General features: G+C 70.2%; 54 protein-coding genes (1 of these 54 only partly in view). 34 read left to right on the top strand and 20 right to left on the bottom strand.

The features are described from left to right. The first annotated feature begins 102 nt into the window (after positions 1-102). From AB0J69_RS09265 to AB0J69_RS09295, 7 genes are all read left to right on the top strand, one after another. Positions 103-1,458, top strand: a complete 1,356-nt coding sequence (locus tag AB0J69_RS09265; RefSeq protein ID WP_364114621.1) for an ammonium transporter — start codon at positions 103-105, stop codon at positions 1,456-1,458. Next, positions 1,455-1,793: a P-II family nitrogen regulator gene (locus AB0J69_RS09270; RefSeq protein WP_020546578.1), complete on the top strand. Its 339-nt coding sequence runs from the start codon at positions 1,455-1,457 to the stop codon at positions 1,791-1,793. Before AB0J69_RS09265 ends, AB0J69_RS09270 begins: the two co-directional genes overlap by 4 nt. 109 nt (positions 1,794-1,902) lie before the next feature. Continuing rightward, entirely contained in the window at positions 1,903-4,128 is a 2,226-nt protein-coding gene (locus tag AB0J69_RS09275) for a [protein-PII] uridylyltransferase (RefSeq protein ID WP_364114623.1), read from the top strand. A gap of 223 nt (positions 4,129-4,351) precedes the next feature. Continuing rightward, positions 4,352-7,174: a nitrate- and nitrite sensing domain-containing protein gene (locus AB0J69_RS09280; RefSeq protein ID WP_364114625.1), complete on the top strand. Its 2,823-nt coding sequence runs from the start codon at positions 4,352-4,354 to the stop codon at positions 7,172-7,174. Positions 7,175-7,195: 21 nt separating this feature from the next. Then, positions 7,196-7,618, top strand: coding sequence for a roadblock/LC7 domain-containing protein (locus AB0J69_RS09285; protein WP_043616017.1), 423 nt, complete (start codon positions 7,196-7,198; stop codon positions 7,616-7,618). A 26-nt stretch (positions 7,619-7,644) separates the two neighbouring features. Continuing rightward, positions 7,645-8,007 carry a DUF742 domain-containing protein gene (locus AB0J69_RS09290; RefSeq protein ID WP_364114627.1) on the top strand — a complete coding sequence of 121 codons (363 nt, stop codon included), beginning with the start codon at positions 7,645-7,647 and terminating at the stop codon, positions 8,005-8,007. Between the two features lie 28 nt (positions 8,008-8,035). Then, positions 8,036-8,566: an ATP/GTP-binding protein gene (locus AB0J69_RS09295; RefSeq protein WP_364114629.1), complete on the top strand. Its 531-nt coding sequence runs from the start codon at positions 8,036-8,038 to the stop codon at positions 8,564-8,566. Here AB0J69_RS09295 and AB0J69_RS09300 read toward each other — a convergent pair. Continuing rightward, positions 8,502-9,083 carry a hemerythrin domain-containing protein gene (locus AB0J69_RS09300; RefSeq protein ID WP_364114734.1) on the bottom strand — a complete coding sequence of 194 codons (582 nt, stop codon included), beginning with the start codon at positions 9,081-9,083 and terminating at the stop codon, positions 8,502-8,504. The genes AB0J69_RS09295 and AB0J69_RS09300 overlap by 65 nt on opposite strands. Then, positions 9,080-9,853 (bottom strand): TetR/AcrR family transcriptional regulator, encoded by a 774-nt coding sequence (locus AB0J69_RS09305; protein WP_364114631.1) that lies wholly within the window; start codon positions 9,851-9,853, stop codon positions 9,080-9,082. The genes AB0J69_RS09300 and AB0J69_RS09305 overlap by 4 nt, the downstream gene beginning before the upstream one ends. Before the next feature lie 77 nt (positions 9,854-9,930). Between AB0J69_RS09305 and AB0J69_RS09310 the strand changes: the two genes are divergently transcribed. The 3 genes from AB0J69_RS09310 (at position 9,931) to AB0J69_RS09320 (ending at position 12,065) form a co-directional block, all read left to right on the top strand. After that, entirely contained in the window at positions 9,931-10,869 is a 939-nt protein-coding gene (locus AB0J69_RS09310; RefSeq protein ID WP_364114633.1) for an ATP-binding cassette domain-containing protein, read from the top strand. Further along, positions 10,866-11,660 carry an ABC transporter permease gene (locus AB0J69_RS09315; RefSeq protein ID WP_364114635.1) on the top strand — a complete coding sequence of 265 codons (795 nt, stop codon included), beginning with the start codon at positions 10,866-10,868 and terminating at the stop codon, positions 11,658-11,660. The genes AB0J69_RS09310 and AB0J69_RS09315 overlap by 4 nt, the downstream gene beginning before the upstream one ends. A 93-nt stretch (positions 11,661-11,753) precedes the next feature. Beyond that, entirely contained in the window at positions 11,754-12,065 is a 312-nt protein-coding gene (locus AB0J69_RS09320; protein ID WP_364114637.1) for a helix-turn-helix transcriptional regulator, read from the top strand. 16 nt (positions 12,066-12,081) lie between these two features. On the opposite strand, the gene betA is transcribed toward AB0J69_RS09320, so the two are convergent. From betA to AB0J69_RS09345, 5 genes are read right to left on the bottom strand one after another with little or no spacing between them, the layout of a single operon-like run. Continuing rightward, the gene (gene betA, locus AB0J69_RS09325) at positions 12,082-13,728 is read right to left on the bottom strand and encodes a choline dehydrogenase (protein ID WP_364114639.1); all 1,647 of its coding nucleotides are present in this window, start codon (positions 13,726-13,728) and stop codon (positions 12,082-12,084) included. Beyond that, positions 13,704-14,642, bottom strand: a complete 939-nt coding sequence (locus tag AB0J69_RS09330) for an ABC transporter substrate-binding protein (RefSeq protein WP_364114641.1) — start codon at positions 14,640-14,642, stop codon at positions 13,704-13,706. The genes betA and AB0J69_RS09330 overlap by 25 nt, the downstream gene beginning before the upstream one ends. A 51-nt stretch (positions 14,643-14,693) precedes the next feature. Then, complete coding sequence (locus tag AB0J69_RS09335; RefSeq protein WP_364114643.1) at positions 14,694-15,668, bottom strand: ABC transporter substrate-binding protein; 975 nt, start codon at positions 15,666-15,668, stop codon at positions 14,694-14,696. Further along, on the bottom strand, positions 15,665-17,578 hold the full coding sequence (locus AB0J69_RS09340; protein WP_364114645.1) for an ABC transporter permease subunit: 1,914 nt from the start codon (positions 17,576-17,578) through the stop codon (positions 15,665-15,667). Before AB0J69_RS09340 ends, AB0J69_RS09335 begins: the two co-directional genes overlap by 4 nt. After that, complete coding sequence (locus AB0J69_RS09345; protein ID WP_364114736.1) at positions 17,575-18,603, bottom strand: glycine betaine/L-proline ABC transporter ATP-binding protein; 1,029 nt, start codon at positions 18,601-18,603, stop codon at positions 17,575-17,577. The genes AB0J69_RS09340 and AB0J69_RS09345 overlap by 4 nt, the downstream gene beginning before the upstream one ends. Positions 18,604-18,969: 366 nt before the next feature. On the opposite strand from AB0J69_RS09345, the gene AB0J69_RS09350 reads away from it, so the two are divergent. The 4 genes from AB0J69_RS09350 (at position 18,970) to AB0J69_RS09365 (ending at position 23,004) form a co-directional block, all read left to right on the top strand. Next, positions 18,970-21,657, top strand: coding sequence for a nitrate- and nitrite sensing domain-containing protein (locus AB0J69_RS09350; RefSeq protein ID WP_364114647.1), 2,688 nt, complete (start codon positions 18,970-18,972; stop codon positions 21,655-21,657). Next, entirely contained in the window at positions 21,654-22,076 is a 423-nt protein-coding gene (locus tag AB0J69_RS09355; protein WP_364114649.1) for a roadblock/LC7 domain-containing protein, read from the top strand. The genes AB0J69_RS09350 and AB0J69_RS09355 overlap by 4 nt, the downstream gene beginning before the upstream one ends. A gap of 66 nt (positions 22,077-22,142) precedes the next feature. Next, positions 22,143-22,457 (top strand): DUF742 domain-containing protein, encoded by a 315-nt coding sequence (locus AB0J69_RS09360; protein ID WP_364114651.1) that lies wholly within the window; start codon positions 22,143-22,145, stop codon positions 22,455-22,457. Then, the gene (locus tag AB0J69_RS09365; RefSeq protein WP_364114653.1) at positions 22,438-23,004 is read left to right on the top strand and encodes an ATP/GTP-binding protein; all 567 of its coding nucleotides are present in this window, start codon (positions 22,438-22,440) and stop codon (positions 23,002-23,004) included. Before AB0J69_RS09360 ends, AB0J69_RS09365 begins: the two co-directional genes overlap by 20 nt. 10 nt (positions 23,005-23,014) lie before the next feature. On the opposite strand, the gene AB0J69_RS09370 is transcribed toward AB0J69_RS09365, so the two are convergent. After that, positions 23,015-23,974: an SIS domain-containing protein gene (locus tag AB0J69_RS09370; RefSeq protein ID WP_364114655.1), complete on the bottom strand. Its 960-nt coding sequence runs from the start codon at positions 23,972-23,974 to the stop codon at positions 23,015-23,017. After that, complete coding sequence (locus AB0J69_RS09375; RefSeq protein ID WP_364114657.1) at positions 23,971-24,936, bottom strand: hypothetical protein; 966 nt, start codon at positions 24,934-24,936, stop codon at positions 23,971-23,973. Before AB0J69_RS09375 ends, AB0J69_RS09370 begins: the two co-directional genes overlap by 4 nt. A gap of 361 nt (positions 24,937-25,297) precedes the next feature. On the opposite strand from AB0J69_RS09375, the gene AB0J69_RS09380 reads away from it, so the two are divergent. Genes AB0J69_RS09380 through AB0J69_RS09395 form a run of 4 tightly spaced genes read left to right on the top strand, consistent with a single transcriptional unit; the run spans position 25,298 to position 29,102 of the window. After that, entirely contained in the window at positions 25,298-26,416 is a 1,119-nt protein-coding gene (locus tag AB0J69_RS09380) for a spermidine/putrescine ABC transporter substrate-binding protein (RefSeq protein ID WP_364114659.1), read from the top strand. 11 nt (positions 26,417-26,427) lie between these two features. After that, complete coding sequence (locus tag AB0J69_RS09385) at positions 26,428-27,294, top strand: ABC transporter permease (protein WP_364114661.1); 867 nt, start codon at positions 26,428-26,430, stop codon at positions 27,292-27,294. Further along, positions 27,287-28,066: an ABC transporter permease gene (locus AB0J69_RS09390; protein ID WP_364114663.1), complete on the top strand. Its 780-nt coding sequence runs from the start codon at positions 27,287-27,289 to the stop codon at positions 28,064-28,066. The genes AB0J69_RS09385 and AB0J69_RS09390 overlap by 8 nt, the downstream gene beginning before the upstream one ends. Then, a complete protein-coding gene (locus AB0J69_RS09395) occupies positions 28,053-29,102 on the top strand; it encodes an ABC transporter ATP-binding protein (protein ID WP_364114665.1) in 1,050 nt (349 codons plus the stop codon). The genes AB0J69_RS09390 and AB0J69_RS09395 overlap by 14 nt, the downstream gene beginning before the upstream one ends. Here AB0J69_RS09395 and AB0J69_RS09400 read toward each other — a convergent pair. Continuing rightward, complete coding sequence (locus AB0J69_RS09400) at positions 29,096-29,701, bottom strand: TetR family transcriptional regulator (RefSeq protein ID WP_364114667.1); 606 nt, start codon at positions 29,699-29,701, stop codon at positions 29,096-29,098. The genes AB0J69_RS09395 and AB0J69_RS09400 overlap by 7 nt on opposite strands. A 125-nt stretch (positions 29,702-29,826) precedes the next feature. Between AB0J69_RS09400 and AB0J69_RS09405 the strand changes: the two genes are divergently transcribed. The 6 genes from AB0J69_RS09405 (at position 29,827) to AB0J69_RS09430 (ending at position 37,418) form a co-directional block, all read left to right on the top strand. Further along, positions 29,827-31,170 (top strand): nucleotide disphospho-sugar-binding domain-containing protein, encoded by a 1,344-nt coding sequence (locus AB0J69_RS09405; protein ID WP_364114669.1) that lies wholly within the window; start codon positions 29,827-29,829, stop codon positions 31,168-31,170. 47 nt (positions 31,171-31,217) lie between these two features. After that, positions 31,218-32,615, top strand: coding sequence for an aminobutyraldehyde dehydrogenase (locus AB0J69_RS09410; RefSeq protein WP_364114671.1), 1,398 nt, complete (start codon positions 31,218-31,220; stop codon positions 32,613-32,615). 294 nt (positions 32,616-32,909) lie between these two features. Beyond that, positions 32,910-36,014 carry a nitrate- and nitrite sensing domain-containing protein gene (locus tag AB0J69_RS09415; protein WP_364114673.1) on the top strand — a complete coding sequence of 1,035 codons (3,105 nt, stop codon included), beginning with the start codon at positions 32,910-32,912 and terminating at the stop codon, positions 36,012-36,014. A 5-nt stretch (positions 36,015-36,019) separates the two neighbouring features. Beyond that, positions 36,020-36,433, top strand: coding sequence for a roadblock/LC7 domain-containing protein (locus AB0J69_RS09420; protein ID WP_201760494.1), 414 nt, complete (start codon positions 36,020-36,022; stop codon positions 36,431-36,433). Positions 36,434-36,454: 21 nt separating this feature from the next. Next, on the top strand, positions 36,455-36,859 hold the full coding sequence (locus AB0J69_RS09425; RefSeq protein ID WP_225964010.1) for a DUF742 domain-containing protein: 405 nt from the start codon (positions 36,455-36,457) through the stop codon (positions 36,857-36,859). Next, positions 36,840-37,418, top strand: coding sequence for an ATP/GTP-binding protein (locus AB0J69_RS09430; RefSeq protein ID WP_364114675.1), 579 nt, complete (start codon positions 36,840-36,842; stop codon positions 37,416-37,418). Before AB0J69_RS09425 ends, AB0J69_RS09430 begins: the two co-directional genes overlap by 20 nt. Before the next feature lie 156 nt (positions 37,419-37,574). Here the strand turns inward: AB0J69_RS09430 and AB0J69_RS09435 are convergent, their stop codons facing one another. The 6 genes from AB0J69_RS09435 to AB0J69_RS09460 all read right to left on the bottom strand — a co-directional run bounded on the left by AB0J69_RS09435 (position 37,575) and on the right by AB0J69_RS09460 (position 42,217). Then, on the bottom strand, positions 37,575-37,697 hold the full coding sequence (locus tag AB0J69_RS09435; protein ID WP_364114677.1) for a hypothetical protein: 123 nt from the start codon (positions 37,695-37,697) through the stop codon (positions 37,575-37,577). Beyond that, positions 37,694-38,557, bottom strand: coding sequence for a DUF4429 domain-containing protein (locus tag AB0J69_RS09440; protein WP_364114679.1), 864 nt, complete (start codon positions 38,555-38,557; stop codon positions 37,694-37,696). Before AB0J69_RS09440 ends, AB0J69_RS09435 begins: the two co-directional genes overlap by 4 nt. Positions 38,558-38,671: 114 nt before the next feature. Continuing rightward, positions 38,672-39,442, bottom strand: coding sequence for an ABC transporter ATP-binding protein (locus AB0J69_RS09445; protein ID WP_364114681.1), 771 nt, complete (start codon positions 39,440-39,442; stop codon positions 38,672-38,674). A gap of 161 nt (positions 39,443-39,603) precedes the next feature. After that, a complete protein-coding gene (locus tag AB0J69_RS09450) occupies positions 39,604-40,392 on the bottom strand; it encodes an ABC transporter permease (RefSeq protein WP_364114683.1) in 789 nt (262 codons plus the stop codon). Positions 40,393-40,403: 11 nt separating this feature from the next. Beyond that, positions 40,404-41,219 (bottom strand): ABC transporter permease subunit, encoded by an 816-nt coding sequence (locus AB0J69_RS09455; protein WP_364114685.1) that lies wholly within the window; start codon positions 41,217-41,219, stop codon positions 40,404-40,406. Continuing rightward, on the bottom strand, positions 41,216-42,217 hold the full coding sequence (locus tag AB0J69_RS09460; protein WP_364114687.1) for an ABC transporter substrate-binding protein: 1,002 nt from the start codon (positions 42,215-42,217) through the stop codon (positions 41,216-41,218). Before AB0J69_RS09460 ends, AB0J69_RS09455 begins: the two co-directional genes overlap by 4 nt. Positions 42,218-42,840: 623 nt before the next feature. Here AB0J69_RS09460 and AB0J69_RS09465 point away from each other — a divergent pair. From AB0J69_RS09465 to AB0J69_RS09495, 7 genes are all read left to right on the top strand, one after another. After that, the gene (locus AB0J69_RS09465; protein ID WP_364114689.1) at positions 42,841-45,687 is read left to right on the top strand and encodes a nitrate- and nitrite sensing domain-containing protein; all 2,847 of its coding nucleotides are present in this window, start codon (positions 42,841-42,843) and stop codon (positions 45,685-45,687) included. Further along, positions 45,684-46,106, top strand: a complete 423-nt coding sequence (locus tag AB0J69_RS09470) for a roadblock/LC7 domain-containing protein (RefSeq protein ID WP_364114691.1) — start codon at positions 45,684-45,686, stop codon at positions 46,104-46,106. The genes AB0J69_RS09465 and AB0J69_RS09470 overlap by 4 nt, the downstream gene beginning before the upstream one ends. 71 nt (positions 46,107-46,177) lie before the next feature. After that, positions 46,178-46,525 (top strand): DUF742 domain-containing protein, encoded by a 348-nt coding sequence (locus AB0J69_RS09475; protein WP_103956510.1) that lies wholly within the window; start codon positions 46,178-46,180, stop codon positions 46,523-46,525. Beyond that, positions 46,506-47,093 carry an ATP/GTP-binding protein gene (locus tag AB0J69_RS09480; RefSeq protein ID WP_346104696.1) on the top strand — a complete coding sequence of 196 codons (588 nt, stop codon included), beginning with the start codon at positions 46,506-46,508 and terminating at the stop codon, positions 47,091-47,093. Before AB0J69_RS09475 ends, AB0J69_RS09480 begins: the two co-directional genes overlap by 20 nt. A gap of 99 nt (positions 47,094-47,192) precedes the next feature. Further along, entirely contained in the window at positions 47,193-48,572 is a 1,380-nt protein-coding gene (locus tag AB0J69_RS09485; RefSeq protein ID WP_364114694.1) for an aldehyde dehydrogenase family protein, read from the top strand. A 5-nt stretch (positions 48,573-48,577) separates the two neighbouring features. Further along, positions 48,578-49,015, top strand: a complete 438-nt coding sequence (locus tag AB0J69_RS09490; RefSeq protein WP_364114696.1) for a DUF3598 family protein — start codon at positions 48,578-48,580, stop codon at positions 49,013-49,015. Continuing rightward, positions 49,016-50,002 carry a nitrilase-related carbon-nitrogen hydrolase gene (locus tag AB0J69_RS09495; protein WP_364114698.1) on the top strand — a complete coding sequence of 329 codons (987 nt, stop codon included), beginning with the start codon at positions 49,016-49,018 and terminating at the stop codon, positions 50,000-50,002. On the opposite strand, the gene AB0J69_RS09500 is transcribed toward AB0J69_RS09495, so the two are convergent. The 4 genes from AB0J69_RS09500 to AB0J69_RS09515 form a co-directional block, all read right to left on the bottom strand. Continuing rightward, positions 49,980-50,768: an ABC transporter permease gene (locus tag AB0J69_RS09500; RefSeq protein ID WP_364114700.1), complete on the bottom strand. Its 789-nt coding sequence runs from the start codon at positions 50,766-50,768 to the stop codon at positions 49,980-49,982. The genes AB0J69_RS09495 and AB0J69_RS09500 overlap by 23 nt on opposite strands. Next, positions 50,765-51,598 (bottom strand): ABC transporter permease, encoded by an 834-nt coding sequence (locus tag AB0J69_RS09505; RefSeq protein ID WP_364114702.1) that lies wholly within the window; start codon positions 51,596-51,598, stop codon positions 50,765-50,767. Before AB0J69_RS09505 ends, AB0J69_RS09500 begins: the two co-directional genes overlap by 4 nt. Continuing rightward, positions 51,595-52,545, bottom strand: a complete 951-nt coding sequence (locus AB0J69_RS09510) for an ABC transporter substrate-binding protein (RefSeq protein ID WP_364114704.1) — start codon at positions 52,543-52,545, stop codon at positions 51,595-51,597. The genes AB0J69_RS09505 and AB0J69_RS09510 overlap by 4 nt, the downstream gene beginning before the upstream one ends. A gap of 78 nt (positions 52,546-52,623) precedes the next feature. Then, positions 52,624-53,628 (bottom strand): methyltransferase, encoded by a 1,005-nt coding sequence (locus AB0J69_RS09515; protein WP_364114706.1) that lies wholly within the window; start codon positions 53,626-53,628, stop codon positions 52,624-52,626. Between the two features lie 231 nt (positions 53,629-53,859). Between AB0J69_RS09515 and AB0J69_RS09520 the strand changes: the two genes are divergently transcribed. The 3 genes in view from AB0J69_RS09520 to AB0J69_RS09530 are tightly spaced (at most 14 nt apart) and all read left to right on the top strand, a layout consistent with a single transcriptional unit that may run on beyond the window. Beyond that, complete coding sequence (locus tag AB0J69_RS09520; RefSeq protein WP_364114708.1) at positions 53,860-54,666, top strand: methyltransferase domain-containing protein; 807 nt, start codon at positions 53,860-53,862, stop codon at positions 54,664-54,666. A gap of 14 nt (positions 54,667-54,680) precedes the next feature. Beyond that, positions 54,681-55,541, top strand: a complete 861-nt coding sequence (locus AB0J69_RS09525) for a cyclase family protein (RefSeq protein ID WP_364114710.1) — start codon at positions 54,681-54,683, stop codon at positions 55,539-55,541. Then, positions 55,534-56,751, top strand: partial view of an MmgE/PrpD family protein gene (locus AB0J69_RS09530; protein WP_364114712.1) — the 5' portion only. 204 nt of this gene lie beyond the right edge of the window; only the first 1,218 of its 1,422 coding nucleotides appear in the window; the start codon lies at positions 55,534-55,536; its stop codon lies beyond the right edge, outside the window. The genes AB0J69_RS09525 and AB0J69_RS09530 overlap by 8 nt, the downstream gene beginning before the upstream one ends.

Raw genomic sequence — 56,751 nt, forward strand, 5'->3', positions numbered from 1 at the left:
CGCGGCGAGATTCACGAATGTGAAACACGCCTGGTCGAGCCACGAAACCCCAGGCGAACACGCTGTGGCCACACGTCACATGTAAGAAGGAGGGTCGCTTCGATGATCGACAGCGGCACTACCGCCTGGATGCTGGTATGCACCGCCCTGGTGCTGCTGATGACTCCGGGCCTCGCGTTCTTCTACGGGGGCATGACAAGGGCCAAGAGCGTCCTGAACATGATGATGATGTCGTTCGTCAGCATCATCGTCGTGACGGTCGCCTGGGTCTTGTACGGCTACTCGCTCGCGTTCGACACGGCCGGGGATGGCTCCGGCTTCGTCAACAAGATCGTCGGAGGACTCGACTATGTCGGTCTGAGCGGGGTCTTCAACGCCGTCTACGAAGGACTGGTCGTCGAGGGCGGCAGCGTGACGGCCGAGGCCGCGGCGGCGGACAACTTCCCGCTGATGGTGTTCTCGGCCTTCCAGCTCACCTTCGCCATCATCACCGTCGCGCTGATCAGCGGCGCCATCGCCGACCGGGCCAAGTTCGGCGCGTGGGTGGTGTTCTCCCTCGTGTGGGCCACGGTGGTCTACTTCCCCGTCGCTCACTGGGTCTGGGGCGGCGGCTGGCTCACCCAGCTCGGCATCGAGGACTTCGCCGGCGGTACGGTCGTCCACATCAACGCCGGTGCCGCGGCTCTCGCGCTCGCGCTCGTCCTGGGCAAGCGCAAGGGCTGGCGCAAGGAGCCCATGCGCCCGCACAACCTGACCCTGGTGCTGCTCGGCACCGGACTGCTGTGGTTCGGCTGGTTCGGCTTCAACGCGGGCTCCGAGCTCGCCCCCGACCAGACCGCGGGTCTGGCGTTCATGAACACCCAGATCGCCACGGCCGTCGCCGCCGGTGCCTGGCTCGTGGTGGAGAAGCTGCGCGACGGTCACGCGACCACGCTCGGCGTCGCCTCCGGTGCGGTGGCCGGTCTGGTCGCCATCACGCCCGCCTGTGGTTTCGTCGACCCGTGGGCCGCCCTGGTCATCGGCGTGCTCGCCGGCGTGGGCTGCGCCTACGCCGTCGGCCTGAAGTACAAGGCCGGCTTCGACGACTCGCTCGACGTGGTCGGCGTGCACCTCGTCGGCGGTGTGATCGGTGCCGTGGCCCTGGGCTTCGTCGCGGCCTACCCGTTCCTGCCCGGCCAGAACAAGGGCATCCTGATCGAGGGCGGGCAGATCAGCCAGCTCGGCCTCCAGGTGCTCGGCCCGGTCGCGGTCGGCGGCTACTCCTTCGTGGTCTCCTGGGTCATCGGTAAGATCATCGACAAGACGATGGGCTTCCGTGTCGCCGAGGAGTCCGAGGTCACCGGCATCGACATCACGACCCACGCCGAGACCGGCTACGACCTCGGCACGGTTCACGCCTCCGGCGTCAACTCCCCCAACGGTCCCGCCGCACCCGCTCCGAAGAAGGTGGACGCATGAGGCTCATCACGGCGATCATCAAGCCCTTCAAGCTGGATGACGTGAAGGCCGCGCTGGAACAGTTCGGCATCAAGGGGATGACGGTCAGCGAGGCGAGCGGCTACGGCCGGCAGCGCGGTCACACCGAGGTGTACCGCGGCGCCGAGTACCAGGTCGACCTGGTGCCGAAGGTCCGGCTGGAGGTCCTCGCCGAAGAGGATGACACCGAGGACGTGATCGACGTCATCGTCAAGGCCGCGCACACCGGCAAGATCGGTGACGGCAAGGTCTGGTCCGTGCCGGTCGACACGGTCATCCGGGTGCGCACCGGAGAACGGGGTCCGGAAGCCCTGTGAGGTACCTGGCCGACGAAGTCCAGGTTGAGTTCCGCAGGGTTTTCATGATGGATCCGCGGCGATGCTCGGACAACGGCGTCCGGGCAGAGCTCGGCAAGGGGGCACAGCAGTGAGGGGAGAGGCCCGTTCGTACGCCGCGGCCCGCAAGGAGCGGGCCGCGGACACCGACCGCTGGCTCAAGGATCTCTTCCGCACGGCGAGCGACGGCGACCACGTCTCACTGGTCGCCGTCGGGAGCCTGGGCAGGGGCGAGCTGGCGCCCGGCAGCGACCTCGACCTGGTGCTGCTGCACAACGGCCGGGCCGACGTGGCCAGGATCGCCGACCGGATCTGGTATCCGATCTGGGACTCGGCGGTCAACCTCGACCACTCCGTACGCACGGTGGAAGAGGCGGTGTCCGTCGCCAGGCAGGATCTCAAGGCCGTGCTCGGCCTCATCCAAGCCAGGCACGTGGCCGGCGACCCCGAGCTGACCAGGAAGGCCAGGGAGTCCGTGCTGGCCGAATGGCGGGCCGACTCCCGGCGCAGGCTCGGCGAGCTGCGTGACGCGGCCGACAAGCGGGCCCAGGTCAGCGGCGAGCTGGCCTTCCTGCTGGAGCCCGACCTCAAGGACGGCCGCGGCGGGTTGCGCGACGTCCAGGCGATGCAGGCCGTGGCCGCCGCCTGGGTCGCCTCGGCGCCGGGCCCGCGGGCGCGGGAGGCGTACGAGCTCATCCTCGACGTGCGGCACGCGCTGCACGTCGTCACCGCGCGCGGCACCGACCGGCTGGTGCTGCAGGAGCAGGACGCGGTGGCCGGGCTGCTCGGCCTGCTGGACGCCGAGGCGCTGATGCGCAGGCTGGCCGAGGCGGGCCGCACGATCTCCCACGCGTTCGACGCCACCTGGCGCACTGTTGACAGGCTCCTGTCAGGCCCGGCTCCCCGTGGCCGCCGCCCGCTGGCGGACGGCGTGGTGGAGCATGGCGGCGAGGTCGTGCTCGCCAGGGGGATCGACCCCCGCAAGGACCCGGTGCTGGTGCTGCGCGCCGCCGCGGCCGCGGCCGACTCCGGGCTGCCGCTGGCGCCCGCCACGGTGTCCGTACTCGCAGCTCAGTCCGCTCCGATGCCGGTGCCGTGGCCCGAGGAGGCCCGCGACGCGCTGGTGTCGATCCTCGGTGCGGGCCGGGCCGCCGTGCCCGTGTGGGAGGAGCTCGACCAGGCGGGCATCCTTGTCAAGCTGCTTCCTGACTGGGAGCGCGTACGCCACCGCCCCCAGCGCAATCCCATTCACCGCTTCACGGTCGACCGCCACCTGATCGAGGCCGCCGCGAACGCCGCCAGCCACACCCGCGAGGTCTCCCGTCCCGACCTCCTGCTGATCGGGGCGCTGCTGCACGACGTCGGCAAGGGCTGGCCGGGTGACCATTCCGCGACCGGTGAGGTCGTGGTCCGCGACATCGCCACCCGCATCGGGCTGCCCGCCCAGGACGTCGAGACGCTGGCCACCGTCGTACGCCACCACCTGCTGCTCCCCGAGACCGCCACCCGCAGGGATCTCGACGACCCCGTGACGATCGAGAAGGTCGCCGCGACGGTCGGCACGCGGGAGGTGCTCGACCTGCTGGCCGCGCTGGCGGTCGCCGACGGCAACGCGACCGGTCCGGCCGCGTGGAACAGCTGGAAGGCCGGTCTCGTCGCCGACCTGGTGCGCCGCGTCAGGTCCGTGCTGGCCGGCTCGCCGCCGCCCAAGCCGCCCACCCTCTCGCCGGAGCAGGCCGCGCTGGCCCGCCACGGTGGTGGCGCGATCCGGGTCAACGGGGGAGCGGTCACGGTCGTCGCCCCCGACCGGGTGGGCCTGCTGTGGAGCGCCGCCGGGGTGCTGTCCGCGCACCGGCTCGTCGTGCGCTCCGCCTCGTCCGCGTCCGCGGGGTCCACCGCGGTGATCGAGTTCTCCGTCATCCCCGAGTACGGTTCCCCTCCCGACCCGGCGACGCTGGAGTCCGACCTCCGTCTCGTCCTTGCTGGCCGTCTTGACATAGAGCAGCGGCTGGCCCGCCGCACCCGCTCCTTGCGGCCGCCCCGCGTACCCGTGGCCCCACCTCGGGTGACACTGGTCGACGACGCCTCCGCCACCGCCACCGTGGTGGAAGTCAGGGCCCATGACAGGCCGGGACTTCTGTGGCGTATAGGACGGGCGTTCGGGGAGTGCGGTCTTGACGTGCGCGCCGCTCGCGTGGAGACTCTCGGCGCGGAGGCGGTGGACGTCTTCTATGTTGTGGACCGCGCTGGTCGCCCCCTCAGCGACGAAGCGCAGAGAGCTCAAGTCCGCGATCAAGTCCTTGCCGCACTGCGATAACCAATAGCACACGACAAACGGTCACGTTTGTAACAATTGTGTCCGAAATGCCTGGTAAGTCGGATGCTGCGGATACCTTGTGGACGGCTTGAAGACCCGTTGCTGACGGGACGATTGAGGGGTAGCGGAAGCGGTGACTACGGGGAACTCCAGCAGCGGCCCGCCCGCGGAGCGGGATCGCGAGAAGCGGTCATTGCCGCGGCTCGGCCTGCGAAATTGGCGCGTGAGATGGCGGCTCACCGCCCTCATCCTGGTGCCCACCATCGCTGCCGTGGTGCTCGGGGGAGCGCGCGTGGTGGGTTCGGTCCAGAGCATCGGCGTCTACGACCGCACGGCCACCTCGGCGGAGCAGGCCGGCCGCATCCGCGACCTCGTCCAGGCGATCGGGCTGGAGCGTGACACGGGCGGCTGGATCGGCGCCAGCCGGGCGATGCGCAAGTCGCTCGCCGCGCCCTTCGCGCAGCGCAAGGCGGCCGTGGACACGCTGGTCAAGGCCGTGCGCTCCGACCTCGACACGATGGACGACACCTACGGCCCGCGCGTGATCAAGGCCGCCGCCCAGGCGAAGTACGACCTGGGCCGCCTGTCCAAGATCAGGACCGAGGGCCAGGCCAACACCATCCGCTACGACTTCCTCACCGACACCCTGATCAAGCTGCACGACGAGCTGGCCCTGATGTCGGACGACTCGCAGATCGTCGGCCAGTTCCGCGCGCTGAGCGCGCTGGTGTCGGCCAAGGAGGAGATCTCCCGGCAGCGCGTGCAGCTCCTGCAGGCCTCCTACGACGGCGATCGGGTGGACGCGAAGGCGGTCGAGCAGTTCATCGCCTCCAACGCCCGCCAGCAGAGCGACATCTCCACCGTGGGCGTCGAGGCCGGCGTCGAGGTGGGCCTGGAGCTGTCCAAGGCGCTCACGTCCAACCCCGAGTACGTCAACGTCCAGCTCACCAAGTCCCGCGCGGTCACGCTGGCCAGCGGCCGGGCGCCCGGCGCGGTGCTCAACGACAACCTGATCTCCGCCAGGGCCGAGCGCGAGCGGTGGTTCAAGGAGAACACCGTCGCCGTCGACGTGCTGCACGGCATCGAGAAGGAGCTGGCGGGCAAGGTGAACCTGCGCAGCCAGGAGCTGCGCGAGTCCGAGATCCGCAACGCGATCATCGCAGGCGCCCTGATCCTGGCGCTGCTGCTGATCGTCCTGCTCCTCACGGTGGCCATCGCCCGCTCCATGGTGAGCCCGCTGCGCCGGCTGCGCACCGAGGCCCTGGAGATCGCCGGCTTCCGGCTGCCCGACGTCGTGCGCCAGCTCCGCGTCAGCGGCGACACGTCCGTGCGCGACGTGCAGCCGATCGAGGTCGAGGGCCAGGACGAGATCGGCGAGGTGGCCAGGGCCTTCGACCAGGTGCACCGGCAGGCCGTGCGCCTGGCGGGCGAGGAGGCCGAGCTCCGCAGCAACATCAGCTCGATGTTCGTCAACCTCTCGCGCCGCACGCAGACGCTGGTCGAGCGGCAGATCTCGCTGATCGACGGCCTGGAGAAGGGCGAGCAGGACGGCGGCCGGCTGTCCGACCTGTTCAAGCTCGACCACCTGGCCACCCGCATGCGCCGCAACTCCGAGAACCTGCTGGTCCTGGCCGGTCACGAGGCCACCCGCCGGCGCAGCCAGCCGGCCAAGCTGGTCGACGTCGTACGCGCCGCGCTGTCGGAGGTCGAGGGCTACGAGCGCGTCCAGGTCCGGGTCCACCGGGCCACCTCGGTGCTCGGCAGCTGCGCCAACGACCTGGTCCACCTCGTCGCCGAGCTGGTCGAGAACGCCATCCAGTTCTCCCCGAACCACTCCCATGTCACGGTCACCAGCAGCCTCATCGAGGGCGGCGGCGCGCTGCTGTCGGTGAGCGACACGGGCATCAGCATGACCGAGGACGAGCTCGCCGAGGCCAACCGCCGCCTGGCCGAGCCGCCCGTCGTGGACGTGTCGGTCTCCCGGCGCATGGGCCTGTTCGTGGTCGGCCGCCTGGCTCTGCGCCACGGCATCCGGGTGCAGCTCAGGAAGGGCGAGGGCAGCGGCCTGATCGCCATGGTGCTGCTCCCGCCCGCGCTGATCGCCGACGGCCAGCAGCAGCCGCTGCCGCAGCGTCCCGCGTTCGGCGGCGGCACCGTGCCCAGCCAGGCGGGCGTGCCCCTGCAGAACGGTGCGCAGAACGGCTCGTTCAGGTCGTTCGGCAGCTTCGACTCCCACGAGCCCGGGCCGGCCAGGCAGCACTCCCAGGACCCCTTCGACGGCAACGGCCAGGCCCGGCCCGCGCCCGGGATGTTCGACGGCGGGCCCGCGCGGCCCGGTCCGGGAACGTTCGACAGCACGCCGGGGACGCCCAGGCCGGCGTTCGGGGCGTTCAACTCCGACCCGGGCAGGCCGGGGGTGAACGGCTTCACCGCCGACACCGACGGTGGCTCCCACCGCAGGCAGTCGCCGTCGTTCGACTCCGGCGTCTACCCTTCGTACCCCAGCCCGGGCTCCTACCCGTCTGGTAATGGCGCGTTCCAGACGCCGCCACCGCCGCCGTCGTACCCCACGAACGACGTGCGCACGCCGGACCCCGCTCCCTTGGTGGACATGTCGCCGATGGAGCAGGAGCAGGAGGAGTACCTCCCGATCTTCGCGTCGGTGGAGTCGGCCTGGTTCCGCCGACCGCCGGAAGAGCAGTCGCCGCCGCCCGTGGTCGCGGGCGAGCCCACGCCCCCGAAAGCCGTACCCTCTGGGGAGGAAGCGTGGCGAACGGCCGCAGACGCCGGATGGCGGGCGGCGGCCGCAGCGAGCGATCCCAGTCTCGGCGGCATCACTGCCGCCGGGCTGCCCAAGCGGACCCCCAAGGCCAACCTGGTGCCTGGCACGGCGAGCCAGCCCGCGCAGCAGCAACAGCCGCAGCGGCCGGCTCCTCCGGCTCCCCCGGTCTCAGCAGACCGGGTGCGCAGCCGGCTGGCCAGCTATCAGCAGGGTGTGCGACGGGGCCGCCAAGAAGTACGTGGACAGGAGGAACAGAGTGAGTAAGCGTCCCGCCGGGGAGGATGCGTGACAACCCTTAGCCATGAGGCGCACAGGTTCGACTGGCTGATCACCGACTTCGTACGCAACACGCCCGGAGTCGCGCATGCCGTCGTCGTCTCGGCGGACGGGCTCTGCCTGGCCGCCTCGGAGGGCTTCCCTCCGGACCGGGCCGACCAGCTCGCCGCGGTCTCCGCGGGCCTGCTGAGCCTGACCGTGGGTGCGTCCAGGGTGTTCGAGGGCGGTGCGGTGACGCAGACCGTCGTCGAAATGCAGCGCGGGCTGCTGCTGGTCATGGCCATCAGCGATGGCTCGGTGCTGACGGTGCTGGCGGGTCCGGATTGTGACATGGGCCTCGTGGCGTACCAGATGACGTTGCTGGTAGACAGAGCGGGACAGGCGCTCACGCCGGCCTTGCGCGCGGAGCTGCAGGCCGCCAGGACCCGGTGATGTGATGGAACTGATGGGAGAGGGCCGTGTACGGCGCTGACGGAATCGGGGACGAAGAGCCCCTGTTCCGTCCTTACGCGGTGACGGGCGGCCGATCCGAGCCGCGCTATCACCTCGCGATGGAGACGTTGATCTCGTCGATGTCGATCCCGGACGACGAGATGGCCATGCTCACCCCCGAGCAGGAAGCCATCATGCAGCTCTGCAGGTCGTTCCGGTCGGTCGCCGAGATCTCGGCCCTGCTCCGCGTCCCGCTGGGCGTGGCGAGAGTGCTCGTGGCGGACATGTCCGACGAAGGGCTTGTCCGCCTGCACCAGCCACGCCTCAGCCAGGGACAGCCAGACCTCAACATGCTCGAAAGGGTGCTCAGTGGACTACGCAGGCTCTAGCCCTGGCCTCACATCGACGAAGATCGTCGTGGCCGGGGGCTTCGGCGTCGGGAAGACGACGTTCGTGGGGGCGGTGTCGGAGATCCTCCCGCTCACCACGGAAGCGGTGATGACCGACGCGTCCGCGGGCATCGACGACCTCGGCATGACGCCGAACAAGCAGACCACGACCGTGGCGATGGACTTCGGCCGCCTGTCGCTCGACCGTGACCTGATCCTCTATCTGTTCGGCACGCCCGGTCAGCACCGGTTCTGGTTCATGTGGGACGACCTGGTGCGGGGCGCGATCGGCGCCGTGGTGCTGCTCGACACGCGCCGGCTCGCCGACAGCTTTCCGGCCATCGACTACTTCGAAGAGGCCAAGCTGCCGTTCGTGATCGGGGTCAACGGCTGGGACGGGCAGTTCCCGCACTCCGACAACGAGGTCAGGGAGGCGCTCGCGCTGTCGCCGCACGTGCCGATCGTGCGCACCGACGCCCGCAACCGCGAGTCGGTCAAGGCGACGCTGATCTCGCTGGTCGAGCACGTCGTACGCCTGCGGGCGGCACCCGTCCGCTAGCTCGCCCAGGGCGCCTCCTCCAGGGAGTTGAGCACCGGGACCAGCTGCTCCTCCTCATAGGCGAAGTGGCCTCCATCTCACCGGCGATGCGGTCGAGCGTCGCCGGGCCGGTGGCCCCGCGCAGCTCCTCGATCAGCCCGGCGATCACGGCGTGCTCGTCGCGCAGCCGGTCGAGGGGCTGCTTCAGCTCGGGGAACAGCTTTTCCAGGTGTGGGAAGGCCACGCGGTCCTCGCCCGTGTGGTGGAAGGTCAGCGCGCCGCAGAAGGCCTGGCAGTGCGCCCGCAGATCGGCGGCGGGCGTCTCGCCGGCCCGCAGCCCGGCCAGCTCACCCCTGAGGTGGTCGTGGATCCTGGCCAGCTCGTCCCCGAACGCCTGCAGCCGCTCGCGCTCGGGATAGAGGGCGATGACCGGGATGACCCGGTCGGTCTGTGCCTGGTACGCGGCGAAGGCCGGGTCGAGGGCCGCCTGGCGGGCGTACGCGCGGTCGCGCTCCGCACCTTCGAGCGGCGCGGTCAGGCCGGTGGGGTGGCGCGCCGGTTCACCAGGGCCTCGATGCCGTCGAGCACGCGCTCCAGCCCGAACTCGAAGGCGTGCTCCGGGTTGTAGGCCGCGTTGAGCGCCTCGCCCGCCGCCTCCCCGACCCGGGCGGCCGTGGGGTAGTGGCAGGTGTCGGCGATCCGGCTGAGGAAGGGCACGTGCGCGGCCCACCACTGCTCGTCGGTCAGCCCGGTCAGGCTCTCCGCCTGCGCGGCCTCCACCGCGCCCCTGGCCGCGCCGTGCACGAAGCCGGTGATCAGCGTGATCACCGAGTCCATCTCCAGGTCCGACAGGCCGATGCCGTCGACCGCGCGCAGCTCGTAGTCGTATTTGGCGGTGACGTTCGGCCCGAGCACCGGGCGGCTCGCCGCCACCTGCAGCAGCCACGGGTGGCGCAGGTAGAGCGCCCAGTTCTCCCTGGCGATCTGCTCCAGCCGGCCCCGCCAGCCGCCGGGCACGTCCTCCGGCCTGGCGGTCTCGCCGTAGACGGTGTCGAGCATGACGTCGAACAGCTCCGGCTTGCCCGGCACGTACGTGTAGAGCGACATCGTCCCCACGCCCAGCCGCTCGGCCACCCGGCGCATGGACAGCGCCTGCAGCCCCTCGGCGTCGGCCACCTCGATGGCGGCGCGCACGATGCGGTCGACGCTCAGCTCCGGCTTGCCCTTGCGGCTGGCCCGCTCGCTGGTGCGCCAGAGCAGCGCCAGGCTTCGCGCGGGGTCGCCCTTTCCCGAGTACTCGACGGTCACATTCGTACGGTACACCGTACGGTTGCCGGGGTAGACCGTATGCTGTACGGTACGCCGTACGATTTCGAGGAGGCGGCATGTCAGCGGTGATAGCGCAGGGCCTGCGCAAGACGTACGGGGAGAAGGCGGCGCTGGACGGCGTCGATCTCGACGTGGGCCGGGGCACGGTCCACGGCCTGCTCGGTCCCAACGGCGCGGGCAAGACCACGGCCGTCCGCATACTGACCACGCTCCTGCGCCCCTCCGGCGGGCGTGCCGAGGTGGCCGGCTTCGACGTCGCCACCCAGCCCCGCCAGGTGCGCCGCAGCATCGGCCTGGTCGGCCAGCACACCGCGGTGGACGAGCTGCTGACCGGCCGGCAGAACCTGGAGCTCTTCGGCCGCCTCTACCACCTGGGCGCCGCCGCGGCCCGGGCCAGGGCGGTCGAGCTGCTGGAGCAGTTCGGCCTGGAGCACACGGGGCCGGCCAAGGAGTACTCCGGCGGCATGCGCCGCAGGCTCGACCTGGCGGCGAGCATGATCCTGGCCCCGCCGGTGCTGTTCCTGGACGAGCCGACGACGGGGCTCGACCCGCGCAGCCGGGCGGAGATCTGGCGCGCCGTGCGCGACCTGGTGTCCCGTGGCACCACGGTGCTGCTGACCACCCAATACCTGGAGGAGGCCGACCAGCTCGCGGACCGGATCTCGGTGATCGACGCGGGCCAGGTGGTGGCCGAGGGCACGCCCGACGAGCTCAAGTCCAAGCTCGGCGGCGACCGGCTCGACGTGGTCGTCCACGACCCGGAGCGGCTGGCGGAGGCGGCCGGCATCGTCGCGAGCGTGGCGGCGAGCCCGGCGGAGGTCGACCCGGACACCAGGCACGTGAGCGCGCCGGTGAGCGAGCGGGTGCAGGCGCTCACGGAGGTGCTCACGGCCCTCGCGGCGGCCGGGATCGAGGCCGAGGACGTCGCGGTGCGCCGCCCGACCCTCGACGAAGTGTTCCTCAACCTCACCAACGCCGGAGGAGGCGCCAAATGACCGCCGTATCGCTTCGATGGGCCCTGGCCGACGGCTGGACGGTCGCCCGCCGGGACCTGATCCACTGGGCCAACCAGCCCATGACCGTGGTGTTCGGCGTGGTCTTCCCCGTCGTCATCACCCTGGCCTTCGGCTACCTGTTCGGCGGTGCGGTGAAGGTGCCGGCCGGGGCGGACTACTTCGCCTTCCTCATGCCCGGCATGTACGGCATGACGATGCTCTTCGGCCTGAGCGCCACCATGATCGCCGTCACCACCGACGCCTCCAAGGGCGTCACCGACCGATTCCGCTCCATGCCCATGGCGCCGTCCGGCGTCCTCATCGGCCGGGCCATCGCGGACCTGCTCAACTCGGTGCTGATCCTGGCCGGCCTGCTGGCCTGCGGCCTGGCCGTCGGCTGGCGCCCGGCCACCCTCAGTGGCGCGCTCGCCGCCGTGGGCCTGCTGCTGCTCCTGCGCTTCTCGCTGCTGTGGATGGGCATCTACCTGGGCCTGCTCACCAAGGACCCGGGCGGGGTGGTGGCGGTGCAGACGCTGGAGTTCCCGATCGGGTTCCTGTCGAACGCCTTCGTCGCGCCCGCCACCATGCCGGGATGGCTGGGCGCGGTCTCGGAGTGGAACCCGCTGTCGTCGACGGTGGCGGCCACCAGGGAGCTGTTCGGGAACCCGGGGTGGGGCGGGGAGTCGTGGGTGGCCCAGCACGCGGTGCTGATGGCCGTGCTGTGGCCGGTGGCGATCACGGTCGTCTTCTTCGTCCTGTCGGTCCGCCTCTACCAGCGCCTCGACCGCTGACAGCGCCGCCTGCGGAGCCCTGGCGCCGACCTCACTACTATGGATCTGTTCTGTACAGAACACTTCTATAGTGCACATCAAGGAGGCTGTGCAGTGTGGAGGCTGGAGATCGACGACAGCGTGCTGGCGGAGATCTTCGACGAGCCCGGTGAGATGGAGGAGATCCGCCGGCGCGCGGCGCGCAGGGTCGCCGGGCTGCGCTTGGGGGAGATCCGGAAGAGGATGGGGCTGACGCAGCAGGTCGTGGCCGAGCGGATGGGCGTGAGCCAGAAGCGCGTCTCCGCGATCGAGTCCGCCATGCTCCCCAATATCAAGGTCTCCACGCTGGCGGCCTATGCCGAAGCCCTGGGCGGGAGCCTGGATGTGTCCATCGACATCGACGATCTTCATCTGACGGTGGCTTGAGCGGGCGCCGTGGGGGTCACCTGTGCCGGTGGAACTCCACGGGTTCCGGGGCGAGCGGGGTGTTGCCGAGGATGAGGTCGGCGGACTTCTCGGCGAGCATCATGACCGGGGCGTATATGTTGCCGTTCGTGACGTACGGCATGGCCGAGGCGTCCACGACGCGCAGCCCGTCCACGCCGTGCACGCGCATCGTGTCGGGGTCCACGACCGACAGCTCGTCGGTGCCCATCCGGCAGGTGCACGACGGGTGCAGGGCCGTCTCGCCGTCCTTGGCGACCCAGGCGAGGATCTCCTCGTCCGTACGGACCTCCGGGCCGGGGGAGAGCTCGCCCCCGTCCAGGTCCGCCCACGCGGGCTGGGACAGGATGGCGCGGGCGTGCCTGATCGCCTCCACCCACTCCCGGCGGTCCTGCTCCGTGGACAGGTAGTTGAAGCGCAGGGCGGGCTTGTGGCGCGGGTCCGTGGAGGTGATGCGGACCGAGCCGCGGGCGTCGGAATACATCGGACCGATGTGCACCTGGTAGCCGTGGCCGCCCGCCGGGGCGGAGCCGTCGTAGCGAACCGCGATCGGCAGGAAGTGGAACATCAGGTTCGGGTACGCCACCTCGTCGTTCGAGCGGATGAAGCCGCCCGCCTCGAAGTGGTTCGTGGCCCCCGGCCCGCGCCTGCGGAAGAGCCAGTCGGCGCCGATGAAGGGGCGGCGCCACAGGGCCAGGGAGGGCTGCTGGGAGACCGGCTGCCGGCAGGCGTGCTGCACGTAGACCTCCAGGTGGTCCTGGAGGTTCTCGCCCACGCCGGGCAGGTCGTGGACCACCTCGACGCCCAGGGGCTCCAGCAGGGCTCTCGGGCCCACGCCCGAGAGCTGCAGGAGCTGCGGGGTGTTGATGGCGCCGCCGCAGAGGATGACCTCCGCGGCCTCGATGCGCTCGCCGCCGCACATGACGCCGACCGCGCGGGTGCCCTCGAAGAGCACCTTCTCGACCAGGGCCCGGGTTCGGACCTTCAGGTTGGGCCGGTGGCGTACGGGGTGCAGGTACGCGCGGGCGGCGCTGAGCCGGCGGCCGCGGTGGACGTTGCGGTCGAAGGCGGCGAAGCCCTCCTGGCGGTAGCCGTTCACGTCGTCGGTCAGTGGGTGGCCCGCCTGCTGGACCGCCTCGAAGAACGCCTCGAACAGCGGTCCGCGGGCGGGGCCGCGCTCCAGCTTCAGCGGGCCGTCGCCGCCCCGGAAGGTCGTCCCGGGGTCGGCCAGGCAGTTCTCCATCCGCTTGAAGTAGGGCAGGCAGTGCGCGTAGTCCCAGTGCTTCATGCCGGGATCGGCGGCCCAGCGCTCGTAGTCGAGCGGGTTGCCGCGCTGGAAGATCATGCCGTTGATGCTGCTGGAGCCGCCCAGCACCTTGCCGCGGGCGTGGTAGATGCGCCGCCCGTTCATGTGCGGCTCGGGCTCGGACTCGTACTTCCAGTCGTAGAAGCGGCTGCCGATCGGGAACATCAGCGCGGCCGGCATGTGGATGAACACGTCCCACAGGTAGTCGGGGCGGCCCGCCTCCAGCACCAGCACCGAGGTCGAAGGATCGGCGCTGAGCCGGTTGGCCAGGGCGCAGCCGGCCGAGCCGCCGCCCACGATGACGAAGTCGAACCTCAACGGGGGATCCAGTCCTTCCACACGATCTTGTTCTCCTCCACCCACCGCTTGGCGGCCTGCTCGGCGCTCATCTTCTCGTTGATCATGTCACTGGCCACGGCGTTCTGGTCGTCGTTGGTCCAGTTGAAGTTGCGCACCAGCTCGTACGCCCGCCCGCCGGTCTGGGCGAACCGCTTGCTGACGATCTTGTCCAGCAGGTACGGCGGGTAGTCGCAGGCCACCCTCGCCGGGTTGTCGTCGCAGCCGACGGCATAGGGCGGCAGCGCGATCTTGACGAGTTTGGTCTTGGTGAACAGCCATTGCGGCTCGTAGAAATACATGAGCAGCGGTGTCCGATTCTTCGTCGCGGCCTGGGCGGCCTTGATCAACGCGTCCTCGCTGCCCGAGTAGACGACCTTGTAATTGAGCCTGAGGTTCTTGACGAGTGCCTCGTCATTCGTGACGAAGGTCGGATCTCCGTCCAGAACCTGTCCGGCATTTCCGGTTTTTTCGGTCCGGAATAGGTGTGCGTACTTATTGAGGTTTCGGTAGTCCGTAATGTCGGGGTATTTTTTGGCCATCCACTCGGGCACGTACCACCCGATGACGCCCTTGTTCCCCGTGAGGCCCGCCGAGAGGGCGACCCCCTTCTCCTCGATGTAGGTCTTCTTCCAGTCGTTGTGGCCCCAGCTTTCGACGATCACGTCGACCTTGCCGGATTCGAAATCCCGCCAGGACTGGTCCTCTTTCACGGGCCGCTTGTTCACCTTGTAGCCCAGCTCGTACTGGAGCAGGTGCGCCAGCACGGCGGCCTGGGCCTCGTACCCCACCCAGGCGTGGACGTCGATGTTGACGGTCCCCTTGGACTGCGTGCTGGTACCGGGCTCCGCGCTGGAGCAGGCCGTCAGTAACAGGGCCGCGACGAGCGGCCCGGCGAGCGTCTTCGTTCGGGTCATGAGAGGTCTCCGGGACCGCGGCCCCAGGGGCGGGGCCGCGGTCGAGAGGGGTTACTTGGGGATCCAGGCCTGCCACTTGGCGGTGTTGGCCTCGACCCACTTCTTGGCGGCTTCCTCGCCGGTCATGCCGTTGTTGGTCATGTCGTCGGCGACGGCGTTCTGGTCCTCGTTGGTCCAGTTGAAGTTCTTGACCAGCTCGTACGCCTTCCCGCCGGTCTGCGCGAACTTCGTGCTCACGATCTTGTCGAGGTCCATCTCCGGGTAGTCGCAGGCGACCTTCTTGGGGTCGGCGTCGCAGCCCTCGGTGTAGGCGGGCAGGTTGACCCGGACCAGTTCGGTCTTGCTGAACAGCCAGTGCGGGTCCCAGAAGTAGAACAGCAGCGGCTTCTTCTGCTCCTGTGCCTGCTGGGCGCCCTTGATCAGGGCCGCCTCGCTGCCGCCGACGACGACCTTGTAGTTCAGCTTGAGGTTCTTGATCAGGGCTTCCTCGTTGCTGACGTACGACGGGTCGCCGAACAGCAGCTGGCCCTTGCCACCGGACTCGGAGGTCTTGAAGAGCTCGGCGTACTTGTTGAGGTTCTTGTAGTCGGTGATGTCGGGGTGCTCGTCGGCCATCCACTTGGGGATGTACCAGCCGATGACGCCCTTGTTGCCGGTCGAGCCGGCCACCTGCGCGGTCTTCTTCTCGTCGATGAACTGCTTCTTCAGGTCGGGGTGACCCCAGTTCTCGATGATGACGTCGACGTCGCCGGTCTCGAAGCCCTCCCAGGCCAGCTGCTCCTTGATCTCGGGCAGCTCGACGTTGTAGTTGAGCTCGTTCTTCAGCAGGTACGCGACGACGTTCGCGCTGGCCTCGTAGCCCACCCACGGGTTGATCGCGATCTTCACCGTGCCGGCGGGGCCGGCGGAGGCGCTGGCGCCGGCCGCCGGGGCGGAGGCGCTGGGGGAGGTCTCGACTGTGGCTCCGCCGCAGCCTGCGGCGGCGAGCCCAAGGGCGAACAGGCCTGCGAGCAGGCGAATCTTCATGTGGACTTCCTCTTTCGGGGGGAAGGGCGCCTGTCGGCGCCCTGCGTGATGCGGTCGAGCATGACTCCGAGGAGCACGGTCGCGATGCCCGCGACGAACCCCATGCCGAAGTCGGTCCTCTGGGAGAACCCGGTGACCACGTCGTAGCCGAGGGCCCCCGCCCCGACCAGGCCACCGACGACCACCATGGCCAGCGTCATCACGATGCCCTGGTTGGCCGCGAGCAGGATGGCCCGCCTGGCCATGGGCAGCTGTACCTTCCACAGGAGCTGGCGGGGGGTGGAGCCGGCCGAGGTGGCTGCCTCGACGACCGTGGCGGGCACGGCCTTGATGCCGTCCTCGACCAGGCGGACCACCGGCGGCACCGCGTAGATGATCGAGGCGAAGATCGCGGTGAACCGGGTGGTCTCGAACAGGGCCAGGGCCGGCAGCAGGTACACGAACGCGGGCATCGTCTGCGCGGCGTCGAGCAGCGGCCGCTGCACGGCCGAGTAGCGCGGCGAGCGGGCCGCGGCCACCCCCAGGAACAGGCCGATGACCAGCGTGACCAGCACCGCGACGGCGACCGTGGTCATCGTCTGCATCGTGTGCTCCCACACGCCGAGCAGCGCGATCGCCAGCAGGCAGCCCAGCGCGATCAGCGCCGGCCGCGTGCCGCTGACCCGCCAGGCGACCGTCAGCACGGCGAGCGCGACCAGCCACCACGGGGCCGAGGTGAGCAGCGACTCCAGCGGGTTGAGCAGCGCGTACGAGGTCACGTCCTTGATGAACGTGGTCACCGCGTACCAGTTGGTCTCGGCCCACCGTACGGCGGTGTTGACCTCGGCCACCACGTTGACGGTGAGGTTCTCCGGCCAGACCTTCGGCAGCACGGGGATGAGCGCCAGCCCGGCGGCGGCCAGCGCGCCGGCCGCGACGAGGTCGGCCCGGGCGATCCTGGCGTGCGGGTCGCGGTGGGCGAGCGCCATCATCATCCGGTCGAGCATCACGGCCATGATCACGATGGCGATGCCGGCCGGCAGCATGAGGCCGACCTGGGCCCGGGACAGGCCGAGCAGGATGTTGCTGCCCAGGCCGGGGGCCGCGATCAGGTTCGCGATGACGACCATGGACAGCGCCATCATGATCGTCTGGTTGACGGCCAGCGCCATCGTGGACCTGGCCAGCGGCAGGTAGACCTTGAACAGCGTCTGGCGTCCCGTCGCGCCGAGGGAGGCGGACGCCTCGACCGCCGTGGGGGAGACCCCGGAGATGGCCAGAGCGGTGATGCGGATGGCGGGCGGGATGGCGTAGATCATCGTCGCGATGGCGCCGGCCGGCGCGCCGATGTGGAAGAACAGCGCGAGCGGCGCCAGGTACGCGAACGTCGGCATGATCTGCATGACGTCCAGCACCGGCGTGATCGCCCGCCGCACACGTACGGAGAGCCCGGCCCAGACGCCCAGCGGGATCCCGATCGCCAGCGACAGCAGCACCGCCACCCCGACCAGGGCGAGCGTGTCCACGCTCGACTCCCACAGCCTCAGCACGCCGAACGCGCTCACGCTCCCGACCGCCAGCAGCGCGATCCGCCAGCCGCCGGCCAGCCACGCCAGCGCCCCCAGGACGCCGGTGATGCCGGGCCAGCCGAGCGCGTACAGGGCGGACTGGAACAGGTCGTAGAGCGAGCCCACGCCGAGCCGGATGTAGTTGAGGAAGTACAGGAAGAGCGGGTTGTCGTTGCGGTGGTCGTCGATCCACTCGCGCAGCTCGGTGACGGCCAGGAACTGCGGCGCCTCCTTGTCGTGCGGCAGCGTCCCGGTGCCCTGGAAGACCAGGTACGCCACCACGAACAGCACCGCCACCCCGGCCGGGGCCGCCCACCTCGGTAACCCGAGCCTGGAGGGCGTGGTGACGGCCGTGCTGCTCATGTGCCCGCCCTGGCGCCGACGTCCTGGCCCGCCAGGAAGGCGAGCAGGTCCACCCGGTCCACGACGCCCACCAGCTCGTCGCCGTCCACGACCCTGATCGGCCGGGAGGAGGCGGAGGCCACGCCGATGGCGTCCTTGATGATCGTGTCGACCGGTAGCTCGGGCCCGTCCAGCGGCTCGCCGGGCTCGGGGTCACGGCAGATCCAGCGCAGGCTCAGCACGTGGCTCCTGGGCACGTCGCGGACGAAGTCGGCCACGTAGTCGTCGGCCGGCGCGCCCACCAGCTCCTCGGCCGTGCCGAGCTGCACGATCGAGCCGGCCCGCATGATCGCGATCCGCTCGCCCAGCTTGAGCGCCTCCGAGAGGTCGTGCGTGATGAACACCATCGTCTTGCCGACTTCCCGGTGCAGCCGGATCACCTCGGCCTGCATGTCGCGCCTGATCAGCGGGTCGAGCGCGCTGAACGGCTCGTCGAACAGCATCACCTGCGGGTCCACGGCCAGCGCCCTGGCCAGGCCGACGCGCTGCTGCATGCCGCCGGACAGCTGGTCGGGGTAGGCGTCGGCGTGCCCGTCGAGGCCGACGAGCGAGAGGATCTCCCCGGCCCGCCGGTGCCTGTCGGCCCTGGCGGTGCCCTGGATCTCCAGCCCGTATGCCACGTTGTCGATCACCTTGCGGTGCGGGAGCAGGCCGAAATGCTGGAAGACCATGCTGACCTGGTGCCGGCGGATCTCGCGGAGCCGGGTGGGCGTGGCCGCGACGATGTCCTCGCCGCCGATCGTGATCCGGCCCGCGCTCGGCTCGATGAGCCGGGTCAGGCAGCGTACGAGGGTGGACTTGCCGCTTCCCGACAGGCCCATGACCACGAAGACCTCGCCGGGGCGCACCTCGAAGCTCACGTCCCGGACGGCGGCCGTGCAGCCCGTTCTCTCCCTCAGCGCCGCGGGTTCGAGATGTCTGTCCTCGCTGTCCAGCACCTTTTGTGCCCTGGTTCCGAAGATCTTCCAAAGGCCCGCAACGGTGATAGCCGCGCTGTCGGGAGAATCTCCCACACTCGCCTCCTCGTTTTGCCGTCGCTCAACATATGTCGGGAATAGCGAGATTCTCAACGCCGTGACCCTCTGGAGACCGGGGTGCGCCTCGGACGTTACTCGTTTGGAACGAGCCAATCCCCCATTAGAGGACATTTATTCTGTTAAAGGTTTATTTCGTGCTCTCCCCGCTTCCGTCATGGAGCGCCAGGTTCTATCCTCAGGAGCCACGCGAACCAACTTTTGTCGCGTTATGTTCGCTTGGCCACAAGCCATGGGATGTGTTCCAATTACCGGCACTTGCCGATTTCCCCAGGGCACAGACTTCACATATACGCCGATTCGGGCGAGGTGCGTTCGGTGACTACAGAGCTCGGCGTCAGGCAGGCCAGCGAGGGCGGCTGGCGCCTGCGCAATTGGCGTGTCCGGGCGCGACTCGTGGCCCTCATCCTCATCCCGACGGCCGCCGCCGTGCTGCTGGGCGGTGTCCAGGTGCTCGCCTCGACGTCGGCGGCGGGGGACTACGCGCGGACGAACCAGTTCGCCACGCTCTCCGCCGAGCTCGGCGGGCTCACCCACCTGGTCTCCGCCGAACGCGCCAGGACCGCCTGGTACATCGCACGGAACCGGCCGGCCGCGGGACTGGCCGAGGTGCAGGCCCAGATGGAGCAGGTGGACCAGTCGGCCAGGGAGGTGCGCGGCATCGCCCAGCAACTGCTGACCGACTCCACCGGACGTACCGCGGACCAGATCGAGAGCCTGCTCAACCGCCTGAACGACCTGACCGCCCTGCGCGAGCAGGCGCTGGAGGCCAACCTGCTGCCCGGCCCGGCCGTCGAGCTCTACACCACGGTGATCAACGACCTGCTCTCCGTGCACAACGAGCTGGTCAAGGGCAGCGTGGACGACGAGCTGTTCCGCCAGACGAGCATGCTCGACAGTCTCGCCCGCGCCAAGGAGAGCATCTCCTACCAGCAGGCGCTGGTCACCGTCGTGCTCGTCGAGGGGGCGTTCGACCAGGAGCAGCTCAAGCGCTTCCTCGGGGAGCAGTCCCGGGAGGCCAACGAGCGCAAGGGCTTCGCCACCGAGGCCACCGCGGACGAGCGCCGCCTGTTCGACGAGACCGTCAACGGCAGGTCCGCCGACCGCATGTTGTTCCTGCGCGAGCTGGTGCTGATCAGGGCCACCGAGGGCCTGCCGCTGCGCGGCCTCGACCAGTCCAAGGAGGACGACGCCGCGGAGTGGTTCGACGCGACTAACGTGGTCGTCGACTCCATGCGCGAGGTCGAGCAGCGCCAGGCCCAGGGCATCGTGGACCGCAGCGAGGCGCTCAGCGCCGACGAGCGGCGGCAGGCGTTCGTGACCGCGGGCGCCGTGCTCGCGCTGCTCGTGGTCGTGCTGCTGATCACCACGGGCGTGGCCAGGTCCCTCGTACGCCCGCTGCGCCGCCTGCGCGGCGAGGCGCTGGAGATCGCCGGCAAGCGGCTGCCCGAGTTCGTGCAGCACCTGAGGGAGTCCCGCGACGGCGAGGTCGCCACCGAGGTGCCGCCGATCGGGATCTTCTCCAAGGACGAGGTGGGCGAGGTCGCGCGGGCCTTCGACGAGGTGCACCGCGAGGCCGTACGGCTGGCGGGCGACGAGGCCAAGCTGCGCTCCAACGTCAACGCCATGTTCGTCAACCTGTCCAGGCGCAGCCAGACGCTGGTCGAGCGGCAGCTCACGCTGATCGAGAAGCTGGAGCGCGGCGAGCGCGACGACGCCCGGCTGGGCGACCTGTTCAAGCTCGACCACCTGGCCACCCGCATGCGGCGCAACAGCGAGAACCTGCTCGTCCTGGCCGGCCAGGAGGCGGCGCGCAAGTGGAGCGAGCCGGTCGAGCTGATGGACATCGTGCGGGCGGCGCTCGGCGAGGTCGAGAGCTACGACCGGGTCAGCATCCAGATCGAGTCGGACGTCGCCATCGCCGGGCAGGCCGTCACTGACGTGGTGCACCTGCTCGCCGAGCTGGTCGAGAACGCGGTGTCGTTCTCCTCGCGGGACACCAAGGTCATCATCTCCAGCAGCCGCATCGACGGCGGCAGCCTGATGCTGTCGGTCACCGACCACGGCATCGGCATGAACCAGGACGAGCTGGCCGAGGCCAACTGGCGGCTGGCCAACCCGCCCGTCGTGGACGTGTCGGTGTCGCGGCGGATGGGACTGTTCGTGGTCGGGCGGCTGGCGCTGCGGCACAACATCCGGGTGCAGCTCCGGCGGCAGGACATCGGCGGGCTGACCGCCATGGTGCTGATCCCGCCCATGCTGCTCACCGAGGTGCCCGGCGCGATGGCCGCCGCCGGGCCGCGGCTCCAGGTGCCCAGGCAGGCCAACCCGCCGTCCTACCCGACGCAGCCGCCGGCTCGCCTGTCGGGGCCGCCGCCCGGGCATCCGTCGTTCGACGGCGTCACCCCGGCGCCCGAGCCGTCGTCCTGGTTCAGCTCGTCCCACAGCCACTCGATCGAGCAGCTCCCGCCTGACCTGACCGCGCCCCGGCCGTTCACCGACCTGACCCCGCCCGGCTCGTCGTCGTTCACGGACCTCGGGCCGTCGGGCTCGTCGTTCGCCGACCTCGGGCCGTCGGGTTCGTCGTTCGCGGACCTCGGCCCGTCCGGCTCGTCGCTCGCCGATCCGGGCACCCCGGGCACGTCGTTCCCCACGCCTTCCGCCTCCGGGAAGGACGAGTTCCTGCCGATCTTCGCCTCCATGGACGAGAGCAGCTGGTTCAGCAAGTCCGCGCCGACGGCGGACCACCGCGACGAGCCGTGGTCGTCTCCCGCCGACCAGGGCTGGCAGGCCGCCGGCGCGGCCACGGACCCCGCGCGGAGCGGCACCACGAACTCCGGCTTGCCGAAGCGGACGCCGAGAGCCAATCTGGTACCGGGCACCGCAACTCCGCAGCCGCCGCCCGTTCCCGCTCCTCCGGTGTCCCCCGATCGACTGCGTACCCGGCTGGCCAGCTACCAGCAGGGCGTGCGCAAGGGACGCGCCGAGCTCGAGGAGGATTCGTGAAGGAGCTGAGCCAGGCCGCCAGGGACATCAACTGGCTGGTCAGCGGCTTCGTCGAAGAGGTCCCCGGCGTGGCACACGCCGTGGTGGTCTCGGCGGACGGCCTGCCCATGGCCTTCTCCCGTGGCTTCCCGAAAGACCGCGCCGACCAGCTCGCCGCCATCGCGGCCGGGCTGGTGAGCCTCACGCAGGGCTCGGCGCGCGTGTTCGAGGGGGGCGGGGTGACCCAGACCCTCGTCGAGATGGAAAGGGGCCTGCTGCTGGTGATGTCGATCAGCGACGGGTCCTGCCTGGCGGTGCTGGCCGCACCCGACTGCGACATGGGCTTGGTCGCTTACCAGATGACGATCCTGGTCGAGCGCGCGGGGCAGGTGCTCACCCCTGCTGTGCGGGCGGAGCTGTCCGCCGCGCGCCCGTGGTGATGGGAGTGAACGTTGGCATCGTGGCACAACGGGGATCCGGAGCCCGAGCGAAGTTCGCTCGTCCGGATGTACGCCGTCACCGGCGGCAGAACGACTCCGCGCACTCAGCTCGCCATGGAGGCACTGGTATCGTCAGCCACCTCGGCACAGCTCGGTACGACGTACACGCGTGAATACCGCGCGATCAGCGAGCTGTGTCGGCAGGTTCGGTCCGTGGCGGAGATCTCCGCGCTGCTCAGCGTGCCCCTAGGGGTGGCGAGGGTGCTGGTCGCCGACATGGAGGCGGATGGGCTGGTCAAGGTGTACCAGCCGCAGCTGGATGCGGGCCTTCCTGACAGGGGCCTGCTCGAAAGGGTACTGAGTGGACTTCGCAGGCTCTAGTCGCCTCACCTCCACGAAGATCGTCGTGGCGGGCGGGTTCGGCGTGGGGAAGACCACGTTCGTGAAATCCGTGTCCGAGATCATGCCGCTGACCACCGAGGCGGTGATGACGGACGCCTCGGAGGGCATCGACGACCTCGGCCACACGCCGGGCAAGACCACCACCACCGTGGCCATGGACTTCGGGCGGCTCTCGCTCGACCACGAACTGATCCTCTACCTGTTCGGCACGCCGGGGCAGCACCGGTTCTGGTTCATGTGGGACGACCTCGTCCGCGGGGCCATCGGGGCCGTGGTGCTGGTGGACTCGCGGCGGCTGGCCGACAGCTTCCCCGCGGTGGACTACTTCGAGAACTCGGGGCTGCCGTTCGTGATCGGGCTCAACGGCTGGAACGGGGAGTTCCCGCACGTCGAGAGCGAGGTGCGGGAGGCGCTCACGCTCTCGGCGCACGTGCCGATCGTCCGTACGGACGCGCGTGCGCGGCAGGCGGTCAAGAACACCCTGATCACGCTCGTCGAGCACGCGCTGACCGTACGCTCCCACTGAGCCGTCGCCGCTACTGCGCCGACCACCAGTAGGCGGCCACCAGCTCCGCGACCAGCGTCTCCGTGAGCAGGGCCACGTCGGGGTCGTCGTCGTGGGCGTAGCGGATCGCCGCCGTGGCGGCCTTCACCTCGGCGCCCACGGTGATCACCGTGGACTCGCGCTCGCGTACCCAGTCCATGGCCTGGGCGTCGTAGCGGGAGCCGGGGAAGAGCAGCGCGCGGTAGTCGAGCGTCTTGGTGAGGTAGACGTCCACGTGCGACCAGTCGCCGCTCTCGCACGCGTCGGCCGGGCGGCGCGGGCCCTCGCGGAACATCAGCGCCGACTGCTCCGCCGACGACAGGCGCTCGGCGGGGGCGATCGTGTAGACGCCGTGCGGGCCGTCCAACAGCTCCATGGCCAGCGGGAGCCACTCGTCCCTGCGGTCCAGCAGGTCGGCGGTGGCCTCCGCCGCCCTGCCGACCAGGGCCGGGAGGTCGCGGTCGCGGCCCGTGAGCCTGGACTCCAGGGCGAGGAGGAGGGCCAGGGTGTGCTGGAACGTACGGCAGGCGACGCCGCCGCGCTCCTCGCCCGCCCCCATGTCGATCACCAGGTCGGCGGCCTCGGTGAGGGGCGAGCCGGGCCTGTTGGTGATCGCCGCCAGGTAGGCGGGGCCGCCCGCGTACCGTTCGGTGGCGTCGAGCGTCTCCCGGCTGGAACCGGTGGCCGAGATCGGGATGACCAGGGTGCCCTCTGCGGGCGGGAAGCTCGCGGCGGCGGAGGCGTACTCGGCGTGGGCGTTCACCCCGGCGGCGCGCAGGCGCAGGGCGGCCACCCCGGCGGCGTACCGGGAGCTGCCCATGCCCAGGAAGAGGACCCGGTCGAAGTCCCTGGGGAGTCCCTCGAACGGGTCCGCCGCCCGCAGCGAGCCGGCCAGGGTCGCCAGGGACTCCGGCTTGGACTCCAGGTCGGACAGGTAGAGCTCAGAATTCACGCGAAGTTCTCCTCGGGGTACCAGGTGTGCAGAACGCCCATGGGGGCGTAGCGCCAGCGGGGGAGGTGGCGGGCGGCGTAGATCAGCTCGCGGCACTCCTGCTCCACCTCGAACGGGCGGATCAGGCTCTCGTCGAGCAGGTCCGGCCCGCCCTGCTCGGACAGGCGGTGCCGGTAGGCGGCGAGCAGGGCGGCGCGGGCCCGCCTCGCCCAGCTCGCCGCCAGGTCGGGTGGGGTGCCGCGTCTCTTGATCGCCACCTGGGCGACGTGTTCGAGGCTCGTGGTGAGCTGGGCCACGTCCCTGGCCGGCGGCTGGTACGGGTCGGCGTCGGCGACGGTGGGGTTGCCGTCGAAGTCGATGACCGCGTAGCCGTCCCGCCACTTGAGGATCTGGCCCACGTGCAGGTCGCCGTGGATCCTGATCAGCGGGGTCGTGATGGGCTCCTTCAGCGCGGCCAGCTCCCGCCTGAGCGCCCCGGCCCGGCTCGCCAGCCACTCACCGTCCGGCCCGTCGGTCAGCGCGAGCGCCTCCGCGAGCGCTCCCTCCGCCCTGACCGCCGCACCACTTCCCGGCGACCGAGCGCCTTCCGGAGCGCCCGGGTTCGGCCGGAGACCGGGAAGGGGGTGGTCAGGGGCGGGGAGGGTGGAGAGGGCGAGGTGGAGGTCGGCGGTGAGGCGGCCGAGCTCCCGGGCGAAGCCCGTCGTGCCCGCCTCTGCCTCGTCCACGCACCACTCCCAGCCGTCCCGCGCCTGCGGCAGATACCCGGTGACCAACGCCAGCAGGTGCTCGCGCCCCCGCAACACGCCTGTCAGAGCCGCGTAAGGAGGCGCGGTGTCGTTGAAGCCCGCCTCAACGAGGTGAGCGAAGACCTCCGGAGCAGGGTGCGGCAGCGGTACGGGCGGGGTGAGCCACTTCACGACCACCCGCTCGCCCACCACCACCGAGTAGTTCGTCTGGTCCACGTGCGGTCCGAAATCACGTTCACCTGGGGCCCCAGTGTGGAGATCTTCAGGACCGTACGAGAAAGTGGGCAGCGGAAGGAAGCGCCGGACCCCGAAGGGCGGCGGCACCTCCCCCTCCAACAGCGCCAGGAGCGCGGTTGTGAGCCCGCGATCTCGGGCGGTGAGGGGCCTCTCACCGAGAGAGATCATGCGGCGACGTATTGAATCCCAATTCAACAGCTGGACCAAACTTCCAGGTAGCAATGTCAGCAAAAGTCTTGCTCATGTTGATTTGGGCTGCAACACTCCTGCTCTGGTCTGCTGTGTCCGGTAAGGTCGCGCGACCCCTCTTACATCACAAATTTCAGAAGGAGTAGCGGCCGTGTCCCGTACCCGGTTCACCCGTCGTCTCCCGGCCACCGTGGCGGTGGTCGGCCTCGCGCTTGCCGTCGCGGCGTGCGGCGGTGAGTCGTCGTCAAGCTCAGATGGCAGAACGGTGGCGGCCGACCAGCTCAAGCCAAACGCGGACCTGTCGCAGCAGACCCTGCAGATCACGGTCTGGGACGGCTACACCCCCAAGGAGCTTCCCGAGAAGGTCAAGGAGAAGCTCAAGGTCAAGGACCTGAAGGTGGCGCTGCACGACACCAACGAGGTCGCGATGACCAAGCTCACCGCTCCCGGTGACAGCGGCATCGACGTGGCGTTCGTGTCCGGCCAGTACGCCCAGGCGCTCAACGCGCAGGGACTGCTGGAGCCGATCCACCCCGAGCTGATTCCCAACCTGGCCAACCTCTACCCGGAGGCCACCCAGCTCTCCTACGACAAGGGCAACAAGTACTCGGTGCCCTACACCTGGGGCACCACCGGCATCTGCTACCGCAAGGACCTGGTGAAGAAGGTCCCGGACAGTTGGAACGATCTCCTCAAGCCCCCGGCCTGGGCCGAGAAGAAGGTCACCATGATGACCACCGAGCGCTGGCTGGCCCTGCCCGCGCTCAAGTCCCTCGGCTACTCGGTCAACACCGACAAGGACGAGGAGATCGAGAAGGCCCGCGAGCTCCTCATGGCGCAGAAGCCGCACCTGCTCACCTACGACGACACGACGTTCGGTGACCGCCTGACCTCCGGCGAGGCCGTCATGGTCGAGGCGTGGGACGGCTGGTGCCCGACCACGGACGAGAAGGGCAACATCGGCTTCGCCGTGCCGAAGGAGGGCAGCGACCTCTGGGTGGACACCATGGTGATCATGAAGTCCTCCAAGAACAAGGAGGCCGCGCACGCCCTGATCAACTACATCCTGGACCCCGAGATCCACAGCTGGGCGGCCGCGAACATCAACTACAAGGTCCCCAACAAGGCGGCCATGGAGAAGGTGAACCCGCCGAAGGGCTCGCTGCTCGGCATCCCGCCGGCCGAGCTGCTCGACGGTGAGTCGCTCATCGACCTCGGCCAGGCGTCCACGAAGTACACGCGTCTGTCGGCCGACGTCCAGGCGAAGTAGTTGTCGTTGTAGTGAAGTCTGAGGTCAAGGCCCGGCCGGTGTCCCGATCGCGGGGACGCCGGCTGGGCGCGTTCGTGTTCCTGGCCCCCGGGCTGACATACCTGCTCGTGCTGCTGCTGGTGCCGCTGGCGCTGGTGATGAGCTACACGGTCTTCCAGCGCGGGCGATTCGGCGGCGTGGTCTACGAGTTCACGACGGAGAACTTCGAACGCCTGGTGGACCCGCTCTACCTGAGCGTGGTCGGCAGCTCGCTGAAGATCGCCGCGGTGACGACGCTGATCGCGCTGCTGGTCGGCTACCCGACGGCGTACCTGATCGCCCAGCTCCCGCGTAAGTGGAAGACGATCGCGCTGGTCGCGATCGTGCTGCCGTTCTGGACGAACTTCATCATCCGCGTCTACGCCTGGATCATGCTGCTGAGCGGTCCCGGGCTGATCAACAGCGGGCTGAAGGTGTTCGGGCTCGGGCCGCTCGATCTGCTCTACAACGAGGGCGCGATCGTGGCGGGGCTGGTGTACTCGTACCTGCCGCTGATGGTGCTGCCGTTGTACGCCACGATCGAGAAGCTCGACCCGCAGCTCAGGGAGGCCTCGGCCAACCTGGGGGCGTCGGCGTTGACCACGTTCCGCAAGGTCACGCTGCCGCTCACGGTGCCGGGCGTGCTGACGGGGTGCCTGTTCGTGTTCGTGCCGAGCTTCGGCAACTTCGTCATCCCCGAGATGCTCGGCGGCAGCAAGTCGATCATGGTGGGCAACCTGATCCGCCAGCAGTTCCTGTCGGCGCGCGACTGGCCGTTCGGCTCCACGCTGGCGCTGGCCCTCATCGCGGTGCTGATCGTGCTGCTCGTCGCGCAGGCCTGGGTGGCGCGCCGTGCGTAGGTCCAAGCTGCTCTATGTCCCGTTCTGGGCCACGTACGCCTTCCTGTACCTGCCGATCATCGTGCTCGTCGTCATGTCGTTCAACGCCGGCGAATCGGCCTACAGCTACGAGGGGTTCAGCCTCAAGTGGTACGCCGAGCTGGCGGGGGACGAGCGGGTCCTGGGCGGCGTGGTCAACACGCTGATCGTGGCCACCGGGTCCACCGTGATCGCCACCGTGCTGGGCACGCTGCTGGCCGTCGGCCTGGCGAGGTACACCAGGTCCAAGACCCTCGACGCGGTCGCGCTGATGCCCGCCGTGCTGCCCGACCTGGTGCTGGCCATCGGGCTGCTGGTCTTCTACGGCATGATCCAGCTCACGCTCGGCCTCTACTCGGTGATCCTGGCCCACGGCGTGTTCGCGATGGCGTTCGTCGCGGCGGTCGTGCGTACCCGGCTGACCGGCGCCGACACCTCGCTGGAGGAGGCGTCGCGGGATCTGGGGGCCGGGCCGGTGGTGACGTTCATGAAGATCACGCTGCCGCAGCTCATGCCCGGCATCGTGGCCGGCGCGCTGCTGGCGTTCACGCTGTCGCTGGACGAGTTCGTGATCGCGTTCTTCACGATCGGCAACAGCGAGCCGACGCTGCCGATCGTCATCTACTCAATGATCCGTTTCGGGGTCACCCCGAAGATCAACGCGCTGGCGGCGATCCTGCTCCTCGTGAGCTTCACGGCGGTGATCGCCGGGCAGCGCCTGACCAAGATCGGGGAGTCACGTGCTCAAGATTGACGGGGTCAGCCGCAGGTTCGGGGACGTGACCGCGCTCGACAACGTTTCGCTGGAGATCGGCCAGGGCGAGTTCTTCGCGCTGCTGGGCCCGTCCGGCTGCGGCAAGACCACGCTGCTGCGCATCATCGCCGGGTTCGAGACGCCCGACGCGGGTGCCGTCAGCCTCGACGGTGACGACCTGCTGTCCAGGCCCCCGAACCGGCGGCCGATCAGCCTCATGTTCCAGTCGTACGCGCTGTTCCCGCACATGTCCGTGGCCAAGAACGTGGCCTACGGGCTGGAGCGCGAGGGCCTGCCCAAGGGGGAGGTCAGGCAGCGCGTCGGCGAGGTGCTGGAGACGGTCGGGCTGACGGCGCACGCCGCCCGCAAGCCCGCCCAGCTCTCGGGCGGGCAGCGGCAGCGGGTGGCGCTGGCTCGTTCCATCGTCAAGCGGCCCCGGTTGCTGCTGCTCGACGAGCCGCTGTCGGCCCTGGACAAGAAGGTCCGCGCCGACATGCAGCTGGAGCTCAAGCGGCTGCAGCACGAGGTGGGCATCACGTTCGTGGTCGTCACGCACGACCAGGAGGAGGCCATGTCGCTGGCCGACCGCATCGCGGTCTTCGACAGCGGCTCCGTGCGCCAGGTGGACCAGCCGGTCGAGCTGTACGAGCGGCCGCGCTCGCCGTTCGTGGCCGACTTCGTCGGCGCCAACAACCTCTTCCGCGGCACCGCCAGCGGCCTCGACGGCATCAGGAGCGAGCAGTTCGGCATGTTGCCGGGCACGCCGCTGACGGAGCTGGCGGCGGGCGCCGAGGCGCTGCTGGCGGTGCGGCCGGAGAAGATCGAACTCGCCGAGGAGAACGCCACCAGGGGGCTGCCGGGCAGCGTCCTGGACGTCAGCTTCTACGGCGGTGTGTCACACCTGTCCGTGGAGGTGCCCGGCCACGCCAAGCCGGTCCTCGCCGCCGTCCAGGGCGCCAGCTCCGTACGGGCCGGGGCCAAGGTCAAGGTGCGCTGGGACGCCCAGGACGCGGTGATCATGGCAGTCGATCAGTGAGTCAGGTCGTTGCCCGTGGCCGCGCGGGCGTAGGAGAGGATCAGCTCGGCCGCCTCGGCCGGGCCGATCAGCGGGTGCCTGGCCGTGATGCGGTAGCCGTACGCGTCCTCCAGCGCCACCAGGTTGCGCGAGATCGTCAGCGAGTCGGCGCTCAGCCTGAACACCCCCAGCGCGGCCCCGGTGTCCAGGATCGCCTGGTACATCGACACCTGCCGGTCGTAGAGCGAGGTGAGCAGCACGCCGTAGACCCGGTTGCGGCCCGCGGCCCCGCCCAGCTCGTTGAGCAGCCGCACGTCGGGGTCGAGCGGCCCGGTGGGCAGCCCCGACCTGATCGTGACCACCAGCTTCTCGACGGGGTCGGTGATGGTGGCGAGCTGGCGCAGGCGCTGCTCGTAGAAGCGCTCCATGCCCGCGTGCTGGGCCTCGACCAGCAGCTCGCTGAGGTCGGGGTAGTGGTAGAGCACGGCGCCCGAGGTCAGACCTGCTTCCTCGGCGACGTGCGAGAGCTGTACACCGTCGATGCCGTGGCGGATGATGGCCCTGCGTGCGGCCTCGATCAAGTCGATGCGCCGGTCACTGCGGCTTTTGCGCTGAGCCACCACCACCACCTTCACTCGTTTGGCTGCTGTTCAGTTAGCCGTGACCATAGTGCCCTTAAGTTGACCTTCCCGCTAGATCCGTTTTTGAATTCCTCTTCAAATTGACGAGTTCCCCCGGAGTCTCGATGTCTCTCACGATCCTGTTCATGCCGGAAAGCGCCTACGGCCCCACCAACAACTCCATCGGCATCGGCGACATCCTGCGGCAGCGCGGGCACCGCGTCGTCTTCGCCGCCGAGGCGTCGTGGAAGGGCAAGCTCGAGGCGCTCGGTTTCGAGGAAGACCTGGTCGACCTCGCCCCCGCGCCCGAGGACGCCGAGGAGCAGGACCCCGGCCAGTTCTGGAAGGACTTCATCCGGGACACCGCGCCCGAATACCGCAAGAGCACGCGCGAGCAGCTCGAGACCGTCACCAAGCCCATCTGGGCCGAGCTGATCGAGGGCGCGAAATACTGCGAGCCGCAGCTCAAGGCCATCATCGAGCGGGTGAACCCGGACGTGATCGTCGAGGACAACGTGATTACGTTCCCGGCGCTGCTCACGGCGGGCAAGAAGTTCGTCCGGATCGTCTCGTGCAACCCGCTGGAGGTGCGCGGCGAGAACGTCGCGCCGGTCTTCTCCGGCCTGCCCGCCGACGACCGCTCCGAGTGGGACGCCTTCAAGGCCGAGTACGACCGCACCCACCGCGAGATCTGGACCGCCTTCAACGAGTGGTGCGTCGAGCAGGGCACCGAGCCGCTGCCCGACCTCGACTTCATCCACGAGGGCGACCTGAACCTCTACGTCTACCCGGAGATCCTCGACTACACCGACGCCCGCCCGCTGGGCCCCTCGTGGCACCGGCTGGACTCCTCGGTCCGAGAGACGGACGAGGACTTCACGCTGCCCTTCGAGCGCAGGAGCTCGCGACGAGAGAGCGACGAAGGAGCCAACGAGGAGCGAAGCGGGCGCGACCATGAGCACGAGCGTAAGGAGGGATCCCTGGTCTACTTCTCGCTCGGCTCGCTGGGCTCCTCCGACGTGGAGCTGATGCAGCGGGTGATCGACGTGCTCGCCACGACGCCGCACCAGTACATCGTCTCCAAGGGCCCGCTGCACGAGGAGATCAAGCTGGCCGACAACATGTGGGGCGCGGAGTTCCTCCCGCAGACTAAGATCATCCCACTGTGTGACTTGGTCATCACCCATGGCGGCAACAACACGACCACCGAGGCGCTGCACTTCGGCAAGCCGATGATCCTGCTGCCGCTCTTCTGGGACCAGTACGACAACGCCCAGAGGGTCGATGAGCTCGGTTACGGTGTCAGGCTCTCGACCTACACCTTCACCGACGAGGAGCTCACGGGGGCGGTCGCGCGCCTGCTCGGCGACACCGAGCTGCGGGCGGGGCTCGCCGCCGCGGGCGAGGAGATCCGGCGTCGCGACGGCCTGCGCAAGGCCGCCGACCTGATCGAGCAGCTCGGCCGGTAGCACGGCCCTGGTCCAGTAGCACGACCCCTGAGAGATGAAGTTTCCTGATGCGTGAACTGATCAACCCCGCCACCGGGCTCACCTGTGCCGAAATTCCGGACACGCCGGTGGAGGGCGTGGCGTCGGCCGTACGTGCGGCCCGCGCGGCGTACGAGGAGTGGTCCGAGACCACCCCGGCCGAGCGTGCTCGGCTGCTGCTGCGGCTGGCCGACCTCGTGGAGGCCGACGCCGAGGAGCTGACCAGGCTCGAGGTGGAGGAGACCGGCAAGCCGGCGGCGGTGTTCCGGGACGGCGAGCTGCCGTTCGCGGTGGACAACCTGCGCTTCTTCGCCGGCGCCGCCCGCTCGCTGGAGGGCACGGGGGCCGGGGTGTTCAGCCCCGGCTACACCTCGGTCATGCTGCGCCGTCCCGTCGGGGTGGTGGGGTCGATCGCGCCGTGGAACTTCCCGTTCGTGATGGCGGTCTGGAAGGTCGGCCCGGCCGTGGCCGCGGGCAACGCCGTGGTGATCAAGCCGGCCCCCCAGACGCCCCGTACGACGCTGCGGCTGGCCGAGCTGTTCGCCAAGGCGGGCGCGCCCGACAACCTCGTCCAGGCGATCACCGGCGCTGCCGAGGTGGGCCAGGCGCTGGTCACCGACCCCGGTGTGGACATGGTCAGCGTCACGGGCTCCACCGAGACCGGCCGCGCCGTGATGAACGGCGCGGCGGCCACGCTCAAGCGGGTCCACCTCGAGCTCGGCGGCAAGGCGCCGGCGCTGGTGTTCGAGGACGCCGACCTGGCGGAGATGGCGCGCGGCGTGGCCATGGGGGCGACGTACAACACCGGGCAGGACTGCACGGCGGCCACCCGGGTCTACGTCGCCAGGGAAATCTTCGGCGACGCCGTGGAGGCGATTCGGGCAACTCTTGCCAACATCACCGTCGGCGACCCCTGGGACCCGGCGACGGACATCGGCCCGCTGATCTCGTCCGCGCACCGGGACCGGGTGTACGGGTTCGTCTCGCGGTCCGGTGGGCGCGTGCTGCACGGCGGCTCCCCGATCGGGGGCTCCGGCTTTTTCTACCCTCCCACACTCGTGACCGACGTCGTACAGAACAGCGAGATCGTGCAGGGAGAGCTTTTCGGGCCGGTTCTGGTCGCGCTCCCGTTCGACGGTGAGGACGAAGCGGTCCGGCTGGCCAACGACACTAGATACGGCCTGGCCTCGTCGGTGTGGTCGCGCGACGTCGGCCGGGCCATGCGGGTCTCGCACCGGCTCGATGTGGGCGTGACGTGGGTCAACGATCACCTGCCCATCGCCAGCGAGGCGCCGCACGGCGGGGTGAAGGGCAGCGGGTTCGGCAAGGACATGAGCCAGGAGGCGGTGCAGGAATATTCGGTGACGCGGCACCTGATGGTGAAGCACGCGGCACCGGCCGAGCGGGATTCGTTCCGGCCCGCCTGAAGACGTGTACGGCGTTATGCCACCCAAAGTGCCTCTTTGGGTGGATGAGATGGGATATGTTCGGTTGGCCGATCTGGTACGGATTGTGTTCCAATTACCCAGCCGGACAGAATCCCATGCGCCCCACGCGTGTCTGATTTTCTTCGAGCACGTACCGGCGAGAGGTTGCGAAACTCAGTGAGGACGAAAGACCCCAGGCACACGAGGTCAGGGGAGTACACAGGCGGACGGTTCCGGCTGGCGAACTGGCGTGTGCGCTCTAGGCTGGTCGCTCTGATCCTCATTCCCACGGTCGTGGGTGTGCTGCTCGCCGGCATCCAGCTGGCCGACGCCATCGGCACCAGCGCCGAATACCGCCGGCTCACCCAGGTGGCCGAGCTGGTCCAGCGCATCGGTGCGCTCAACCACGAGCTCGGCAAGGAGCGCACGCTCACCGCGTGGTACGTCGCCGACCGCCGCAGGGGCGGCCGCTTCGTCCAGCTCAAGACCCAGCGTCAGGCCACCGACAAGGCCAAGCAGCAGGCGCTGGCCGCCGCCGGCTCCATCGACGCCGCGCACTCGCTCCGTGTTCGCGAGGGCGTCGACAACATGCGCCGCTGGCTCGACGGCCTGGACAGCCTCCGCAACTCCATGGTGGGCAACGTGCCCGCGCGCGCCGCCATCGGCACGTACAGCACGATGATCGACGTCTTCTCCTCCATCCAGGGCGACCTGGGCGACGGCGTGAGCGACGACGACCTCCAGGGTGACGTGGCCGCGCTCGGCTCGCTCCAGCGGGTCAAGGAGGAGGTCTCGCGGCAGCAGATCATCCTCATCGTCACGCTCGCGCAGCGGAGGGTCGACAGCGCCGACTGGTCGGACTTCCTGGGCTCCTGGAACAAGCAGCAGGCCGAGCTGGCCGCGTTCGAGCTGGAGGCCGACGCGGCGGACCTCAAGGCGTACCGGGACGGGGTCAAGGGCTCGCAGGTCGACCTCGCCGACGCCATGCGCCAGCGCGCGCTGGCGCAGGTGAGCGAGAACAACCGGATCAGGGACCTCGACGTCACCACGCTGCGCGACCTCAACGACTGGTACGAGAGCACCACGGTCACGACCAACGCCATGCGCAAGGTCGAGGACGGCCTGGCCACCAAGATCGTGGCCACCACCCGCGACCTGAGCGACACCGAGCAGCGCAGCGCCATCATCTCCGGCGCGCTGATCCTCGTCCTGCTGCTCCTGGTCCTGGTCATCACCACCCGCGTGGCCGGCTCGCTGGTCCGCCCGCTGCGCCGGCTGCGTGCCGAGGCGCTCCAGGTCGCCACGACCCGGCTGCCCGACACCGTCCGCATCCTGCGCGAGTCCGGCGAGGGCGCGAACATCCCCGAAGTGCCGTCGATCGGCGTCAACACCCGGGACGAGATCGGGGAAGTGGCGCGGGCGTTCGACGAGGTCCACCGCGAGGCGATCCGGCTGGCCGGCGACGAGGCCAAGCTGCGCGCCAACGTCAACTCGATGTTCGTCAACCTCTCCCGCCGCAGCCAGACGCTGGTCGAGCGGCAGCTGCAGCTCATCGAGGGCCTGGAGCAGGGCGAGGAGGACGAGCAGCGGCTCGCGAACCTCTTCCGCCTCGACCACCTGGCCACCCGCATGCGCCGCAACAGCGAGAACCTGCTGGTCCTCGCCGGCCAGGAGGCCGCGCGCAAGTGGAGCGAGCCGGTGCCGCTGGTCGACATCGCCCGCGCCTCGCTGTCCGAGGTCGAGAACTACGAGCGGGTCCAGATCCAGATCCCGTCCGGCACCCTCATCGTCGGCCCCGCCGTCACCGACGCCGTCCACCTGCTCGCCGAGCTGATCGAGAACGCGATCTCGTTCTCCCCGCGCGAGAGCAAGGTCACCGTGACCAGCTCTCCCGCCGAGGGCGGGGTGCTGGTGTCGATCAACGACCTGGGCATCGGCATGAGCCAGGAGGAGCTGGGCGAGGCCAACTGGCGCCTGGCCAACCCGCCGGTCGTGGACGTCTCCGTCTCGCGGCGCATGGGCCTGTTCGTGGTCGGCCGGCTGGCCCTGCGGCACGGCATCCGCGTGCAGCTCAGCATGCGGGAGACCGGCGGCCTGACGGCGCTGGTGATGATGCCCGACATGCTCATCAGCAACGGTCAGGGCCTGCCCCAGCAGGGCGGGCAGTACGAAGCGTTCACCACGTTCGACCCGAGCATGTTCGGGCAGCCGTCGCCCAACGGGATGGGGTCGCACCCCTCCTTCGACGGGCCCGACCAGGTCGTGGACACCCAGTGGCCGGGCTCGCTGCCCGCGCCGGGAACGGGTAACTGGCCCTCGTTCGGCGAGCAGCCGCCCTACGAGGAGCAGCCGTCGTTCGGCGAGCAGCCCTTCAGGGAGCAGCAGCCGCAGGGCGCGCAGGCGGACGAGCCCCGCTGGCCGCCGTTCGGCGGCGACGAGCCCCCGGCCGTGCCGCAGCAGCCCGCGCAGCCGTTCGGCGAGCAGCGCTGGCCGTCGTTCACCGAGGAGCCCTCGCAGGCCGCCGAGCCGTCGCCGTTCGCCGAGAACAGGTGGCCGTCGTTCGCCGAGCAGCCGCCGCCCCTGCAGGCCGACGAGCCGCGCTGGCCGTCCTTCGCGACCGAGCCGCCGCAGCAGCCGCAGGACGAGTCGCGCTGGTCGTCGTTCGCGGACCCGCTCCCGCGCAGGGGGCTGTTCGAGTCCGAGGATCGGCCCCGGCCGCAGCACGGCGACTCCTACCGGTCCCCGTTCGCGGACGAGCCCAAGCCGGCCGACCAGTACGAGCAGAACGGCCACTCCAGCGACTACAACCCGTTCGGCCCGGGCGACTACTCCTCGCAGGACATGACCGGACCGCTGCCCGTGGTGCGCAGCTCGCCGATGGACGACCAGGGCGACGAGTTCCTGCCGATCTTCTCGTCGGTCGGCTCCGACTGGTTCCGCCGGCCGGACCCCGAGGTGCTGCAGCCGCGCTACGAGCCGGAGGGCGAGCCGGAGATCACCGCCGTGCATCCGGCCGTGCCCGCCGACCCGCCGCCGCACGCGGCCGCACCCCCGGCCGCCGCGCCCCCCACCGCGGACGGCACGCCCGCTCTGCCGCAGCGCAGGCCAGGGGCGTCCGGTGCCGGAGCGACCTGGTCGTCGCCCGCCGACTCAGGTTTCCAGGCAGCGCAGGCCGCCGCCCAGCCCCAGCAGGCCGGTACGACGGCGTCGGGCCTGCCCCGCCGCGTTCCCAAGGCCAACCTGGTGCCCGGCACGGCCAGCCTCGCCGAGCCCCAGGCCGCGTCACCGGCACCGCAGATCTCGCCCGAGCGGTTGCGCAGCCGGCTCTCCAGCTTCCAGCAGGGTGTCCGGCAAGGCCGGGCGTTCACCCGCGGAGAAGAAAATGAGGAGGACAAATGAGAGAAATGAGCCAGGGAGCGCGCGGTATCAGCTGGCTGATCACGGACTTCGTGAACAACGTGCCAGGCGTCGCCCACACGGTCGTGGTGTCGTCTGACGGGTTGCCGCTGGCCTTCTCCGAGGGTTTTCCCAAGGATCGGGCCGACCAGCTCGCCGCGGTCGCGTCCGGAGTGATCAGCTTGACCCAAGGGGCCGCGCGGGTCTTCGAGGGCGGTATGGTGACGCAGACCGTTATCGAAATGCAGCGTGGGCTCTTGATGATCATGTCGATCAGTGATGGATCCTGCTTGGCGGTCCTGGCCGCTCCCGACTGTGACATGGGTCTGGTCGCGTACCAGATGACCCTGCTGGTCGAGCGGGCTGGACAGGTGCTGACTCCGGCCGTACGCGCTGAGCTGCAAGCGGCCCGCCCCCGCTAGTACGGGCGGTGACAGGAGATCATGGTGTCAGGTCAGGGTTGGGCTGGTGATAGCACTCCGCCGCATCCGGCGGCTCCCCGTCCGCAGAAGCAGAGTTCCCTGGTGCGGCCTTATGCCGTGACCGGGGGGCGCACCGCGCCGCGGATGAAGTTCGCCATGGAGGCGCTCGTGTCCTCCGTGACGTCGGAATACCAAGACATTTCCCTACTAAGTCCGGAGTATCAGGCGATCATTCAGCTGACCCGGAACGTCCGGTCGGTTGCCGAGATCTCCGCCCTTTTACGCCAGCCTCTTGGTGTGGTCCGGGTGCTGATCGCCGACATGGCGTCGGAGGGCCTGATCCGCGTGCACCAGCCTGCGCTGGACGCGGGAAAGCCGGACCTCAACTTGCTCGAAAGGGTGCTCAGTGGACTTCGCAGGCTCTAGCCCCGGCCTAACCTCGACGAAGATCGTCGTGGCCGGGGGCTTCGGCGTGGGGAAGACGACGTTCGTTGGAGCGGTCTCGGAAATCCTGCCGCTCACCACGGAGGCCGTCATGACGGACGCCTCCGCGCACGTCGACGACGTCTCCCTCACGCCGAACAAGACGACCACGACCGTCGCCATGGACTTCGGCCGCGTCTCGCTCGACCGTGACCTGATCCTGTACCTGTTCGGCACGCCCGGGCAGCACCGGTTCTGGTTCATGTGGGACGACCTGGTGCGCGGTGCCATCGGCGCGGTCGTCCTGGTGGACACCCGCCGGCTGGCCGACAGCTTCCCGGCCATCGACTACTTCGAAGAGGCCAAGCTGCCGTTCGTGATCGGCATCAACGGCTGGGACGGCCAGTTCGCGCACGCGGAGGAGGAGATCAGGGAGGCGCTGTCGATCGGCGGCCACACCCCGATCGTGCGGCTGGACGCCCGGCAGCGCGAATCGGTCAAGTCCACCTTGATCACCTTGGTCGAACACGCGCTGACCCGCCACATGCACACCCCGGTGTAAACCCGTTCCCGCCTGGAGCTGGAGAGCCGCGCAAGCCTCCACCCGTCGCCCCGACACGATGGCCGGCTGACGGGATCCACCCCAGAAGGACCTCGCTCCAGGCGCGTCACGGCGCCGCGGCAGCCCACCCCTCGCCCGCCGAGGTGGTGGGCTGTCTCATGCCCGCCCTTCCCGCGACGCCAGGATCGCGGCGACCTCGGTGACCCGCTCGCGGGTGACGCCCAGCCGGTGCGGGACGTTCGCGGCCGGGCACCCGCGGTCGTCGCGTTCGCGGTTCACATGCGTGACAGCAGCTCGGCCTTCTTGGCCTGGAACTCCTCCTCGGTCAGCAGCCCGGCGTCCCGCAGCTCACCCAGCTTGGCGATCAGCTCGGCCACCTCGGCGCCACGGCCCGCCGGGAGCGGCGTCCGGGGCGTGAAGGGCGCCTCTCCCGCGGGCCCGGCGGCGGCTCCGGTGCGTACGGCGGCCAGCACGGCGGCGGCGAAGGGCAGCGACTTGTGGGTGGCGCCCCAGCCGAGCCCGAAGATGACCGACGCCGGGTCCTTGTTCGCGTCGGAGGGCATCCGCCGCCCGCGTACCTTCAACCGCAGCGACCCGCTGGCCCCCTCGGGCCGGTGCCACTCGACGCCCTCCAGGTCGGCGACGGAATAGCGCTGATCGCCCGCGGCGTATTTGGCGGACGACGCCCCCGACCAGAACCAGGTGAAGGTGACCGCCTCCCCGTCGAACGTGGCCGCCCCGTCCCACCCCTTGAAGGCGCGCGGCACCGGGGGAGCGGCGACCAGGAACCGGGTGGCGGGCCCGTGCTCGGTGACGGCCGAGCGCAGCTCGTCGGCGTAGTAGTCGGCGAGCGTCTCCTTGCCGGCGGGCAACACCAGCCGGTAGGGGTCGTCGGTCTCCTTGAGCTGCCCGGCCGCGACCGTCATCACGGGATCGGCGCCGCGCCGGGGCAACACGCGCAGCACCACCGTGCCGCGCCTGCCCCGCGCGAGCGTGACCTCGGCGATCGCCGCGTAAGGGATGACGCGTTCACCGAGTTCGGAAATGAGTTTGGGGGCTTTTCCCCGCTCGGGCGCGATGGTCAGTGATTCCGCCCCGAACAGCCAGGCGCAATCCCGGCCCGCCAGAACATCCTCCACGCCCACAGAGTAGACGCGTTGCACGGCGGGCGCGGTCACAGTTGCGACGACGGAGGCCGCGCCCACGAACGCCGAGGGCCGCGCTCCTGGCGCGGCCCTGCGGACGTCGAGTGCCTAGACGGTGGCGTGGCCGCGGACGAGCCGTCCCACCTCGGCGCGCAGATGCACGAAGTCGGGGTGCTCCCGCGTCGTGATCTGGTCACGGGGCGCGGGCAGGTCCACCTTCAGGTCCCCCACCACATGTGCGGGCGCCTTGGACAGCACCACCACGCGGTCGCCCACGTAGACGCTCTCGTCGATGTCGTGCGTGATGAGGACGATCGTCATCTGGTGGTGGCCGCGGACCTTGAGCACCAGGTCCTCCAGGTCCTCCCGGGTCTGCGCGTCCACCGAGCCGAACGGCTCGTCCATGAGCATCAGCGTCGGCCGGTACGCCAGCGCCCGGGCGATCGCCACCCGCTGCTGCATGCCGCCCGAGAGCTGGAACGGGTATTTGCGCCCCGCGGCCTCCAGCCCCACGGACTCCAGGGCCTCCTGGGCGGCCTCGCGGCGCTGTCGCTTGTCCATGCTCTTGCGGCGCAGCGGCAGTGCCACGTTGTCGGCGACCGACATCCAGGGGAACAGCGAGCGGCTGTAGTCCTGGAAGACCACGGCCAGGTTGTCCGGCGTCTGGCGGACCAGCTCGCCCTCGACCCTGATCTGGCCGCCCGTGGGCGTGATCAGGCCGGCGATGGAGCGCAGGAGCGTCGACTTCCCGCATCCCGAGGGACCGACGATGCAGAGCAGCTCGCCCTCGGCGACGCTCAGGTTGAGTCCGTCGATGGCGTGGTGCGCGTTGGGAGTACCGCCGCCGTACACATGGGAAAGGTTGTCTATCTCGAGCAATGGATTTCCTAGGGGGCGAGACCGCGGACAACACGGCGACTCTTAAGAGCCGGAAATGACTCTAGCGGAGCGGTTTCAGGATGGACATGTCAGTCAGCTAACCCAATTCAGGGCGCGATCTTACTCTCGCACGTTAGAGGCTGCCATGGGAGCCACAGCCGCTAACCGACCAGATCCCGGGCGGCGCGGTGCCAGGCGAGCACGCGCCGCTCGACGACCAGGAACAGCTCGTTGAGCAGGTAGCCCAGCACTCCGAGCAGCACGATCCCGGCCCACATGGCGGGCAGGTCGAAGGTGGCGTACGCGTCGGTGATCTGGAAACCGATGCCGTTCGTGGTGCCGGGCAGCAGCTCGGAGAAGACCATGACGATCAGGGAGAGCGACAGGGCCAGCCGCAGCCCGGCGAACATCTTGGGCAGCGCCGAGGGCAGGATCACCCGGAGGAGCCGCTCGGCCCGCGACAGCCGGAACGCCTGGCACGTCTGCAGGTGCAGCGGCTCGACCGAGCGGGCCCCGTCGGCGGTGTTGAGCAGCACCGGCCACACGATGCTGAACATGATGAACGCGAGCTGCATCCGCAGCCCGAACCCGAACAGCACGAGGAAGACGGTCACCAGCGCGGGCGGCGGGATCGCGCGCAGGAACTGCAGCACGCCGTCGAGATAGTCGTACGCCCGCGCCGACAGCCCCACCGCCAGCCCGAGGACGACCCCGGCCAGCGCGCCCCCCGCGAACCCGAGCGCCATCCGGCCCAGGCTCGGCAGGATGTTCTCGATGGCCACGTCGGTCAGGAACAACGTGCCGGGCGGCCCCGAGAACCACATCGCGTGCATCCGCGCCACGATCGTGCCGGGCGAGGGGAAGAAGGTGTTGCCCGCCATCAGCGTGGCCGCCTCCCAGAGGAGGACGAGCACGATCAGCACCACGACGCGGAAGACGGCCGTCCGCATGCCCCTGCCCCTCATTCCCGCTCTCCCAACTGCGTGTGGTGCCAGCGGAACGCGCGCCGCTCGGCCGCCACCAGCAGCGCGTTCACCGCGACGCCGAACAGGCCCACCCAGAACACGCCGGCCAGGATGTCGGCCATGCGCGCGGGCACGGCGATGCCGGCGAAGAAGACGAACACGCCGATGCCCTCGCCCCGACCGGCCACGATCTCGGTGCTGACGGTCAGGATGAGCGCGACCCCGGCCGCCAGGCGGATCCCGGTGGCGATGAAGGGCGCCGACGACGGCAGGGAGACGCGCAGCAGCACGGACAGGGGGCCGAAGCCGTACGAGCGCAGGGACTCCTTGGCCAGGGGGTCGACGCCGCGCAGGCCGTACATCGTGTTGTAGAGGATGGGCCACAACGAGGCGTAGACCACGAGCGTGACCCGGTGCTGCAGGCCGGTGCCGATGACCAGGGCCACGAGCGGGATCAGCGCCACGGACGGGATCGGCCGCAGGAACTCCACGACCGAGCGCGTGGCCGCGTCGATGATCGGCACGCTGCCGAGCAGCAGGCCGAGCGGCACCGCGAGCAGGGCCGCGATGCACAGGCCGATCGCCCAGGCGAGCAGGCTCGTCAGGGCGTGCACCCGGAAGGCGGGGTCGGCCAGCAGCGTCATGGCCCGCCCGACGATCTCCGTGGCGGGCGGCAGGAACTCGGGATCCGCCAGCCCCGTCCTGCTGAGCAGCTCGATCAGCGCGGCGAAGGCGAGAGCCCCGGCCGCCCGGCGTGACCAGCGAGTGGTGGCGGACGCCGGACGGGCACGGGACAGGGTCTGAGCGCTCACCCGGAGGTGGTGGGCGACATGAGCGACTTGACGTCGATGGCCTTCGTCAGCCACTTGGCTTCCAGCATCCAGTCGGCCACCCGCTGGAGGCGGACCGGGTTGTCGTTGCTGGAGAAGTAGGGGAAGGTCACGGTGGCGGCCGTGGCCGCGTCGATCTGCGTGAAGTTCGGCAGCACCTTGGCCACCACCTCACGGTTGTTCTCCATCAGCTTGGCCGCGTTGTGGATGGCGCGCTGGAACGCCGCCGCCACCTTCGGGTTCTTGTCGTACCACTCCTGGGTGCTGACGTAGCCCGAGATGGGGAACTCGGCGGCGGGGCCGGAGGCGGGGTCGAGGATCTTGCGGGCGCCCATGCTGGACGTGGCCGCCGTGACCATGGGCTCGCCCAGGTACGCGGCGTCGATCTGGCCGCCCTTCCACGAGGGCATGATGTTCTGGAACGTCACCTGGACGTACTTGATGGTGGCCGGGTCCACGTTGTTGGCCTTGAGCACCTGGGTGAGTGCCAGCTCCTGGAAGTTGTGCAGGACGTTCACGTTGATCGTCTTGCCCTCCAGGTCCTTCGGGGTCTTGATGGGCGAGTTGGGCAGGGCCATGATGCTGAGCGAGTCGGGGGCTGCGCGAGAGCCCTCGGCCAGGATGCGGAGCTTCAGCGCATCCTTGTCATGGGCGGCGAACATCGACACGTAGTTGCCGAACATGGCGTCGATCTCGCCCCTCACCATCATGGGGATGGCTTCCGGAGCCGCCTGGACGACCTGCGGGGTGACGTCCAGACCCTCCTGCTCGAAGAGCCCTTGGTCGATGGCGACGTAGATGGCGGCGCTGTCGATGGCCGGCAGGGTGGCGATCTTGAGTTGTGTCTTCTCGAGACCACCGCCGGCCGAGGCGGACGGCGGCGCGCTGGCGGTCGGGGAACCGCCCGTGCTGCACGCCACGGCGCCGAGTGTCAAAGCGAACCCGATGATGGCGGCCCTGGCGGAACGGCCAAGCCTCATGTCAGGGACTCCCTTCAGATGGAGCCAGGGGGGGACCGGGTGGCTTCTGCTCCCGGGGGCTGTGTGCCTGACGCACAACAGGGATCGACCGTAGCACCAAATTGGTGGTCCTTATCGTGAAAATAATACTTGTGGTTGCAATGTCTGTTTGCCGCTATATCGTGAAAATTTGACGACCCGCGAGAATCCTAATGTTTGTCCGTTTTGGGAAAGGTGGTGAGCGGCGGGACTCGCGTTGCATCTGATGCTTCACAGTTGATCTTTTCCACGCGTCGGGACCGGGCCCGTGGAACGATCTCCTGTTGCCTGTTTCGCCTGGTGGAAGCTGCTTTATCAATTCCGTCAGATTTTCTGGACATTTCGGGATGAACATCTCATCGGGGCACTAGTGGTGGTTGGCCCTGGTCGACCCTTGTGCTCAAATGGCGCTTATCTGGACGTACATATTGCCCCACCTGCATTTACCTGCATGGTCACCGAGAATTCCCCTCAGGGGCGAGAGGTTGCGAAGGCAAGTGAGAACGCAGAGCGCTGAAGCTTCCGCTGACCGCGAGCCGCACGGCCATCAGAAGCGACGGCTGTCCGATCCACCCTCGAAGAGGTTCGGATTGGGCAATTGGCACGTGCGGTCGCGCCTGGTCGCGCTGATCGTCGTTCCAACGGCCGTCGCCGTGGGTCTGGGCGGGCTGAACGTCGTCACCTCGCTCAGCGATGCCAACACCTACCAGACCCTCAGAGAGGTCGCCGAGCTCAGCGAGCAGCTCGGGGCCGTCACGCACAACCTGTCCTTCGAACGTGACGAGACCGCTCTCTACATCGCCCAGGGCCGGCCGAACAATCGCGAGCCCCAGCTCCGGACGACGTACAGCGGCGTGAACGGCCTCATCGAAGAGGCCAAGCAGCGGGCCCTCGCGCTCACCGACACCCACGCCGAGGCCGTACGGCCGGTGCTGCGGCGTCTCGAAGAGATCCCGACGCTGCGCGAGACGGCCGTCAACGGCAAGATCCAGCCCCTGCCGATGATCAGGAAATACTCGGAGATCATCGCGACCCTGCTGCGGTTCCACGACCAGGTGGGCCAGGTCGCGGTGGACGACGAGGTGGCCGACAGCGCCAGCTCGATGGCCGCCATCGCCCGGGCCAAGGAGCAGGCGTCCAAGCAGCGCGGCATCCTGGCCAGCGCGCTGGACAAGAAAGGGTTCGACAGCGGCGAGCTCGACGCCCTCACCGACGCCAAGTCGCGTGAGGAGAGCGAGGAGACGCTGTTCGCCACCCTCGCCAACCTCGACCAGCTGGAGCTCTACCGCAACACCGTCGTGGGCCGGGACGTCGACCAGACCGACCTGTTCAGGTTACGGGCCATGGCGCAGTCGTCCGAGGGCAAGGAGCTCAGCATCGGCGTACGGCCCGACCGGGACGTGGTCACCTGGTTCGAGGTCAGCACCGGCAAGATCGACGCGCTGCGCAAGGTGGAGAAGGAGCTGTCCTCCTCCGTCATCCTGCGCGCCCGTGGCCTGGAGGAGGGCGCCAACCGCTCGGCGATGATGTCCGGCGGGCTCATCCTGCTCCTGCTGATCGTGGTTCTCGCGATCATCTCGCTCATCGCCCGCTCGCTCATCAGGCCGCTGCGCAGGCTCCGCCGCGAGGCGCTGGACATCGCCGGGCAGCGCCTGCCGGAGACCGTCCAGCAGCTGCGCGACAGCGGCGACGGCACGGTCGGGCCCGTCGTGCCGATCGGCGTGGACACGCACGACGAGATCGGTGAGGTGGCGAGGGCGTTCGACGAGGTGCACCGCGAGGCGGTCCGGCTGGCGGGCGAGGAGTCCCGGCTGCGCAGCAACGTCAACGCGATGTTCGTGAACCTTTCACGGCGCAGCCAGACGCTGGTGGAGCGGCAGATCACCCTGATCGACGGCCTGGAGCAGGGCGAGCAGGACGAGCAGCGGCTCGGCAACCTGTTCAAGCTGGACCACCTGGCCACCCGCATGCGCCGCAACAGCGAGAACCTGCTGGTGCTGGCCGGGCAGGACCCGCCGCGCCGGTGGAGCCAGCCGGTCAAGCTGGTGGACGTCGCGCGGGCGTCCCTGTCGGAGGTCGAGAACTACGAGCGGGTCGTGCTCCAGGTGCCCGACGGGGTCTCGGTCGCCGGGCAGGCCGTCAACGACGTCATCCACCTGCTCGCGGAGCTGGTCGAGAACGCGCTGTCGTTCTCTCCTCGCGAGAACAGGGTGACGGTCTCGGGCAGCCGGATCGACGGCGGCGGCGTGATGCTGTCGATCACCGACTCCGGCATCGGCATGACCCAGGAGGAGCTGGCCCAGGCCAACGAGCGGCTGACGGACGCGCCCAGCGTGGACGTGTCGGTGTCGCGGCGCATGGGCCTGTTCGTGGTCGCCAGGCTGGCGCACCGGCACGGCATCCGGGTGCAGCTGCGCCCGCACACCTCCGGCGGCCTGACCGCCATGGTGCTGATCCCGGAGAACATGCTGGGCTCCCAGGCCCCCAACTTCGCCGGAATGCCGTCCTTCTCCGGCAACCAGCCGCCCTCGTTCTCGGACAACCAGCCGCCGGCCCTCGCGGGCGCGGCGAGCGGCGGGCCCAGGGACGAGCCGTACTCGGGGCCGCATTCCGCCCCACCGGCCACTGACTGGCCGCAGCCCCCGCCACCGGCCGCCGACTGGCCGCAACCCCCGCCGCCGGCGGCCGACTGGCCGCAGCCGGCGTTCCAGATGGGCCCCGGCCACCCGTCGTTCCCGTCGAACCCCGAGGCGGGCGGGAACTGGTCGGCGGATCCCCCCTGGCAGCCCGACCCCGCCGCCTGGCCCGCGGAACCGCGTGGTGGCCACGAGCTGCAGGGCGGCTTCCAGAACGGTTTCCAGAGCGGCCCCCCGAGCGGTGACGTCTGGGCGCCGCACCGCGGCACCGGCTGGAACGGCGAGCGTGGCAGCCTGCCCAAGAGACCGGTCCACCAGCCGCCGCCCGGCGGCTGGAACCAGGACACCAACCCGCCGCAGCGGCCGGGGTTCCCCGAGCCCGAGTCCGGCGCCACGGGTCCCATGCCGGCGGCACCGCCCGCGTCCGCCGGCGACGACTACCTGCCGATCTTCGCCGCCGTCGAGTCCGCCTGGTTCGGGCGCGACGCCAACGGCGCGAGCTGGGGCTCATCGAAGGCGGACGCGGGCTGGAGCGCGGCGGAGGCGGCGGTGGAGCCGGTGCGTGACGGATCGACGGCGGCGGGACTCCCCAAGCGGGTGCCCAAGGCCAACCTGGTACCGGGCTCGGCGGACACGGGCGCGTCCCCCAAGGGCGTGTCGCCGATGCCGTCGGTGTCGCCGGACCGGGTGCGCAACCGGCTCTCCAGCTTCCAGCAGGGCTTCCGGGCAGCGCGTGACGACATCAGCGAGGGCAGGGCGATTCCCCCCTCCGGCCCCGCAGGGGCGAACAACAACGACAGGGAGGAGGGCGCATGAACGACCTCAGCCACGCGGCACGCGGAGTCGACTGGCTGATCACGGACTTCGTCAGCACGGTCCCGGGCGTCGCCCATGCGGTGGTGGTCTCGTCCGACGGTCTGCCGCTGGCGGCGTCGTCGGGTTTCCCGGCGGATCGGGCTGATCAGCTGGCGGCGATCGCGTCGGGACTGGTGTCCCTGACGCAGGGCGCGGCCAGGGTGTTCGAAGGCGGTGCGGTCAATCAGACGATCGTGGAGATGCAGCGCGGGCTTATGCTGATCATGTCGGTCAGCGATGGTTCGTGCCTGGCGGTGCTGGCGGCTCCGGACTGCGACATGGGGCTGGTGGCGTACCAGATGACGCTGATGGTGGATCGCGCCGGTCAGGTGCTGACCCCGGCTGTGCGTGCCGAGCTGCGCGCCAGCCAGATCAGGTGATGTACGTGTCCGACCCGAGATGGAACAGCGGCGGTTGGGCACCTCCGCCTCAACCCCAGTCCCAGTCGCAGCTGAATCCTGACCCCGCCTCGCCCGTCCGCCCGTACGCGGTGACAGGTGGACGGACGGCGCCGCGGGTCAAGCTGGCGATGGAGGCCCTGGTGTCCTCGGCGACCGCCGAGCACCGGGAGTTCTCGCATATCACGCCGGAGTACCAGGCGATCAGCCAACTGTGCCGGCAGGTCCGGTCCGTGGCAGAGGTGTCGGCTCTGCTGCGGATCCCGCTCGGCGTGGTGCGCGTGCTGATCGCTGACATGGCCGCCGAAGGTCTGGTCCGCGTGCATCAGCCACAGCTGGACGCCGGAAGGCCGGACGTAAATCTGCTCGAAAGGGTGCTCAGTGGACTTCGCAGGCTCTAGCCCCGGCCTCACCTCGACGAAGATCGTGGTGGCTGGAGGTTTCGGGGTGGGCAAGACGACGTTCGTCGGCGCGGTGTCGGAGATCATGCCGTTGACGACGGAGGCCGTCATGACGGATGCCTCCGCCGGAATCGACGATCTGGGCATGACACCGCTGAAGTCGACCACGACCGTCGCCATGGACTTCGGCCGGGTCTCCTTGGACCGTGACCTGATCCTTTACCTGTTCGGCACGCCCGGGCAGCACCGGTTCTGGTTCATGTGGGACGACCTGGTGCGCGGTGCCATCGGCGCTGTCGTGCTGGTCGACACGCGCCGTCTTGCCGACAGCTTCCCTGCCATCGACTATTTCGAAGAGGCCCAGCTCCCGTTCGTGGTGGGCGTGAACGGGTGGGACGGCCAGTATCCCCACAGCGACTCCGAGGTGCGCGACGCGCTGACGCTGGCTCCGCACATCCCCTTGGTCCGGCTGGACGCCCGCTCCAAGGACTCGGTCAAGAGCGCGCTGATCAACCTGGTCGAGCACGCTCTCACGGTCCGGATGGCCGTGCCCGGCTGGGGCGGTTGACAACGCCGACCCGCGAGTGCGTTGACGCGCGGGCATTCACATGATCACAATGGCTCCCGCCGAACATCGCAGGAGCACCATGTCCCGTGGCCGCACCGCATGAACGTCCGGAACCCGATCACCGGGCAGGCCGACAGGCCGCTCGCCCCGATCCCGCCCGACCGGCTGGCCGCCGCCGCGGCCGGGCTGCGCGAAAGGTCCCCCGCCTGGCTGACCGCCGATCGCGGCGCGGTCCTGTCCCGGTTCGGTGCCGCGCTGGCCGATGACGACGACCTGCTCGCCGCCCTGGTGACCGACACCGGCAGGGTGGGGGAGTCGCTGCTGGAGCGCCGGCTCGTGGCCGCCCTCATCGACCGATGGGTACGCCAGGCGCCTGCCCTCCTCGCCCCGCCCGCCGAGCGCCCCGCCTCCCTGCCCGGCGTCTTCGTGGTCGGCGACTCGGTGCCGTACGAGCTGGTCGGGGTGATCAGCCCGTGGAACCTGCCGCTCCTGCTCGGCCTCATCGACGCCGTCCCGGCGCTGGCCGCGGGCTGCGCGGTGCTGGTCAAGCCGAGCGAGGTGACGCCCCGGTTCATCGAGCCGCTGATGCGGCTGGTCCCCGACGAGCTGCCGCTCGCGGTCGTCGAGGGAGACGGCGAGACCGGTGCCGCGCTCGTGGACCTGGTGGACGCGGTGGTGTTCACCGGCAGCGTCGAGACGGGCCGGCGGGTGGCGTCGGCCGCGGCCCGCGCGTTCGTGCCGGCGTACCTGGAGCTGGGCGGCAAGGATCCGGCGATCGTGCTGGCCGGGGCCGACCTCGACCGGGCGGCGTCGGCCGTCCTGTGGGGCGGCACCGCCAACGCCGGGCAGTCCTGTCAGTCCATCGAGCGCGTCTACGTGGCCCGGGAGGCGCACGACGAGTTCCTCGACCGGCTCGTGACCAAGGCCGCCCAGGTCGGGCTGACCTGCGAGGGCGGCCCGATCGGCCCCATCATCGGGCCCGGGCAGGAGGACGTCATCGCCGCCCACCTCGCCGACGCCGTGGCCAGGGGCGCGACCGTGCACACCGGCGGGCACATCGAGCGGCACGGGGGCGGCCACTGGTGCCGGCCGACCGTGCTGTCCGGGGTCGACCACACGATGCTGGTCATGACGGAGGAGACGTTCGGCCCGGTGCTGCCGGTCATGGCGGTGGACGGGCCGGACGAGGCGGTCGCCCTGGCCAACGACTCGGTGTACGGGCTGTCGGCCGCGGTCTTCGCCGCCACGGAGGAGCAGGCCATGGCCGTCGCGGCCCGCCTGCGGGCCGGCGCGGTCAGCGTCAACGACGCCGCGCTGACGGCGCTGGTGCACGAGGGCGAGAAGCACTCCTTCCGCCTGTCCGGGCTGGGCGGCTCCCGCATGGGCGCGGCCTCCATCGGCCGCTTCCTGCGCCGCCGGGCCTTCCTGGTCAACCGATCCGACGCCGCCGACCCGTGGTGGCACACGACGAAGGAGTAGCCCGGATGGGACTTCGCTCGGACATGCCGCTGCTGGCCCGGCACGAGGGCGAGTGGGAGGGAGAGTACCTCCACCTCGGCCGCGACGGCGAGCTGCTCGACCGGCACCGGGTACGGATGACCTGCGCGATCCTCGACGATGCCACCTACCACCAGACCAACCGCTACACCTGGGACGACGGGCGCGAGGAGGTGCACGAGTTCCCCGGCACCTACCTCGGGGGCGGGCGCTGCGGGTTCGACACCGAGCGGCTCAAGGGCGAGTTCCGGGAGCTGGACGACAGCACGATCTACCTGACCTGGCGGTTCAGAGGGCAGGACCTGCGCTTGTTCGAGCTCATCGTGCTGAGCGAGGACGGGAAGTCGCGCAGCCGGGTGTGGCAGTGGATCGAGGACGGCGTGTGCGTGCGCCGGACGCTGATCGACGAGCGGCGGGTCGGCTGAATGACCGCGTTCACCGCCCTCGCGCTGCAGGTGGAGACGACGGCCGGGGCCGAGGTCAGGGCCGCCGTCGACCGGATCGGCGCCCAGGTGGGGGCCTCCAAGGCGTGGCTGGGGCCGGACCTGCGCCTGGTGGTGCTGCCCGAATACGTGCTGACCGGCTACCCGACGGGCCAGGGCACGGCCGAGTGGCGGGACCAGGTGGCCCTCGACCCCGACGGCCCCGAATACCGGGCGCTGGCCACCGTCGCCTCCGACCATGACGTGTTCCTGTGCGTGAACGCCTACGAGCGCGACGGGCACTTCCCCGACCTGTACTTCCAGGCGTCGGTGATCCTCTCCCCGGCGGGTGAGGCCGTGCTGCGCTATCGCCGGCTGCACTCGCTGTTCTCGCCGACCCCGTACGACGTGTGGGACCGCTACCTGGAGATCTACGGCATCGACGGCGTGCTCCCGGTGGCCCGTACCGAGATCGGGAACCTCGCCGTGGTCGCCTCGGAGGAGATCCTCATGCCCGAGCTGGCCCGCGCGCTGGCCCTGCGCGGCGCGGAGGTGCTCTGCAACCCGACCTCGGAGGCGTCCTCCCCGGCGCTCACGCCCAAGGCGATCGCCCGCCGCGCCCGCGCCGTGGAGAACCTGGCCTACGTGGTGGCGGCCAACACCGGCGGCCTGCGGGGCATCGCGATCCCCGGCGACTCCACCAACGGCGGCTCGGAGCTGATCGACCACCAGGGGCGCGTGCTGGCGCAGGCCGGGCCGGGGGAGTCGCTGGTCGCCGCGGCGGAGCTGGACCTGGCCGCGCTGCGCCGCGCCCGGCTGCGGCCCGGCATGGGCAACCTGCTCAGCCGGGTCAAGACCGGCCTGTGGGCCGATGAGTACGCCAGGCACGATGTCGAGCGCCCGGAGCCCGGCGTGCCCGGCGTGCCGCCCGACCGGGCCCGGCTGCGGGCCAGGCAGGCGGAGGCCATCACCCGTCTGTACGGGCGCTGACGTGCCAGCCGAGCACCGCCCGCTCGACGCCCAGGAACGCCGCGTTGAGCGTGATGCCGAGCAGTCCCAGCAACACGATGCCCGCCCACATGGCCGGGATGTCGAACTGGCTCTGCGCCTCCAGCATCCGATGCCCGATCCCCTCGCTGCTTCCCACCAGCTCGGAGATGACCATCATGATCAACGCCAGTGACACGCTCAGCCGCAGCCCCGCGAAGATCTTCGGGGCGGCGGCGGGCAGGATGATCCTGGTGAGCCGCTGCCAGGGGCTCAGCCGGTAGACCGCGCCCGTCTCGATGTACTGGCGGTCGACGTGGCGGGCGCCGTCCATGCTGTTGATCAGCACGGGCCAGACGACGCCGTACACGATCGAGGCCAGCTGCATCGGCGTGCCGACCTTGAACAGCACCAGGAACACCGGCAGCAGCGTGGCCGGCGGGACCGAGCGGCCGAAGTGCAGCAGCGGCTCCACCAGCCCCGACAGCAACCGCGAGCGCCCGAGCACGACGCCGACCAGCACGCCCGCCGCGCACGCGATCGCCCACCCGGTGAACAGCCTGCCCAGGCTCGGCAGCAGGTCCGCCAGCGCCTCGTCGGTGAGGAACACCCGCGACGGCGGCCCGGAGAACCACATCTCCCGCAGCCGGACCACGATCTGCGACGGCGGCGGGAAGTACGTGGCCTGCGCGGACCGCGTGACGACCTCCCAGAGCAGCACCGCCAGGGGCAGCAGCCAGTACCACGACACCCGGCGCACGAAGCTCATGCGATCTCCCCCGTCCGCGTGCGGTGCCAGCGGAACAGCCGCCGCTCACCGGCCGTGAACAGCAGGTTGGCCGCCAGCCCGATCACCCCGGCCCACACCGTGGCCGCCAGCACCCGGTCGAGCCGGTTGGCGCTGCCCGCCAGCGACTGGAACGCCCCGATCCCGCCGCCGCCGGGCGCCAGCAGTTCCACGCTCACGGCCACGATCAGGGTGACCGCCACCGCGATCCGCACCCCGGTGGCGATGAACGGCGCCGCGCTCGGCAGGCTCACCCGCAGCACCACCGCCAGCGGGCCGAACCCGAAGCTGCGCAGCGTGTCCTTGGCGAGCGGATCGACGTCGCCCAGGCCGTACATCGTGTTGATGAGCAGCGGCCACGAGCAGGTGTAGACGACGAGCGCGGTCTTGGCGTCGTGCCCCTCGGGGAACAGGAACACCGCCAGCGGGATCAGCGCCACCGACGGGATCGGCCGCAGGAACTCCACCAGCGGCCGGGTCGAGCGCTCCATGAACGGCACCGTCCCGAACAGCAGCCCGGCGGGCACGGCGACCGCGATCGCGATCGCCAACCCCACCAGGCACGGGCCGAGCGTGGCCAGCACGTCGGCCCTGAACTGCGCGTCGAGCGGCAGCGCCGCCGCCGTGGCGAGCACGTGCGACACGTACGGCAGGAAGTCCGGGATCAGCCCGATCCGCCCGGCCAGCTCGACGAGGCCCAGAAAGCCCGCGACCCCGGCCACACCGAGCAACCCGCGCCCGGGTCCGGCGCCGAGCACCCCGCGCCCGGGTCCGGCGGGGGGCGCGCCGCGCCCGGGCCACCGACGGATCATCCGCCGACCGAGGCGAAGAGCTGCCCCACGTCCACCTTGGCCTTCAGGTAGCCGTAGCCGTGCATGAGGTCGGCCAGCTTCTGCACGCTGGCCCTGTCGGCCTCCATGGTGAACGCGCCGACCTTCATCGTCGCCGCCACGTCCGCGGGAATCTGCGTGTACGTCGGCACGACCTCGTCGATGGCCTTACGGTCGGCACCGGCGACCTGCTGGGCCTTGGCGAGCGCGCGATGGAAGGCGGCGGCCGTCTTCGGATATTTGGCCAGCCACTGCTCGGTGACGCCCCACCCGTCGATCGGCACACCCTCCGTGACGCCGGTGACGGTGTCGACGATCTGGGTGGCGCCGCTCTTCATGGCCGCGCTCAGGAACGGCTCGACCAGCCAGGCCGCGTCCACCTTGCCCGTGGACAGGGCGCCGAGCTGGTCCGCGAACGCCACGGGGACGAACTTGACATCCTCCGGCTTGAGCCCGGCCGCCTGCAGGTGGGCGTTGGTCACCGTCTGCCCGAGCGCCTTGAGCACGTTGACCGCGACCGTCTTGCCCTTGAGGTCGGCGACGGTCTTGATCGGCGAGTCCTTGGCCACGACCACCGCGGAGAAGCCGGGGGCGCCTCCCATGGTGTGCTGGAAGAGCTTGAGCTTGGCCGCGCCGGAGTCGTTGATCGTCATGAGCACCACGTAGCTCGTCATGAACGCGTCCATGCTGCCGTTGACGATCTTCGGCATGACCGCCGTCGGCGCCTGGATGATCTCGGTCTTGACGGTCAGCCCCTCCTCCTTGAAGAAGCCGCGTTTCTCCGCGATGAACAGCGACGCCGAGGACGGCACCGGCACCACGCCGACCAGGAGCTGGGTCTTCTCCAGCCCGCCGGGGGACGCGGCACCGGTCGTGCCGCTCTGTTCCCCTCCGCCTCCGCACGCGCTGAGCGCCAGCGCCACTGCCATACCCGCGACTACGATCCTGGTCAGTTGCATCGCCACTGCCTTTCTGAGTCCGGTGATCCGGTGGAGGGGTGAGAGAGGTCAGCGGCGCCCCGCCTCGATGAGGTTGGCGCCGGAGCCGAGTTCCACGACGTCGCTGAGGGCCAGCCCCGCCCGGTCGAGCAGGGAGGCGTACTCGTCGCGGCTGCGTTCGGTGCCGCCGTTGAAGATCGCCAGCATCCGCATGTCGATGTCCTTACCTAGGTGCGGCTCCTCGTCGTCGGGGAGCACCACCTCGAGCAACAGGACGCGCCCGCCGGGGCTCATGGCCCCGCGGACGTTGCGCAGGATCTTGACCGCGTCCTCATCGTCCCAGTTGTGCAGGACGCTGGCCAGCAGGTAGACGTCGCCGCCGGCCGGGACCCCGGCGAAGAAGTCGCCGGCGACGACCTCCGAGCGGTCGGCCAGCCCCGCGTCGGCCAGCGTCCGCCTGGCGTGCTCCACCACGTGTTCCAGATCGAACAGCAGGCCGCGCATCCGCGGGTTGGCGCGCAGGACCGTGGCCAGGATGTGGCCCTTCCCGCCGGCCACGTCCACCATGGTCGCGGTGGCGGGGAAGGAGTAGCGCCTGACCAGGCCCTCGGTGAAGGCGGCGGCGCGGGCGGTCATGTAGTCGTCGAACAGGGCGCTCGCGCCCGGGCTCCTGGCGAGGTGGTCGTACAGGTTGCCGTAGCGCTTGATGAACGCCGAGCCGCCCTCGCGGACGGTGGCGGGCAGCATGCCCATGGCGTACCAGAAGCCCTCCTCGCCGAGCATGCGGATCGAGGAGCGGACGGAGCCGGGCGCGTCCGAGCGCAGCGCCGCGCCCTTCTCCGTGAGTCCGTACGCGTCCGGCCCGGCGGCCGTGACCAGGCCCATGCCGGCCAGCTCGCGCAGGACCCGGTGCAGCGAGGGAGCGTGCGCCCCGCAGCGCGCGGCCAGCTCGGCGGTGTCCAGCGGACCGCTCGCGAGGTGGTCGGCCACGCCCAGCTCGGCCATGGTCAGCAGGGCCGCGAAGCGCGAGATGTCGCCTACTGCTCCCCACAGGAGGTCTGCGGAATGCGGCATATGTCCTTCCAGAAAACTGGGGGCTTGCCTGCCTCAGACGAACGCGGTGTCCGGCGGGAGCCCGGGAACACCGCACATGATCGTAGCTCAGACGGGGCCGCCGCCGAAGGAGTAACAGGGCGGGTGCCAGGGGCCTTTGCTGGTTACGGTCCTTTCGTGGCAGGCTCGGCTCCGAGCTCATCTGATCATCGGTCCACCCCCTGCCTGCTTGCTGACTGAGGAGGAAATCTGATGAACGCCAAGGAGTACATGGCCGGCGTGTTCGACCGCGCGTCCGGCACCTACGAGCGGGTCGGCGTGCCGTTCTTCGGGCCGGTCGCCGCCGAGCTGGTACGGCGCGCCGCACCCGGGCCCGGCGACCACGTCCTCGACGCGGGCTGCGGGACCGGCGCCTCCCTCGTGCCGGCGGCGCGGGCGGTCGGCCCCACCGGCCGGGTCGTGGGCCTGGACCTCGCGCCGGGCATGGTCGCCGCCGCCACCGCCGAGATCGAGCGCCACGGGCTGAGCCAGGCGACCGTCCTGCTGGGCGACGCGGAGCGGGCCGAGGAGCTGCTGCCCGGGGAGCGGTTCGACATGGTGCTGGCGGGGATGATGCTGTACTTCCTGCCGGACCCGCTCGCCGCCGTCCGATCCATGGCCGGGTTGTTGCGGCCCGGTGGGCGGCTGGCGGCCAGCCTGCTGGTCAGGTCGAGCCCGGCCGAGGCCGAGTTGCTCGGGCTGGTGGCGCGGGCGCTGGAGCCGTACACCACGGGTGCGGGCAGCGCGCCGTTCCAGCACGCGCTGGGCGGGCCGGAAGAGCTGCGGAAGTTGTTCGAGGAGGGCGGCCTGAGCGACGTCACCTGCGCGGACGTGGTGTTCGAGGTGCCCATCGCCGCCGGGCAGGTGTGGGACTGGCTCTGGTCGGCCGCCCGCAGGGCCCCGCTGGAGACCATCCCCGAATCCCTGCGCGGTGAGGCCAGGGCCGCCTTGGACGCGGCGTTGCCGCAGGATGGCTTCGTCCTGGAGCGCACGGTGCGCTATGCCACAGGACGCAGGTAAGAGAGACGGAGAGCATGAGCACGACCCCGAACACCGACCCGCTGCTCGACGCGGTACGCGGCGGTGTGACGATCTACGACCTGGGCAGGCCGCTCTTCGCCGGCATGCCCCAGTCGCCGAACCACCCCGCCTACACCCACACCCTTCCGCGCCGGCACGGCGACAAGGTCCGTCCCGACGGGGGCTCGGCCGCCAACGACCTGATCTTCATGGGCACCCATGTCGGCACCCACATCGACGCCCTCGCGCACGTGTCGCAGGACGGCAGGCTGCACGGCGGCGCCGACGCGGCCGCGGCCTGCGTGGGCGGGCGTTATCCCGATCACGGCGTGCACACGGTCGCGCCCATGGTGCGCCGCGGCGTGCTGCTGGACGTGCCCGGCGCGCTGGGGCTGGAGTGCTGCCCGCCCGGCTACGAGATCACCCCGGCCGACCTGGACGCGACCGTCGAACGGCAGGGCGTCGAGCCCGGCCCCGGCGACGTCATCCTGGTCCGCAGCGGGTGGGGCCGCCACTTCGTCGACCCGGACCGGGAGGTCTACATCGGCGCGGAGTCGGGCGTGCCCGGGGTGGGCGAGGCCGGCGCCCGCTGGCTGGCCGGGCGGCGCGCGCACGCCGTGGGCGCCGACACCATCGCCTTCGAGCGCCTGGCCCCCGGGCAGGGGCACAGCGTGCTGCCCGGGCACCGGGTGCTGCTGGTGGAGGCCGGCATCTTCATCGTCGAGGCGATGGACCTGGACGCCCTGGCCCGCGACGGCGTCCACGAGTTCACCTTCGTCCTGTCACCGCTGGCGTTCGTCGGCGCCACCGGCTCGCCGGTGCGCCCGCTGGCGCTGGTGTCCGCCGCTCAGGAGCGCGAGGTGGCCCGTGGCTGAGCCGACGCTCGGCCGCCGGCTGGCCGATTTCGCGGTCGACACCTCCTACGCCACCCTCCCGGAGGCGGTCGTCGACAGCGTGCGCAAGCGCGTGCTCGACGTGATCGGCCTCTGCGTGGCCGCGCATCGCCTGCCGACCAGCAGGAGCATCCTCGACTACGTCCACGACCAGGGCGGCCGCCCGCAGGCGCACATCGTGGGCGGCGGCGCGGCGGTCCCCGCGGCGCTGGCCGCGCTGGCCAACGGGGTGCTGGCCCACTCCCTCGACTACGACGACACCCACCTGCCCTCGGTGCTCCATCCCAGCGCGCCGGTCGTCCCGGCCGCGCTCGCCGCCGCCGAGCTGGCCGGCGCCTCGGGCCGGGACACGATCCGCGCGATCGCCGTCGGCCTGGAGGTCTGCGTACGCCTGGGCATGGCGGGATACGACCCCGAGGCCGGCAACTCCGTCTTCTTCGAGCACGGCCAGCACGCCACCTCGATCTGCGGCACCATGGGCGGCGCCGTCGCGGCGGCCCTGCTGCTCGGCCAGTCCCGCGAAGGGGTGCTCGACGTCCTGGGCGTGGCCGCCTCCACGGCCTCGGGCATCATCGAGGGCAACCGGACGGGCGGCACGGTCAAGCGGCTGCACTGCGGTTGGGCGGCGCACGCGGCGGTGACGGCGGCGGACCTGGTCCGGCGCGGGTTCACCGGCCCGCCGACCGTCCTGGAGGGGCGGTTCGGCTTCTTCGAGGCGTTCCTGCACGGCCGTTACGCCCCCGAGGAGATCACCAGGGGCCTCGGCTCGGAGTGGGCCGTGCCCGGCATCTTCTTCAAGCCCTATCCGGCCAACCACTTCACCCATGCCGCGATCGACGCCGCGATCGGGCTGCGCGAGCAGGGGCTCGACCCCGCCCGCGTGGAGCGTCTGACCCTGGGCGTCCCCGCTCCCGTCATCCGGACGATCGGGCAGCCGATCGAGGCCAAGCGGGCCCCGGAGACCGGGTACCAGGCCCAGTTCAGCGGGCCGTACGCGGTGGTGGCCGGGCTGCTCGGCGGCGGCGGCCTCGGCGCGGGGCTGGCCGACTTCACCGACGAGCTGGCCCGCGACCCGCTGCGGCGCGAGCTCATGGCCAAGGTGGACGTGGTGCCGGACGACCGCGCGACGGAGATCTTCCCGCACCAGTTCCCCGCCGTGCTGACCGCCCGTGACCTCGACGGCCGCGAGTGG

Source organism: Nonomuraea sp. NPDC049709 (assembly GCF_040674815.1).
GTDB lineage: Bacteria > Actinomycetota > Actinomycetes > Streptosporangiales > Streptosporangiaceae > Nonomuraea.

What these genes read in the sequence shown, in the direction of transcription:
- AB0J69_RS09265 (WP_364114621.1), top strand. Translation starts at nt 103, where the DNA reads ATGATCGACAGCGGCACTACCGCCTGGATGCTGGTATGCACCGCCCTG.
- AB0J69_RS09270 (WP_020546578.1), top strand. Translation starts at nt 1,455, where the DNA reads ATGAGGCTCATCACGGCGATCATCAAGCCCTTCAAGCTGGATGACGTG.
- AB0J69_RS09310 (WP_364114633.1), top strand. Translation starts at nt 9,931, where the DNA reads ATGTCAGCGGTGATAGCGCAGGGCCTGCGCAAGACGTACGGGGAGAAG.
- AB0J69_RS09315 (WP_364114635.1), top strand. Translation starts at nt 10,866, where the DNA reads ATGACCGCCGTATCGCTTCGATGGGCCCTGGCCGACGGCTGGACGGTC.
- AB0J69_RS09330 (WP_364114641.1), bottom strand. Translation starts at nt 14,642, where the DNA reads ATGACCCGAACGAAGACGCTCGCCGGGCCGCTCGTCGCGGCCCTGTTA.
- AB0J69_RS09335 (WP_364114643.1), bottom strand. Translation starts at nt 15,668, where the DNA reads ATGAAGATTCGCCTGCTCGCAGGCCTGTTCGCCCTTGGGCTCGCCGCC.
- AB0J69_RS09340 (WP_364114645.1), bottom strand. Translation starts at nt 17,578, where the DNA reads ATGAGCAGCACGGCCGTCACCACGCCCTCCAGGCTCGGGTTACCGAGG.
- AB0J69_RS09360 (WP_364114651.1), top strand. Translation starts at nt 22,143, where the DNA reads ATGTACGCCGTCACCGGCGGCAGAACGACTCCGCGCACTCAGCTCGCC.
- AB0J69_RS09405 (WP_364114669.1), top strand. Translation starts at nt 29,827, where the DNA reads ATGTCTCTCACGATCCTGTTCATGCCGGAAAGCGCCTACGGCCCCACC.
- AB0J69_RS09410 (WP_364114671.1), top strand. Translation starts at nt 31,218, where the DNA reads ATGCGTGAACTGATCAACCCCGCCACCGGGCTCACCTGTGCCGAAATT.
- AB0J69_RS09420 (WP_201760494.1), top strand. Translation starts at nt 36,020, where the DNA reads ATGAGCCAGGGAGCGCGCGGTATCAGCTGGCTGATCACGGACTTCGTG.
- AB0J69_RS09425 (WP_225964010.1), top strand. Translation starts at nt 36,455, where the DNA reads ATGGTGTCAGGTCAGGGTTGGGCTGGTGATAGCACTCCGCCGCATCCG.
- AB0J69_RS09450 (WP_364114683.1), bottom strand. Translation starts at nt 40,392, where the DNA reads ATGCGGACGGCCGTCTTCCGCGTCGTGGTGCTGATCGTGCTCGTCCTC.
- AB0J69_RS09460 (WP_364114687.1), bottom strand. Translation starts at nt 42,217, where the DNA reads ATGAGGCTTGGCCGTTCCGCCAGGGCCGCCATCATCGGGTTCGCTTTG.
- AB0J69_RS09470 (WP_364114691.1), top strand. Translation starts at nt 45,684, where the DNA reads ATGAACGACCTCAGCCACGCGGCACGCGGAGTCGACTGGCTGATCACG.
- AB0J69_RS09485 (WP_364114694.1), top strand. Translation starts at nt 47,193, where the DNA reads ATGAACGTCCGGAACCCGATCACCGGGCAGGCCGACAGGCCGCTCGCC.
- AB0J69_RS09490 (WP_364114696.1), top strand. Translation starts at nt 48,578, where the DNA reads ATGGGACTTCGCTCGGACATGCCGCTGCTGGCCCGGCACGAGGGCGAG.
- AB0J69_RS09495 (WP_364114698.1), top strand. Translation starts at nt 49,016, where the DNA reads ATGACCGCGTTCACCGCCCTCGCGCTGCAGGTGGAGACGACGGCCGGG.
- AB0J69_RS09500 (WP_364114700.1), bottom strand. Translation starts at nt 50,768, where the DNA reads ATGAGCTTCGTGCGCCGGGTGTCGTGGTACTGGCTGCTGCCCCTGGCG.
- AB0J69_RS09505 (WP_364114702.1), bottom strand. Translation starts at nt 51,598, where the DNA reads ATGATCCGTCGGTGGCCCGGGCGCGGCGCGCCCCCCGCCGGACCCGGG.
- AB0J69_RS09510 (WP_364114704.1), bottom strand. Translation starts at nt 52,545, where the DNA reads ATGGCAGTGGCGCTGGCGCTCAGCGCGTGCGGAGGCGGAGGGGAACAG.
- AB0J69_RS09515 (WP_364114706.1), bottom strand. Translation starts at nt 53,628, where the DNA reads ATGCCGCATTCCGCAGACCTCCTGTGGGGAGCAGTAGGCGACATCTCG.
- AB0J69_RS09520 (WP_364114708.1), top strand. Translation starts at nt 53,860, where the DNA reads ATGAACGCCAAGGAGTACATGGCCGGCGTGTTCGACCGCGCGTCCGGC.
- AB0J69_RS09525 (WP_364114710.1), top strand. Translation starts at nt 54,681, where the DNA reads ATGAGCACGACCCCGAACACCGACCCGCTGCTCGACGCGGTACGCGGC.